The sequence below is a fragment of the Modestobacter sp. SYSU DS0511 genome (genome assembly GCF_054050755.1).
Window position 1 is genome coordinate 1 of the sequence record NZ_JBJGZY010000018.1, and the last position, 55,999, is coordinate 55,999.

Genomic DNA, 55,999 nt, shown 5'->3' on the forward strand with positions numbered 1-55,999 from the left:
AGCACTCTCGATGTCAATCAACCAAAGGAATCCCCAACCCGATCGCAGAACGACCAGGCCGAATGGGGGTTTAACTATATGGCACTGACTTTCGGCACGCTGTTGAGTTCTCAAGGAGCGGACGCGCACGAAACCCGACCGAATCTCTCCGGCCCTCGTTCGCGGCGGCTTGTTCCACGTTACGCCGTGCACGGCTCGCTGTCACACCCGGGGGTCTGACCTCGCGGCTCCCGGCCCTTTCGGCCCGGTCTCGCTCGGCGCAGAAAGAAAGTTACGTGGCCGGAGGGGGCTCGTCAAACCGCAGATGGCCATCTGGTGCACGTTCCGCCTCCCATGGGACGGGTTGCACGACGAACGCGCAGGTCAGCGCCGTGCCGTTGGCGCTGGAATGCGAGCCAGGTCACGTGCCGCGAGCCCGTTCGAGCGCCCCAGGAGCCCCCCGGGCACCACGAGGGCTGCTCAGAGACCCAGGAGGGACTCGATCCCGACCGTCAGGCCGGGGCGGTTGCGGACCTCGCGCACGGCAAGGAGGACCCCGGGCATGAAGGACGCCCGGTCGTAGGAGTCGTGCCGCAGGCTCAGCGTCTCCCCCGCCGCGCCCATCAGGACCTCCTGGTGCGCGACCAGTCCGGTCAGCCGGACCGCGTGCACGGGGACCCCCTCGACGTCCGCGCCCCGGGCGCCCGGCAGGGAGTCCGACTCACGGGTCGCGTCGGGCGCGTCCGGGACACCGGCCGCCCGCCGGGCCGCAGCGACCAGGCGGGCGGTGCGTGCGGCGGTGCCGGACGGGGCGTCGACCTTGGCCGGGTGGTGCAGTTCCACGATCTCCACCGAGGGGAAGAAGCGGGCGGCCTCCTGGGCGAAGCGCATGAGCAGCACGGCACCGATGCCGAAGTTCGGCGCGATGAGCACCCCGAGGTCGGGCTTGGGCTGCAGCCACTGGGCGATCGTCGCCAGGCGCTCCTCGTCGAAGCCCGTCGTCCCCACCACGCAGTGGATGTTCTGGTCGATGCAGAAGCGGATGTTCTCCATGACCGAGTCAGGGCGGGTGAAGTCCACGACCACCTGTGCGCCGGCGTCAGCGACGTTGAACAGCCAGTCCCGCTCGTCGACCATGGCGACGAGCTCCATGTCCTCGGCCGCGTCGACGGCGCGACACACCTCGGTGCCCATCCGCCCCCGCGCCCCCAGCACGCCGACCGGGATGAGCGGGGCCTCCCCGGCGGGGGTTTCGGCGGCGGACACGGTCGCGGTGGGGGGTGTGCTCACCCCGCGATGCTCACCAACCCGGCCGCCCGGCGCAAGGCGGCCCACCCAGCGGCGGCAGATCAGCTCACGGTCGTGCGGCGCCGGCGGGTGGACGCCGTCCAGGCCGCCAGGCCGAGAGCCACCCCGACCACGTCGGCGAGCAGGTCGCCCACGGAGGCGTTCCGGCCCACCAGGTCGGTTCCCTGGAGCAGCTCGCTCACCCCGGCGTAGAGCACGAGCGCGCCGGCCAGGACACCACCACCGATGCCCGCCCAGCGTCCACTGCCCGCCAACGCGGCGAAGAGCAGCAGGTGGACCAGCTTGTCCACGCCGGGCGGGCTGTCCGGCACGCCGGATGGCGGTGCGAACAGCACCGCCAGGGAGACCAGGACGGCAACGGCGAAGACGCCCCGGGACAGGGCGCCGTGCACCCGCAGCGGTGAGGACACCGCTCAGCCCAGGAGCGCGTCGAGGTCGCGCTCGCGGTACGGCCCGACGACGGCCAGGCAGGTGGGGCGGGTCAGCAGGTCGGCGGCGACCGACCGCACCTGGTCCTCGTCGACCGACTCCAGCCGCTCCAGCACGGTGCGGACCGGCAGGTACTCCCCGTAGGAGAGCTCGCTCTTGCCCAGCCGGCTCATCCGCGAGCCGGTGTCCTCCAGCCCCAGCACGAGCCCGCCCTTCAGCTGGCCGCGGCCACGGGCCACCTCGTCGCCGCGCAACCCGTGGGCGGCCACCTCGGCGAGCTCCGCACGCACCAGTCGGAGCACCTCCGGAACCCGCTTGGGCGAGCAGCCGGCGTACACCGAGAAGGTGCCCGTGCCCGCGTAGTGGGTGAGCGACGAACCGACGCTGTACACCAACCCGCGCTTCTCCCGGACCTCCTGGAACAGCCGGGAGCTCATCCCCCCACCGACGGCGGCGTCGAGCACCGCCGCGGCGTACCGGCGGTCGTCGAGCCGTGGGAGGCCGACGCTCCCCAGCAGCAGGTGGGTCTGCTCGGTCCGCCGGTGGATCAGTCCGGCCGGCCTGGCCGGCCCGTCCGGCCGCACGTCGTCGCCCGACCGCAGCGGGTCCGGTCCCCCGGTCCCGGTCAGCCGGTCGCCGAATGCCGCGGTCACCAGGTTCACCACCTGCTGGTGGTCGACACGCCCCGCGGCCGAGACCACGATCGAGGGGACCCGGTAGCGCGAGCGGTACCAGCCGTCGACGTCGTCGCGGGTCAGCGCCTCGATCGACTCGACGGTGCCGAGCACCGACCGGCCCAGCGGCGAGTCGCCGAACAGGGTCTCGGAGAACAGGTCGTGCACGGCGTCGGCGGGCTCGTCGTCGCGCATGGCGATCTCCTCGAGCACCACCGTGCGCTCGGACTCCAGGTCCGGGCCGGTGTTGAGCGCCTCCGTGACCAGGTCACCGAGGAGGGTGACCGCCAGCGGCAGGTCGCTGGCGAGCACGTTCGCGTAGTAGCAGGTGTGCTCCTTGGCGGTGAAGGCGTTCATCTCACCGCCCACGGCGTCCATCGCCGTGGCGATCTCCAGCGCCGTGCGGCTGCGGGTGCCCTTGAACAGCAGGTGCTCGAGGAAGTGCGAGGAGCCGCCCAGCGCCGGGCTCTCGTCCCGGGACCCGACGCCGACCCAGATGCCGAGGGTCGCCGAGAGGACACCCGGCATGGACTCGGTGACCACCCGGAGCCCCCCGGGCAGCTCCGTCCGCTCCACCCGGCCGCCGACCTCGTCGACGTCCAGCACCTGCGTCGTGCCGGCGGTGAGACCGGCCGGGGCCGGGACGGACGCCGCAGCGCCCGTCCCGGCCCCGGTCAGGCCGTCCGAGGTGGTCACGCCTCCGCGGGCGTGGCGTCGTCGGCCGGAGCCGCGTCGCCGGCGGCGGCCGCGTCACCCTCGGCGACCGGCACCAGGCTGATCTTGCCGCGGGCGTCGATGTCGGTGATCTCCACCTGGAGCTTGTCCCCGACGTTCGCGACGTCCTCGACCTTGGCGATCCGCTTGGCGCCACCCAGCTTGCTGATGTGCACCAGACCGTCCCGGCCCGGCAGCAGCGAGACGAAGGCACCGAAGGCGGTCGTCTTCACCACGGTGCCGAGGAACCGCTCGCCGACCTTGGGCAGCGTCGGGTTCGCGATCGCGTTGATCCGGTCGACCGCGGCCTGGGCCGAGGGGCCGTCGGAGGCGCCGACGTAGATCGTGCCGTCGTCCTCGATGGTGATGTCGGCGCCGGTCTCGTCCTGGATCGCGTTGATCATCTGGCCCTTCGGGCCGATGACCGCGCCGATCTTGTCGACCGGGATGCGCACCGTGGTCACCCGCGGGGCGTACGGGCTCATCTCGTCGGGGCCGTCGATCGCCTCGAGCATGACGTCGAGGATGTGCAGCCGGGCCGCGCGGGCCTGGGTCAGCGCACCGGCGAGGACGTCGGAGGGGATGCCGTCGAGCTTCGTGTCCAGCTGGAGGGCCGTGACGAAGTCCTTGGTGCCGGCGACCTTGAAGTCCATGTCACCGAAGGCGTCCTCGGCGCCGAGGATGTCGGTCAGCGCGACGTACTCCGTCTTGCCGTCGACCTCGTCGGAGACCAGGCCCATGGCGATGCCGGCCACCGGGGCCTTCAGCGGCACGCCGGCGTTGAGCAGCGCCAGCGTCGAGGCGCAGACCGAGCCCATCGAGGTGGAGCCGTTGGACCCGAGGGCCTCGGAGACCTGGCGGATCGCGTAGGGGAACTCCTCGCGGTCCGGCAGCACGGGCAGCAGCGCGCGCTCGGCCAGCGCGCCGTGGCCGATCTCGCGGCGCTTGGGCGAGCCCACGCGACCGGTCTCACCGGTGGAGTAGGGCGGGAAGTTGTAGTTGTGCATGTACCGCTTGCGGGTGACCGGGTTCAGCGTGTCCAGCTGCTGCTCCATGCGGAGCATGTTCAGCGTGGTGACGCCCAGGATCTGGGTCTCACCGCGCTCGAACAGCGCCGAGCCGTGCACCCGGGGCAGCACCTCGACCTCGGCCGACAGCGGCCGGATGTCGGTGAGACCACGGCCGTCGATGCGGACCTTGTCGCGCAGGATGCGCTGCCGGACGACCTTCTTGGTGACCGCGCGGAAGGCCCCGGAGATCTCCTTCTCGCGGCCCTCGAACTGGCCGGCCAGCGCGGCCTTGACCTCGTCCTTGAGCGCGTCGGTGGCCTCCTCGCGCTCCTGCTTGCCGGCGATCGCCTGGGCGACGGCGAGCTTCTCGGCGGCCTGGGCCTCGACGGCGGCGTAGACGTCGTCGGAGTAGTCCAGGAAGCGGGGGAAGTGCGCCTCGGGCTTGGCGGCCTTGCCGGCCAGCTCGGACTGCGCCTGGCACAGCGCCTTGATGAACGGCTTGGCGGCCTCGAGGCCCTGCGCCACGACCTCCTCGGTCGGGGCGGTGGCCCCGCCGGCGACCAGCTCGACGGTCTTCTCGGTGGCCTCGGCCTCGACCATCATGATCGCGACGTCACCGTCGGGCAGGACCCGGCCGGCCACGACCATGTCGAAGACGGCGTCCTCGAGCTCGGCGTGGGTCGGGAAGCCCACCCACTGGCCGTTGATCAGCGCCACCCGGGTGCCGCCGATCGGGCCGGAGAACGGCAGGCCGGAGAGCTGGGTGGAGGCCGACGCGCCGTTGATGGCGAGCACGTCGTACAGGTGGTCGGGATCCAGGGACAGAACCGTGATGACGACCTGGACCTCGTTGCGCAGGCCCTTGGCGAAGGTCGGGCGCAGCGGGCGGTCGATCAGCCGGCAGGTGAGGATCGCGTCCTCGGACGGGCGGCCCTCACGGCGGAAGAACGAACCGGGGATCTTCCCGAGCGAGTACATCCGCTCCTCGACGTCCACCGTGAGCGGGAAGAAGTCGAACTGCTCCTTGGGCTGGCGGCCGGCCGTGGTGGCCGACAGCAGCGTGGTGTCGCCCATGGTGGCGACGACGGAGCCGGCGGCCTGCTTCGCGAGGCGGCCGGTCTCGAAGGTGACGGTGCGGGAGCCGAGGGCCCCGTTGTCGATCACCGCGGTCGCGGTGTAGACGCCGTCCTCGGCGTCGAAGTCGGTGGTCTCTGTGCTGGGTGCGGACATCGTGTCCTCTTCCTACGTCGCATACGGCGACGTCCTCTTCGCGGCGGGCTGCGCCGGCTCTCCTCCGGGGCGACCGGTCTTCGATCGAAGCTCCCGGGTGTCGTGTGCCCGCACCGGGTGCGGGCCGAACGTGCCCGGGGGCCACTACCGAGGACCGGCCCGCTGGTGGGGGACGGCAGACCGCCGGTGGGCCCGTGCGGCGGGTGCCGCACGAGTGAGGGGACCGTCCCGGTGTGCGGGAGCGGTCCCCTCGGTGGTGCTAGCGGCGCAGGCCGAGCCGCTCGATGAGCGAGCGGTACCGGTTGATGTCGGTCTTCGCCAGGTAGTTCAGCAGCCGCCGGCGGCGGCCGACCAGCAGGAGCAGGCCCCGCCGGCTGTGGTGGTCGTGCTTGTGCATCTTGAGGTGCTCGGTCAGGTCGCTGATCCGTCGGGTCAGCATCGCGACCTGCACCTCGGGGGAACCGGTGTCGTTCTCGACCGTCGCGTACTCGGTCATGATCTGCTTCTTCGTTGCGCTCTCCAGCGCCATGGTGCCTCCAGGGCAGGTCACGTGTGGCCCCCGGTCTGTGTCACGGGGGCAGCATGCACACACGTCGGTCACCCGACGTCCGCGCCAAGGTTACACACCGGTCACGACCGACGCCCACGGCCGGTCAGGTCAGGCCCAGCACCGCACGGGTCCGGGCGACGTCCTCGGCCATCGCCACGAGCAGTTCCGGAACGCCCGGGAAGGCGGTCATCGGGCGCAGCCGCTCGGCGAACTCGACCCCGACGTGCTCGCCGTAGAGGTCGCCGTCGAAGTCGAGCAGGTGCGCCTCGACCGTACGGCGGGCGCCCGCGAACGTGGGGTTGGAGCCCACCGAGATCGCCGCGGGGTGCCGGGCCCCGCTGGCGCCGGTCTGGTGGTCGCGCAGCACCAGGTGCCCGGCGTAGACACCGTCGGCCGGGACGGCGGTGTGCGCCGGGCTCTCCACGTTGGCCGTCGGGTACCCCAGCTCGCGGCCCCGCCGGTCCCCGCGCACGACGATCCCGTCGACCCGGTGCGGCCGGCCCAGCGCCAGCGCCGCCGACGTCATGTCGCCGGCGGCCACGCAGGCGCGGATGTACGTGGAGGAGATCGTGACGTCGCCACCGCCGACCGGGTCGGGTGCCTGCGCGACGCTGGCCAGGTCGACCCCCTCGACGCTGAACCCGAACCGGCGGCCCTCCGCGGTCAGGGTCTCCACCGTGCCGGCGGCCTTGTGCCCGTAGGTGAAGTTGCGGCCGACGACGACCCGCGCGGCGTGCAGGTGCTCGACCAGCACGGTGTGGGTGAACTCGCCGGGGTCGAGCCGGCTGAACTCCTGGGTGAAGGGCAGCACGCACATCGCGTCCACGCCGAGGGCGGCCACCAGCTCGGCCTTGCGATCGGCCGAGGTGAGGATCGCCGGGTGCGACCCGGGGCGGACCACCTCCGACGGGTGCGGGTCGAAGGTGAGCAGCAGCGCCGGGCGGCCCATCGCGCGGGCGCGGGCCACCGCGGCACCGATCAGCTGCTGGTGCCCCCGGTGGACCCCGTCGTACATGCCGATGGTCACCACCGTGCGCCCCAGGTCACCGGGCGTGGCGTCCAGCCCGCGCCAGCGCAGCACGTCGCTCCCCCGTACCGGCCGGCTCAGGAGGCGGCGGGGACGCGGTGCAGCCAGCCGTGGGTGTCGGCCACCCGGCCGTGCTGGACGTCGAGCAGGTGCTCACGCAGCCGCATGGTGAGCGGGCCGGGCTCGCCGTTGCCGACGACGAAGTCACCGGTGCGCGCCTTGACCGAGCCGACCGGGGTGATCACCGCTGCGGTGCCGCAGGCGAAGGTCTCGGTGATCGTGCCGTCGGCCACCCCGGCCCGCCACTCCTCGACGCTGAACTTCCGCTCGGTCACGGTGTGCCCCAGTTCGCGGGCGACGGTGACCAGTGAGTCACGGGTGATGCCGGGGAGCAGCGTGCCGGTGAGCTCGGGGGTGACCAGCTCGGCGTCGTCGCCGGCGCCGAGGACGAAGAACAGGTTCATCCCGCCCATCTCCTCGACGTACTTCTTCTCCACGGCGTCCAGCCACACGACCTGGTCGCAGCCGGCGGCGATGGCCTGCTCCTGGGCGAGCAGGCTGGCGGCGTAGTTGCCGGCGCACTTGACGTCGCCGGTGCCCCCGGGAGCCGCGCGGATGTAGTCCTCGGAGAGGTAGACCGACACCGGGTGCACGCCGCGCGGGAAGTAGGCACCGGCCGGGCTGGCGATGACGACGAAGAGGTACTCGTGCGCCGGCCGCACGCCGAGGAAGGGCTCGACCGCGAGCTGGTAGGGGCGCAGGTAGAGCGTCTGGTCGGGGCCGGTGGGCACCCAGTCGCGGTCGGCGTCGACCAGCGCGTCGACAGCGGTGAGGAAGGCCTCCTCGGGCACCGGCGGCATGGCCAGCCGGCGGGCACTGCGGGCGAAGCGGGCGGCGTTGGCCTCCGGGCGGAAGGTGGCCACGCTGCCGTCGGGCTGGGCGTAGGCCTTGAGCCCCTCGAAGATCGACTGGGCGTAGTGCAGCGCGGCGGCGCTCGGGTCGAGCTGCAGCGGCGCATAAGCGGTGAGCCGGGCGTCGACCCAACCCTCACCGGCCTGGTACCGGGCCACGAACATCGAGTCGGTGAAGTGCCGCCCGAAGCCCGGGTCGGCCAGCACGGCCGCGCGTTCGACGGTGGGCCGCCGCGGCACGTCCTCCGCGACCACCGGCACGCCGTCGGTGAAGACCCGAGCGGAGGTACGGCTGTCGGCGAGCGTGTCGGTCATGGCTCCCACCTGCTGGTGCTCGTGCTGGCGCGGTGCCCGGCGGGTGCCGGGCCGCCCCGTCACCCTAGTCCGCACCTCCCGTGCGGCCAGTGGCACCGGGGCGGCCCACCCCACGGACGGGGGGAGCTCAGCTCTTCTCGCCGTGCGGACCGGAGGACTGGACGACCTCGTAGCTCCACAGGTGGTTCTTCGACCGCTCCGCGGCGGGGGCCAGCGTGTCACCACCGCCGGCGTGGGCGCGGTCGAAGTCCTGGCTGGACTGCCAGGCCTGGTAGGCCTCCTCGCTGGTCCACCGGGTGTAGACGAGGTAGGCATCGGTGCCCTCGACGGGGCGCAGCAGCTCGAACCACTCGAAGCCCTCGGTGGTCTCCACGGCGCCGGCCCGGCCCCGGAACCGCTCCTCGAACCGCTCGCGCTTGTCCTCCGGCATGGTCACCACGTTGATCTTCACGACGCTCATGCCCCGCATCCTGCCCGTCCGGCCGGGAACCGACACGCCGGGTGCGCCAGACTCCGGCCACGGACCAGCAGCCGCGCACCACCGACCTCGGGCTCGCCCGGCTCGACCCGGACCCGGCCGCCCGCTCGTCGGGTCCGCTCACGCCCCGCAGGTGCCGCTGCGGTCAGGCCTGCGGGAAGCCGACGGCGACCCGCGCCACCGGGCCGGCGTCCTCGACCAGGGCCACCAGCCGGCCATCCGGGGCGATCGCGGCGTGCAGGCCGGGTGTGCCGGTGGCCGGCACCCGCTGGCCGTACCCGAGGGCGACGGCCTCCTCCGCGGTGAGCTCGCGGGCCGGGAAGACCGCGCGGGCCGCCTCGGCCAGCGGCAGCACGCCGGGGCCGCTCCCCCGTTCGCCCAGCGCCCCGGCGGCCTCCTCGACCGGCCGGGCCTGGCCGGTGTCGAAGGGCCCGGAGGACGTGCGCCGCAGTGCGGTGAGGTGCCCGCCGACGCCGAGGGCTGCACCGACGTCCCGGGCGACCGCCCGGATGTAGGTGCCGGTGCTGCAGGAGACGGTGACCTCGACGTCGACCAGGTCCGGGGTCGGCCGGGTCACCCGGTGGACGTCGATGGCGTGCACGGTGACCGACCGGGCGGCCAGCTCGACCTCCTCACCGGCCCGCACCCGGTCGTAGGAGCGCCGTCCGTCGACCTTGACCGCGCTGACCGAGGACGGCACCTGCTGGAGCGGGCCGACCTGGGCGGCCAGGGCGGCCCGCACGGCGTCCTCGGTGACCCCGGCGGCCGAGGTGGTGGCGGTGACCTCCCCCTCCCGGTCGTCGGTCACCGTGGACTGGCCCAGCCGGAGGGTGGCCGCGTAGACCTTGTCCGAGCCGGCCAGGTGACCCAGCAGCCGGGTGGCGGCCCCCACCCCGAGCACCAGCAGGCCGGTGGCCATGGGGTCGAGCGTGCCGGCGTGGCCGACCTTGCGCACCGACAGCACCCGACGGGCGCGGGCCACGACGTCGTGGGAGGTCATGCCGCCGGGCTTGTCGACCAGCAGCAGGGACGGCGGGACGTCGGCATCCGGTCTCTTGGGGCTCACGCCGTCACCGTCTCACCCAGCCAGGCGCTGCCCCGCACCCGCCAGCCGACCGCGACCAGCCGCAGCACGATGAAGAGGGTCAGCCCGCTCCACACCCCGGTCAGCCCCCAGTCCAGCCAGCCGGACAGCAGTGACAGCGGCACGAAGCCCACCAGCGCCGACCCGACGGTCACCGTGCGGAGCCAGGCGACGTCGCCGGCTCCCATGAGCACGCCGTCGAGGGCGAAGGCCGCGCCCGCCAGCGGCTGCATCAGGGCCAGGAACCACCAGACCACCCCGGTCTGGGCCAGCACCGCGGGGTCGTCGGTGAACAGCCCGGGCAGCGCCGGGCGCAGCAGGAGCAGCAGCGCCGCCACGAGCACGCCGGTGCCGAGTCCCCAGCGGAGGACCCGGGCCGCCGTGCGGCGGGCATCGGCCGGCCGGGCGGCGCCGAGGGCGTGCCCGACCAGGGTCTGTGCGGCGATGGCGTAGGCGTCCAGCACCAGGGCGAGGAACAGCCACAGCTGCAGGGCGATCTGGTGGGCGGCCAGCTGCGCGGTGCTCGCGCGGGCCACGACCGCTGCCGCCGCCGCGAACGCCAGCTGCAGCACCGCCGCCCGCACGAGCAGGTCCCGGCCGAGCACCAGCTGACCCCGCAGCGCCGCGGAGCGGGGGCGCCAGTCGATCCCGTGCCGGGCGACCTCCCGGGCCAGCGACCAGCCGAACAGCGCTGCGGCGACGGCCTGACCGGTCACGTTCGCCACGGCGGAGCCGACCAGGCCGAGGCCGGCCACGTGCACCAGCAGGGGGCACAGCACCAGGCTGACGAGGCTGCCGGCCAGCACGTAGCCCATCGGCCGGCGGAGCTCCTGCACACCGCGCAGCCAGCCGTTGCCCGCCAGGGCGACCAGGAGCAGCGGCAGGCCGGCGCTGGCCACCCGCAGCCACTGCTCACCGGCGGCGGCGACCGGCCCGGCACCGCCGGCCATCAGCCGGGTGAGCGGCCCGGCCAGCAGCTGGAGCAGCATCGCGCCCCCCAGTCCGAGGCACCCGGCCAGCCAGGTGGCCTGGACGCCCTCGCCGACGGCCCCGGCCCGGTCCCCGGCGCCCGCCCGTCGGGCGGCGCGGGCGGTGGTGCCGTAGGCGAGGAAGTTCAGCAGTCCGGCGACGACCGCCAGGAGGCCACCTCCGACGGCCAGCCCGCCCAGGGCGACCGTGCCCAGGTTGCCGACGACGGCGGTGTCGACGAGCAGGTACAGCGGCTCGGCGGCCAGCACCACCAGTGCGGGCGCCGCCAGCGACGGGATGCTCCGCTCGGCCGCGGGCGGGCCGGCCTCGCTCATGCCCGGCCGAGCTCCGACCGCAACTGGTCGACGGTGCCCTCCAGATCGAGCGCGGAGGTGTACCCGGCGGCCGCGCGGTGCCCGCCGCCCCCAAGGGCGATCGCCACCCGGGACACGTCGGTGGCGCCCCGGGAGCGCATGGAGACCACCCAGCTGCCGTCGTCGTGCCCCTTGACCACAGCGGCGACGTCGGCCTCGGCGGTGGACCGGACCACGTCGACCAGCGCCTCGAGCTGGTCGGCGGCCAGCCCGTGCCCGCGGGCCTCGGCCGCGGTGGCCCAGGTCCACACCAGGCCCGCACCGACCCCGGTCTCCAGCCGGGCCCGGCCGGTGACCTGGGACAGCAGCCCCAGCCAGCCGAAGGGCGCGGTGTCGAACAGCCGCCGGCTGATGGCGGCGTGGTCGATGCCGGCGCGCAGCAGCCGCGCGGCCAGCTCGTGGGTGCCGGGGGCGGTGTTGCCGAACCGGAAGGACCCGGTGTCGGCGGCCAGCCCGGCGTACAGGCAGGTGGCCAGCTCCCGGTCCAGCGGGACGTCCAGCCCGTCCAGGATCTCGGCGACCAGCGCGACGGTCGCCGCGGCGTGCGGCTCGACCAGCCGCACCTGGCCGAAGCCGGGGTTGCTGGCGTGGTGGTCGACGACCACGGAGCGACCGGCGGACTCGAGCAGCGGGGCGAGCTCGCCCAGCCGGCCGGGTGAGGCGGCGTCCAGGCTCACGAAGACGTCGACCGCGGCCGGCAGGGCCGCCGGGTCGGTCAGCCGGTCGGCGCCGGGCAGCCAGGCGAGCGAGTCGGGCAGGGTGAACGGTGCCGGGAAGGTGGCGACCACGCGGGCACCCCGACGGCGCAGCCCCTCGGCCAGGGCCAGGGTGCTGCCCAACGCGTCGGCGTCGGGCTGCACGTGCCCGGAGAGCACGACCGTCGCGCCCCCGTCGGCCGCCTCCGCCAGCACCCGCACCGCGGCCGCCAGCGGGGCGGAGACGGTGGCGGTCACGGGGTGCCGTCGGGCCCGGGGTCGGCGTGCGGGGGCTGCTGCGACTCGGCGGAGATGTCGCCACCGCCGACCGGGTAGGAGCTGCCGTCGTCGGGCTCGTCGGCGGCGATGCTCGGGACCTCCCCGATCTCGCCGCGCTTGCCGCCCGCGGTCGGGTCACCGGTGGCCGGCTCCTCCCGCCCGCCCAGGGTCACCCGTCGCTCGTCGGGGCCCTCGGGGTCGATCGGGTCAGTGGTCTCGGTCACGAGGCGCTCCGGGGGGTCGCCGGCGCGTCGGCCGGGTCGGTGAGCTCGGCGGCGTCGTCGCCGACGACGACGCCGTCGCCCTCGACGCCGTCGCCCTCGCTGTCGTCGTCGCCCTCGCTGTCGTCGTCGCCCTGCTCGTCCTCGTCGACGGCGGGACGGCGGTACGGGTCGGCCTCGCCGGCGTACTGCGCGCCCTCCCGGGCGCGCGCCAGCTCGGCGTCGGCCCGCCGGACGCGCTCGAGGGCCTCCTCGAGCTCCCGCGCGGTGTCCGGGACGATGTCGGCCACGAAGGACAGCGACGGCACGAACTTGATACCGGTCTGCTTGCCCACGGTGGACCGCAGGACCCCGGTGGCGCTGGCCAGCGCCCTGGCGGAGTCCTCGATCTCCTGGGCGTCGCCATACACGGTGTAGAACACCGTCGCCTCTCGCAGGTCGCTGGTCACCCGCGCGTCGGTGACGGTGACCATCCCCAGGCGCGGGTCCTTGATCTGCGTCTCGATGGTGGCGGAGACGATCTGGCGGATGCGCACCGCCAGCCGGCGTGCGCGTGCCGGGTCGGCCATCGGTCCTCCTCAGGTCGGGGCGCGTGGTGCGCCCGTCGGCCCCCTTCAGGGGCCCGCTGCGAGCTTGCGAGTGGTGGGGAGAAGGGGGGTTTCTCCTTCGAGGGCTCCTCAGTCGGTGTCGCTGTGCAGCTGCCGATGGGTCGACAGCAGCGTCACCTCGGGGCGTTCGGCCAGCAACCGCTCGCAGGCGTCGAGCACGTCGGTCACCTGCCCGGCCTCGCCGGCCACGGTGGCCACCCCGACCTGCACCCGGCGGTGGAGGTCCTGGTCGCCCACCTCGGCGGCGGCCACGGCGAAACGACGCCGCAGCTCGGCCACGATCGGCCGGACGACGGCCCGCTTGCCCTTGAGCGAGTGGACGTCACCCAGCAGCAGGTCGGCGGTGAGCGTGCCAGTGAAGATGAGGACCCTCCTGCCCCCCGCCACTCGCAGGCTCGCGGCGGGGCCCCTGCAGGAGGGCCGGAGGGCTCTCCTGCAGGGGCCTGGTCACCTGGATTATGCGCGCGGCTTCTCGCGGAGCTCGAAGGTCTCGATCACGTCGTCGACCTTGATGTCGTTGAACGACCCCAGGCCGATACCGCACTCGTAGCCCTCGCGCACCTCGGTCGCGTCGTCCTTGAAGCGGCGCAGGGAGTCGACCGACAGGTTGTCGGCGACCACGGCACCGTCGCGGATGAGGCGCGCCTTGGAGTTGCGCACGATCGTGCCGCTGCGGACCAGCGAGCCGGCGACGTTTCCGATGCGCGGGACACGGAAGACCTCGCGGACCTCCGCGGTGCCCAGCTGCACCTCTTCGTACTCCGGCTTGAGCATGCCCTTGAGGGCGGACTCGATCTCCTCGATGGCCTGGTAGATGACCGTGTAGTACCGGACGTCCACGCCCTCGCGGTTGGCGAGCTCGGTGGCCTGCCCCTCGGCCCGGACGTTGAAGCCCAGGACGATGACGTCGTCGGCCAGCGCCAGGTCGATGTCGCTCTTGGTGATCCCGCCGACGCCGCGGTGGATGACCCGCAGCGACAGGTCGTCGCTCACCTCGATCTTCATCAGCGCCTCTTCGAGCGCCTCGACGGTGCCCGAGTTGTCGCCCTTGATGATCAGGTTGAGCTGACGGGTCTCCTTGAGCGCCGCGTCGAGGTCCTCCAGGCTGATCCGCTTCCGCATCTGCGCGTTCTGCGCGTTGCGGATCCGGGCCTGGCGGCGGTCGGCGATCTGCCGGGCGACGCGGTCCTCCTCGACGACGAGGAAGGTGTCCCCGGCCCGCGGCACGGAGGTGAGGCCGACGACCTGCACCGGGCGGGCCGGCAGCGCCTCCTTGAGCTTGTTGCCGTGCTCGTCGAGCAGCGACCGGACACGCCCGTAGGCGTCGCCGGCCACGATCGAGTCGCCCTGGCGCAGCGTGCCGCGCTGGACCAGCACCGTGGCCACCGGGCCCCGGCCCTTGTCCAGCTTGCCCTCGATCACCACGCCCTGGGGGTCCTGCTCGGTGTTCGCGCGCAGGTCCAGGGAGGCGTCGGCGGTCAGCAGGATCGCCGCGAGCAGGTCGTTGAGGCCCTGGCCCGAGATCGCGGAGACGTCGACGAACATCGTCTCGCCGCCGTACTCCTCGGCCACCAGCCCGTACTCGGTGAGCTGCTGGCGGATCTTGGCGGGGTTGGCCCCCTCCTTGTCGATCTTGTTGACCGCGACCACGATCGGCACCTCGGCGGCCTGGGCGTGGTTCAGCGCCTCGACCGTCTGCGGCATGACGCCGTCGTCGGCGGCCACGACCAGCACGACGATGTCGGTGACCTTCGCACCACGGGCACGCATCGCGGTGAACGACTCGTGACCCGGGGTGTCGATGAAGGTGACCGGGCGCTCGTTGCCCTCCAGCTCGGTGACGATCTGGTAGGCGCCGATGTGCTGCGTGATGCCACCGGCCTCCTTGCCGGCCACGTTGGCGTTCCGCAGCGCGTCGAGGAGCTTCGTCTTCCCGTGGTCGACGTGACCCATGACGGTGACCACCGGCGGGCGGGAGGACCAGTCCTCCTCGTCGCCCTCCTCGTCACCGAAGGTCAGGTCGAAGGTCTCGAGGAGCTCGCGGTCCTCGTCCTCGGGGCTGACCACCTGGATGACCCAGCCGATCTCGGCACCGAGCAGCTGCAGCGTGTCGTCGTTCACCGACTGCGTCGCGGTGACCATCTCGCCCAGGTGGAACAGGGCGGTGACCAGCGCGGCCGGCTGGGCGTTGATCCGCTCGGCCAGGTCGGTCAGCGAGGCACCCCGCGGCAGGCGGACGGTCTGCCCGTTGCCGCGCGGCAGGCTGACGCCGCCCATGTTGGGCGCCGCCATGGAGTCGAACTCCTGACGCCGCTGCTTCTTGCTCTTGCGCCCACGGACCGGACCGCGACCACCCGGACGCCCGAAGGCACCCGCGGTGCCCGCACCGGAGCCACCGCGACCACGACCGCGGCCACCGCCACCCGGGCGGAAGCCACCGCCGGCCGGAGCGCCACCGGGCGCGCCGCCACCACCGGGACGGAAACCGCCGCCACCGCCGGGACCACCCGGGCGACCGCGGCCGCCAGGGGCACCGGGGCGACCGCCGCCGGCGGGGCGCGGCGGCATCATGCCCGGGCTCGGACGCTGCGGCATCATGCCCGGGTTGGGACGGGGCCCACCCGGACCAGCCGAGGGACGGGGCCCACCCGGACCAGCCGAGGGACGGGGCCCACCGGGACCGGCCGCCGGACGCGGGCCACCGGCGCCCGGGCCGGGGCGGGGACCACCCTGGCCGGGAGCGCCACCGGGGCCGGGACGCCCCGGGGCCGCGGGCCGCGGCGCGCTGCTGAAGGGGTTGTTGCCCGGACGCGGCGCCGGCCGGGGGCCGGGTCGCGGCCCGGCGCCCGCCGGACGCGGAGCGCCCGGGGTGGCGCCGCCACCGGCACCGGGACGCGCCGCGGGACCGGGACGGGGCCCGGACTGCGGTGCGGCCGGGGGCTGCTGGGGAGGCGCGCTCGCCGCGGCCGGGGCCGGGGCGGGAGGCGGAGTCGGGGCCGGAGCCGCCGGACGGGGACCGGGCCGCGGGCCGGGACGGGGCCCGGCCGCCGGTGCAGGTGCAGGTGCTGCCGGTGCGGGCGCGGCAGGAGCCGCCGGAGCCTGCGGCGCAGGCGCCTCGGCCTGCGGCGCGGGCGCCGGAGCGGGGGTCGCCGGAGCCTGGGGCGCGGCCGCCGGCGCGCTGGGCGCGGCCGGACGGGGGGCCGGGCGCGGACCGGGACGGGGGGCGGAGCTGCTGCGGCTCTCACCGGAGCCTGAGCCACCCCCGGGGAACGCCTCACGCAGCCGTCGGGCCACCGGGGCCTCGACGGTGGACGAGGCGGACTTCACGAACTCGCCCTGCTCCTTGAGCTTGGCGAGCACTGCCTTGCTGTCGACGCCGAGCTCTTTCGCGAGCTCGTGTACGCGGGCCTTGCCTGGCACGGGTCTCCTCTTCGTGAGGCCGGCGGCTGGCCCGCTCGACCTCGTCGTCAGTGGTGCATGGTCATCGTGGCGACTTCACGGGTTGCTCATCCGAGGGGTCGTCCTGTTCGAGTGGTGGACCGGCCGGGTGCCGGTCCGACGGTGTCCCGCCCGGCGCCGCACGCCCGGCGGACCGGGCGATGTGGCTCTCGAGCGGACCGGTCTCCAGCGGCACGCTGCTGCGCAGCGCGCGCGGGAAGGCCCGGCGCCGCACTGCTGCGTGCAGGCACTCACCGGTGGGGTGCAGGGATGCACCCCGGCCGGGGAGCCGCCGCCGCGGGTCGGGGGTGAGCCCCCCGTCACGGACGACGACACGCAACAGCTCGGTGACCGGAGCGCGTCGCCGGCACCCCACACAGGTGCGGACCGGGATCGACGTGTCGGCCATCGATGAGTCTAGCGCGTTGCTCGTCCGGGATGTTCCGCCCGCCGCACCGGAGGGCGCTGCCCCGTCTGCGGGCCGCGGAGCCCGGGTCGCTGCTCGGCGGAGCCGGGTCGCAGCGGCGCCCGTCCGACACCCGGTGAGGTCGGGCCGTCGTCGAGGGGCTGGGCGTCGCTGCGGATGTCGATCCGGCACCCGGTCAGCCGCGCGGCGAGGCGGGCGTTCTGGCCCTCCTTGCCGATCGCCAGCGACAGCTGGTAGTCGGGGACGACGACCTGCACGGCCCGCGCCTTGGGGTCGACGACCCGGGCGCTGGAGACCCGGGCCGGCGACAGCGCGGAGGCGACGAAGGTGGCGTCGTCGTCCGACCAGTCCACGATGTCGATCTTCTCGCCGTTGAGCTCGCTCATCACGTTCCGCACCCGCTGGCCCATCGGGCCGATGCACGCGCCCTTCGCGTTGAGCCCGGGCACCGAGGTGCGGACGGCGATCTTGGTCCGGTGCCCGGCCTCGCGGGCCACCGAGACGATCTCGACGCTGCCGTCGGCGACCTCCGGGGCCTCCAGCGCGAACAGCTTGCGCACCAGGTTCGGATGGGTGCGCGAGACCGTCACCTGCGGGCCACGGAAGCTGCGGGCCACCGAGACCACGTACCCCTTGAGCCGGCTGCCGTGGACGTAGCGCTCCCCCGGCACCTGCTCGGCGGCCGGCAGGGTGGCCTCCACCTTGCCGATGTCGACCATGACGACGCCGCTGGCGTTGCGCCGCTGGTCGGCCTGGACGATGCCGCTGACGATGTCGCCTTCCTTGCCCGCGTACTCGCCGAAGGTCTGCTCGTGCTCGGCGTCGCGCAGCCGCTGCACGATGACCTGCTTGGCGGTGCTCGCCGCGATCCGGCCGAAGTCGCGGGGGGTGTCGTCCCACTCGTGGACGACCTCGCCGTCGGGCCCGAGCTCCTGGGCGAGCACGGCGACCTCACCGCTCTTTCGGTCCACGTGCACGCGCACGTGCTTGGCGGCGCCGTCGGCGTGCCGGTAGGCGGTGACCAGGGCGGTCTCGATCGCCTCCAGCACCGTGTCCGCGGGGATGCCCTTCTCCCGCTCGACCGCCTTGAGGGCGGTCACGTCGATGTTCACTTCCTGCCTCCTCGTCGCGGCCGGTCGTCCCGCGGCGCGCGGCGCGACCCCGGTCGCCCGGTCCGTCCGCTCGCGTCGGCCGCGGGCGAACCGGCCGGGTCCTGCTCGTGGTCCATCTCGTCGTCGTCGCCGGTGTCGAGGTCTGCGCTCTCGTCCTCGTCGTCGTCGTGCTCGTCGTCGTGCTCGTCGTCGTGCTCACCGTCACCGGTCGGCTCGTGGACCAGATCGGCGTCCCGGTGCCCCGCGGGGCGGGCGAACTCGACCTGCACCCGGGCCTCGCCGAGCTCGGCCCAGACGACCGTCCGCTCCCCTGCCGCCCTGCGGACCTGGCCCTTCTTGGCCCCGCCCTTCTGCACCTCGAGGACCACGCCCTCGTCGGTGACCCGCAGCACCCGGGCGACCAGCGGCTGCCGCGACCCGTCCGGGCCGACGGTGACGTCGACCAGCCGGCCGACGTTCCGGCGCCAGTGCCGGGGCGCGGTCAACGGCCGGTCGACCCCGGGGCTGGTGACCTCCAGCACGTAGGGCGCCCGCCCGAAGGCCTCGTCCTCGCCGTCCAGCACGTCGGACAGGGCCCGGCTGAGCTCGGCGACGTCGTCGAGGCTCACGCCGGCGTCCCGGTCGATGACCACGCGGACGACCGAGCGCTGACCGGCAGGGCGCACGACCAGCTCCTCCAGGTCGTAGCCGGCGGCGGTGACGACCGGTTCGACCGAGGCGGCGAGCTGGGTGGTCACCGCGTCGGGGGTGCGGGCACCTCGGGTGGACACCGGCTGCCTCCTGTCGTGCGTGCGTGGGGTGGTGCGTGCGTCGGGTGGTCGTGCGGTGCGGGCGTCACCTCGCGGACCGGGAGCCGGGGCGCGGCGCCGGTGCGGGCGCGTCGGGGTGAACCGTCAGGCTACCGCCCGGGCGGGGACCTGCTCGCGGCCAGCGACGGACTCCCGCGGCACACCGGTGCGTCACCCCCGGGACGGAGCCGGTCGGCTGTCAGGATGGACGCCGATGTCCGCTGCCGGCTCCCCTGTCCCGCGCGCGAGCGCCTTCTCCCGGCGCACCCTGCTCGCGGCCGCCCTGGCGGGCACCGCCGCCACGGCGATGGCGTGCACGGCCGGCGGCGGCGGCGGCGACCCGGCCGACGCGGTCACCCCCCAGCAGGCCGACCAGCTGGCGGCGCAGCTGACCGTGCAACAGACGCTGGTCCGGGCCTACGACCAGGCCTTCGCCGCTGACCCGGAGCTGGCCGCTGACGCGGCGACGCTTGCCCAGCAGGCCCGCACCCAGCTCGACCGGCTGCAGGCGGCATCGCCCCGGGCGACAGGCAGCTCGACCCCCCCGGCCGGCGGTGGCCCGGACCCGGCCGGTGCCCGGGCGTGGCTGCGCACGCAGGTCGTCGCCACGGCCGACGCGCACGCCGCTGCCGCCCCCACCTTCAGCGGCGCCCGCGCGGCCCTGCTGGGCAGCATCGCCGCTGGCCTGCGCGGCCAGGACGGGCTGCTGGCGTGACCGGCCGGGCCGGTCGGGAGATCCCCGGCGGACGACGAGGCGGACGACGAGGCGGAGGGCGGCACGGCGATGGCTGACGACACCGACGGCGGGACACCGGCGAGCGGATCGACGACCCCGGCCGGCCGGGAGGCCGCCGCGCTGCAGGACGCGCTGGCCGCCACCCGGGCGGCCGTCTGGGGCTACGGCGTGGTCGGGGCGGCCTGGCCCGAGGAGGAGGAGCGGGCCGTGGTCGCCGCCGCCGAGGAGGCGCACCGGGACGTCCGCGACGCCCTGCTCACCCTCCTGGCCGAACGCGGTCTGGACCCGGTGCCCGCGCGGGGCGGCTACACGCTGCCCTTCCCGGTGCTCTCCCCGGTGGACGCCGCGGCCCTCGCGGCTACCCTGGAGGAGGGGACGTCCCGGTCCTGGACGTGGGTGCTCGACCAGGCCGCCGGTCAGGCGATCCGCGAGCTGGCCGTGCGCGAGCTGACCGCGGCCGAGCTGCGCGCCGTCGGCTGGCGCACGGCGGCCGGCCGGACGCCGATCACCAGCGCCCTGCCCGGCCTCCCCGCATAGGGCCACGGAGGAGCTCGCTCCCCCTACGGCCCCGGCCGGAGGCTCGCCCCGAGCCTGCGAGGGGTGAGGGGGCCGAGGTCCTCGATCAGCCGAGGTTGCCGAGGAAGGCGTCGGTGACGGCGACGGCGGCGCTGCTGGACTGCCCGGCCTCGACCAGGACGGCGAACGCGATGTCACCCTGGGGGCCGCCCAGCTGGTAGCCCATGAACCAGCCGTGGGAGTCCGGCGGGGTGTTGGTGCCGAACTCGGCGGTGCCGGTCTTGCCGAAGACCTGGCCCCGGTCGTCCAGCGCCGTGGCGGTGCCGCTGAGCACGACCTCCCGCATCAGCGGCCGCAGCTGGTCCAGCACGGCCGCGCCGGGCCCGGCGGGGGCGGGGCCCGCCGGGTCCGCGCCGACGACCTCCGCCGGGGCCGCCGGGGTGCCGCTGGCGATGCCGGCGGCGACCAGCGCGAGCTGGGCCGGGCTCATCAGCACCTCGCCCTGACCGATGGCGTCGGCGGCCTTGGTGGTGCCGGTGCTCGTGCTGGGCACCTGGCCGCTGAAGATGCCGACCGGGAGGTCCCACTCCGCCCCGACGCCGTAGGAGGCGGCCGCCTGCGACAGCGCGTCGTCGGGCAGGGTGAGCGCCTGCTGGATGAAGGTGGTGTTGCAGGACTCGGCGAACGCCTGGGTGAAGGGGACGGTGCCCAGGTCGAACTGGTCCTCGTTCTCGAACTCCCGGCCGTCGACGACGGTCGTGCCCGGGCAGGGCACCGGGGTCTGCGGGGTGACCACCCCGGCGCCGAGCAGCGCCGTCGCGGTCATCGTCTTCATGCTCGACCCGGGCGGGAACTGGCCCGACAGCGCGTACGAGGGGTTGGCCGCCTCGTTGGAGCTCACCGCGAGCAGCTCGCCGGTGCCCGGCCGGACCACGACCAGGTGGGTGGCCAGCGGCTGGGTCGCGGCCGCCGCGTCGGCGGCGTTCTGCACCGCCGGCACCAGCGGGGTCTGCAGCGGGGTGCCGGGCACCGGGTCGACGGTGGCGACGACCCGGCCGGCGTCGGCGGTGGCCTCGTCGGCACTGACCACCGAGACGGTGAACCCGGGGGTGCCGGTCAGCTGCTCCTGCGCCTGCCGCTGGAGCCCGGAGAGTCCGAGCTGGTCCCCGGCGGCGTAGCGCGGGGCGCCGTCGGCCGCGCTCTCGTCCAGCACCTCCTGGGTGGCCGGGCCGACCCGGCCGAGCAACCCGACCGCGAACCGCGACGAGGGGGCCAGCAGCCGGGTGTCGGTGGGAAAGACGGCGCCGGGGAGGTCGTAGACCTGTGCCCGGATCGCCTCGAAGTCCGGACGCCGCAGGGTGATCACCGGCACGAACTGGCCGGCCGGTGCGGCCTGCACGTCGGCGGTGATCTCCGCCGCGTCGACCCCGGTGGCCGCGGCCAGCTCCTGGGCCAGGGCCGGGAGGTCGGTGACCTGGGCCGGGTCGACGCCGACGTTGACCACCTCGGTCTCGGTGAACAGCGGGGCGCCGGTGGCGTCGGTGATCGGCGCGCGCTCGGGGAGCGTGCGGGTCACCTCGAGGTGCTGGCCGGCGCCGAGCTCGGGGTGCACCGTCGTGGGCTCGGCGACCACCTGCCAGCGGTCGTCGGTCTCGGTCAGCGAGAGGGTGGCCGGGTACTCCCAGTCGGGCGCGGCCGCAAGGTCCCAGGTGGCCGTCCAGTCGACGGCCGCCGCCCCGTCCTCGCCCACGCGCACCTCGCCGACGTCGGCCGACAGCCCGGCACCGGAGAGGTCGGTGGCCGTCTGCTCCAGCAGGGCGGTGGCCGCCGCGGGGTCGGTGGTCCGGCCGGCCGCTCCTGCGGTGTCCCCGGACGACCAGTCGGCCAGGAACGCCTCCGCTGCGGCGCGGACGTCGTCGGAGGGGTCCGACGAGCAGCCGGTCAGCAGCGGTCCGAGCAGCAGCACCGCCGTCCCCGCGACCGCCGTCGCCCGTCCCGCCCTTGAACCGGTCACCGTTCCCCGTGCACGCACCCACCCACCCTGGCAGACGCCGGGCCGGAGACCGAGAGCGCCGCACCAGCAGCCCCGGGACTCACACGAGTGCTCAGAAGAGAACCGAGGCGTAGGTGCCGACCTGCTGGAAGCCGACCCGCTCGTAGGTGGCGCGCGCGGCCCGGTTGTAGTCGTTGACGTAGAGGCTCACCACGGGGGCGATCGCCGTGCGCGCGTACTCCACGACGGCCGCGGTGCCACCCTGGCCGATCCCCTGCCCCCGCAGGTGCGGCGCGACCCACACGCCCTGCACCTGGCAGGCGGCCCGGGAGGCCGCACCGACGTCGGCCTTGAAGAGCACCTGCCCGTCCTCGATCCAGGCCAGCGCCTGCCCGGCCCGGACCAGCTCGGTCACCCGGGCCCGGTAGCCGGCGCCGCCGTCGACCCGCAGCGGGCTGACCCCGACCTCCTCGGTGAACATGGCGACCGCCGCGGGCAGCAGGGTGTCCAGCTCGGCGAGCCTGACCGGGCGCACCCGGGGCTCGACGGGCACGGCCGGCGGCCCCTCGATGGCCAGCAGCGGCTGCCGGGCCCGCACCTCGCGGGCGGGGCCCCAGGACGGTTCGAGCAGCTCCCACAGCGGGAGCACGGCCGCCGCCGGCCCGACCACGGTCGAGCAGCGTCGTCCGGCGCGTCGGGCCCGGCCGGCGAACGCGGTCGCCGCGGCCTGCTCGGCGCCCGGTCGGGCGAAGGGGATCAGGTTGGCCCCGGCCAGGCAGACCGCGTCCAGCCGCCGTCCCGAGTGCAGGCCCCACAGCGGCGCACCGAGGGCGGAGGTCGACGTCCCGTGGACCTCGATCCGGCCGGCCAGCATGCAGGCCGCGACCGGGTCGGTGGCCAGCAGCTCCCGGACGGCGGGCTCGTCACCGGCGTCCAGGACCCGTGCCGACGGCGCGCGCAGCACCCCGGCCCCTCGCTCTCTCGGTCCGGTGGCTCAGGAGACGCTGACGACGGGCGGACCCGAGGGAGTGCCGTCGGCGACCTGCGCCTCGGCGATCCGCATGGCCTCCTCGATGAGGGTCTCCACGATCAGCGACTCGGGCACGGTCTTGACCACCTCGCCCTTGACGAAGATCTGGCCCTTGCCGTTGCCGGAGGCGACGCCGAGGTCGGCCTCGCGGGCCTCGCCCGGGCCGTTGACGACGCAGCCCATGACGGCGACCCGTAGCGGCACCTCCATGCCCTCCAGGCCGGCGGTGACCTCGTCGGCGAGCTTGTAGACGTCGACCTGGGCGCGGCCGCACGAGGGGCAACTGACGATCTCCAGGCCGCGCTGGCGCAGGTTCAGCGACTCCAGGATCTGGTTGCCGACCTTGACCTCCTCCGCCGGCGGCGCCGACAGGGAGACCCGGATGGTGTCGCCGATGCCCTGGCTCAGCAGCGCACCGAAGGCGACGGCCGACTTGATCGTGCCCTGGAAGGCCGGCCCGGCCTCGGTGACGCCCAGGTGCAGGGGGTAGTCGCACTGGGCGGCGAGCAGCTCGTAGGCCCGCACCATGATCACCGGGTCGTTGTGCTTGACCGAGATCTTGATGTCGCGGAAGTCGTGCTCCTCGAACAGCGAGCACTCCCACAGCGCCGACTCGACCAGCGCCTCCGGGGTGGCCTTGCCGTACTTGGCCAGCAGCCGCTTGTCCAGCGAGCCGGCGTTGACCCCGATCCGGATCGGGGTGCCGGCGTCCTTGGCGGCCTTGGCGATCTCGCCGACCTTGTCGTCGAACTTCTTGATGTTGCCCGGGTTGACCCGGACGGCGGCGCAGCCGGCGTCGATCGCGGCGAAGACGTACCGCGGCTGGAAGTGGATGTCGGCGATCACCGGGATCTGCGACTTCTTGGCGATGATGGGCAGCGCCTCGGCGTCGTCGGTGTCGGGCACCGCGACCCGCACGATCTGGCAGCCGGAGGCGGTGAGCTCGGCGATCTGCTGGAGCGTGGCGTTGATGTCGGCGGTCTTGGTGGTGCACATCGACTGGACGCTCACCGGGGAGTCGCTGCCGACGCCGACGCCCCCCACGTCGAGCTGACGGGTCTTGCGCCGGGGCGCGAGGACCGGCGGAGGAGCTGCGGGCATGCCGAGACTGACGGGGGTCGCCATGCCGGTCAGTATCCCCCTGCCCGCCACCCTGCCGCCGGGATGCCCGGTGTGACCGTCGTCGTGGTCGGTGAGGTGGTCGGAGCCGCGGGCCTGCGCACGGTGCGGAGGACGGGTCCTTCGTCAGCGCAGGGTGATCGGGTTGACCACGTCGGCGACGACCAGCAGCAGGGACAGCAGCACGAAGGCACCGGCGACGACGTAGGCCACCGGCATCAGCCGCGCGATGTCGAACGGGCCGGGGTCGGGGCGTCCACGCAGCCGGGCGACGGTGGACCGCGCCTTCTCGTACAGCGCGCCGGCCACGTGGCCGCCGTCCAGCGGGTACATGGGCAGCAGGTTGAACAGGAAGAGGATCAGGTTGAGGCTGGCGAGCAGCCCGACGAAGAAGCTGATCTTGTCGGTGTTGCTGAACCCCTCGAACGCGAACGCCTCCCCCGAGAGCCGGCCGACGCCGACGAGCCCGATCGGGCCCTCCCGGTCGCGCTCCTCGCCCAGGAAGGCCGCCCGGAACAGCTGCGGGATGCGCTCGGGGATGCCGAGCAGCCGCTGCACGGACTCGCTGACCACGTCGGCGAAGTAGCCGGGCAGCGCGCTCACCGGCTGACGGGTGTACAGCGGCGCGGACTGGACGCCCAGGTACCCGGCGGTGACGACGTCGCCGTCGGCCTCGCGCACCTGGTTCTCGATCGGGGTGACGGTGACCTGCTCGCGGGACCCGTCGCGCTCGACGGTGAGGGTGAGCGGGGTGCCGGCGCTGGCCTGGACCCGGCGGACCAGGGTGGCCCATCCCTCGTCGTTGGGGTCCTGGGGGATCTGCTCGCCGTCGACGGCCACGATCCGGTCCCCCGCCTGCAGCCCGGCCTCGGCCGCGGGGCTGGGGGCGGGCAGGGTGCCCGAGGCGTCGATCGGGGTGTCGCAGTCGGTGGTGGTGGCCGTGGCCGGCACGACGCAGGCGGGCACCCGCTCGATCGTCGTGCTGCTCATGGGGATGCCGATGCCGACCAGCAGGACCAGGAAGAGCAGCACGGCCAGCACCAGGTTGTGCGCCGGCCCGGCGGCCATCACGATCACCCGCTGCCACCAGGGCTTCTTGTAGAAGACCCGGTTCCCGTCGCTGGGCAGCACGTCGTTGAGCGCGGCGCCGCGGACCTCGGCGATGAAGCTGCGCATCCGGGTGGCGCGCTTGCTCTCGTCCGGCTCGGCCGGCGGGATCATGCCGACGATCCGGATGAAGCCGCCCAACGGGACGGCCTTGATGCCGAACTCGGTCTCCCCGCGGCGGCGCGACCACACCGTCGGGCCGAAGCCGACGAAGAACTGCGGCACCCGCATGCCGAACTTCCGGGCCCAGAAGTAGTGCCCGAACTCGTGGAAGCCGATGCTGAACAGCAGCCCGACGGCGAAGGCGACGACCCCGAGGACCGTCAGCAGGAACCCGCTCAGCTCAGCTCCCTCGTCAGATGCCCGGCCTCAGGTGCGGAGGCCGATGGCGGCGCGGGCGTGCTCCCGGGCCCACCTCTCGGCGGCCAGCACGTCCTCGACACAGGTGGGTGCGCCGAGGTCCGGCGCGGCGTCGAGGGTACGCGCGATGACCTGCACGATCGCTGGGAACGACAGGCGGTTCGCTGTGAACGCCGCGACCGCCTCCTCGTTCGCCGCGTTGTACAGCGCCGGGACGACGCCCCCCGCCTCACCCGCCTGCCGGGCCAGCCGCACCGCGGGGAAGACCTCCTCGTCCAGCGGGGCGAACTCCCAGGTGCTCGCCGTCGACCAGTCCAGCGCCGGCTGCACGGCGGGCAGCCGGTCGGGCCAGGCCAGCGCCAGCGCGATCGGCAGCCGCATGTCCGGCGGGCTGGCCTGGGCGATGGTGGCGCCGTCGGCGAAGGTGACCATCGAGTGCACGATCGACTGGGGGTGCACCACGACGTCGATGTCCGCGTAGGGGACGCCGAACAGCAGGTGGGCCTCGATGAGTTCCAGGCCCTTGTTCACCAGGGTGGCGGAGTTGATGGTGACCACCGGCCCCATGTCCCAGGTGGGATGGGCCAGCGCCTCCTCCCGGGTGACGCCGGCCAGCTCGGCGGCGGTGCGGCCGCGGAACGGACCGCCGCTGGCGGTGAGCACCAGCCGCGCCACCTCCCCGCGGTCGCCGCCGCGCAGGCACTGGGCCAGCGCGGAGTGCTCGGAGTCGACCGGGACGAGCTGCCCCGGGGCGGTCGCCGCCGTCACCAGCGCGCCACCGGCGACCAGCGACTCCTTGTTGGCCAGCGCCACGGTGCGCCCGGCCGCGAGCGCCGAGAGCGTGGGACCCAGGCCGATCGACCCGGTGATGCCGTTGAGGACGACGTCGGCGGGGCGGGCGGCGAGCTCCTCGGCGGCCCGCGGTCCGGCCAGGATCTCCGGCAGCGCGTACCGCCCCTGCGCCCAGCCGCGCTGCTGGGCGGCGGCGTAGAAGGCCAGCTGCAGGTCCTGGGCGGCGGTGGCCCGCGCGACGGCCACGGTGCGCACGCCCAGCGCGAGCGCCTGCTCGGCCAGCAGCGCGACGTCGCCGCCCCCGGCCGCCAGACCGGTGATCCGCAGCCGGTCCGGGAACTGCCGCGCGACGTCGATCGCCTGCCGGCCGATCGACCCGGTCGACCCCAGCACGGTCACGGTGCGGGGCTCGGTGCTGCGCAACTCGGTCACGACGCGATCCTGTCAGGACCCGCCGCGCCGTCCGCCGGGTGCGCGCCGACCGCGCCTGGCAAGATGACCCCCGTGAGCGAGCACAGCGGCCGGGGACAGGGCCACCAGACCAGCGCCCGGGTGGTCGAGCAGTCCGAGCGCGAGGAGGGCATCGTCCGCGCGGGCGAGGCCCCGATCACCCACGAGGCCCCCGAGGACTGGGGGTGGCACGGTGAGGCCGGCAAGTGGGGCCGCATCGGCGGCTGGCTCATGGTCCTGGTGGTCCTCGCCTTCCTGATCGGCAACCACGACGGCCAGGTCGAGAACCTGTGGATCGTCGGCTTCGCGCTGTACCTGGCGGGGCTGCTGGTCTGGGACGCGCGGCGGCGGAAGAACGCCTGGCGCTCACGCTGAAGCAAGCACCCCGTCCTCCGCACCCCGTGCACGCCCGGGGCGAGCCGCTGGACGGGGCAGGTCGACAGGCCCGTCCCCACCGGGGGCGGGCCTGCGTCGTTCCCGGCCGGGTCAGGCGACCGAGACGCCGATCGCCAGGCCGATGAGGTAGGTGGCCCCGGCCGCCAGCGCGCCGAACAGCAGCTGGCGCAGCCCGGCCGACCACCACGAGCGCGGGGTGAAGCGGGAGGAGACGGCGCCGGCCACGGCCAGGCCCAGCCCACCGCTGGCCAGCGCGGCCCACAGCAGCGGGAAGCCCAGCAGGTAGGGCAGCAGCGGGATCAGCGCGCCCGTCGCGAAGGTCAGGAACGAGGAGACCGCCGCGACGCGGGGTGAGGGGCGGTCGGCCGCGCTCACGCCCAGCTCGGCCAGCACGTGCAGCTGCAGGGCTGCTTCGGGGTCGCGGGACAGCTGGGTGGCCACCTGCTCGGCCAGGTCGTCGTCGACGCCGCGGTCGCGCAGCAGCGCGACCAGCTCGGCCCGCTCGCCGGCCGGGTTGCGTGCCAGCTCGCCGCGCTCCTTGGCGACCTCGAGGTCGAGCTGCTCGTTCTGGGTGCGCACGGAGGTGTACTCCCCCAGCGCCATGGAGATGGCCCCGGCCACCAGGCTGGCCACCCCGGACAGCACGACGGTGCGGGCGGCCGCGCCACCGGCGCCGACCCCGGCCACCAGTGCGGTGTTGGTGACCAGCCCGTCCATCGCGCCGAAGACGGCCGCGCGCAGCCAGCCGCCTGAGACGTCGGCGTGGGTGTGCTCGGGAGCGGACCCCGGGAGCACCCCCGGGGCGCTCACGCCTGGTCCGATTCGGACCCGAGCGGGACACCCTCCTCGACCCCGGGAGTGGCCACCGCGACGCTCGGCACCCCGTCGACCCGGTCGGCCGCGGCCAGCTGCCCGCAGGCGCCGTCGATGTCCTGGCCGCGGGTGTCGCGCACCGTCGTCGGCACGCCGGCGGCGCGGAGCCGGGCGACGAACTCGCGCTGGGCCGGCAGCGGGCTGGCGTCCCACTTGCTGCCGGGGGTCGGGTTCAGCGGGATGAGGTTCACGTGCGCCAGCCGGTCGGCCAGCAGCCGGCCGAGCAGGTCGGCCCGCTCGGGCTGGTCGTTGACGTCGCGGATGAGCGCGTACTCGATCGAGTACCGCCGGCCGGTGCGCTTGACGAAGTCGTCGGCCGCAGCGAGCACCTCGGCGACCTTGAAACGGGTGTTGATCGGGACGAGCGTGTCGCGCAGCTCGTCGTCGGGCGCGTGCAGGCTGACCGCCAGGGTGATGTTGAGGCCCTCGTCGGTGAGCTTGCGGATCGCCGGCACGAGCCCGACGGTGGAGACCGTCACCGAGCGCTGGCCCAGTCCGAGCCCGTGCGGCGCCGGGGTGAGCAGCGCGTCGAGGGTCTTGCGCACCCGCGGGTAGTTGGCCAGCGGCTCGCCCATGCCCATGAAGACGACGTTGGACAGCCGGCCGGGCCCGCCGGGGATCTCCCCGTTGGCCATCGCAGCGGCCGCGGCGACCGCCTGGCCGATGATCTCCGCGGCGGACAGGTTGCGGGTCAGGCCGTTCTGGCCGGTGGCGCAGAAGGGGCAGGCCATGCCGCAGCCGGCCTGGCTGGAGATGCACACCGTGGCCCGGTCGGGGTAGCGCATCAGCACGCTCTCCACCAGCGCCCCGTCGTGCAGCCGCCACAGCGTCTTGCGGGTGCGCCCGCCGTCGGCCGACTGGTGCCGTACCGGGGTGAGCAGACCGGGCAGCAGCGCCGCGGTGAGGTCCGCGCGGGCTGCGGCCGGCAGGTCGGTCATCTGCTGCGGGTCGGTGACGCCGGCGTAGAAGTGCCGCGCGAGCTGGTCGGCGCGGAACGCCGGCTGCCCGAGCTCGGCCACGGCCGCGCGGGCCTCCTCACGGGTGAGGTCGGCCAGGTGGCGGGGTGGCTTGGTGCGGCGCGGGGCGTCGAAGACCAGGGGGAGAGCAGTCATGGCGCCTCCCATGCTCCCACTCGCCCGGCGGCCGTGGCGCCCGTGCACCGTGAGATGGCTCCCCCGGAGGAGTCGGAGAGGGGTCAGCGGGGCACCACGCGCGCCGCGAGCGGCGCGGCCTCGCCCGGATCGGGGGTGCCGAGCGGGGTGCTCGTGGGCTGAGCGGTCGTGGGCTGTGCGGTCGTGGGCTGTGCGGTCGTGGGCTGTGCGGTCGTGGGCTGGGGGGTCGTCGTCGCTGGGGTGTCGCCGGCGGGCGCCCCGGTCTCCGGCGGGGTCGTGGTGGTCGGGGTGCTCGTCTCCGTCGGGGTGCTCGTCTCCGTCGGCGCTGCCGTCTCGGTCGGCGTCGCCGTCTCGGTCGGCGTCCCGGTCTCCGTCGGCGTTCCCGTCGGCGTCCCCGTCGGCGTCCCCGTCGGCGTCCCCGTCGGCGTCCCCTGTGGCGTCCCCTGTGGCGGCGCGGTGGTGGGGATCGGGGTCGGCGGCAGCGTGGGGGCCGGCCCCGGCGGGAGCCCCGGACCACCGGGCACCGGCGGCGCCGGAACCGCTGCAGGCGGCCCCGACGGCGCGACGACGGGCAGCTGCCCAGCCGGCTCAGCGACCCCGGCCGGCGGAGCGCCGGCAACCCGCGCACTCCCCCGGACGGCCGCCACCGGCCCCCCGTCGGACCGGAGCTCCCGCGGTGCCGGGGCGTCCGACTCCACCGCAGGAGCCACCGGCCCACCCGACGGCGGAGCCGACGTCGAACGGCCGGGTCGGCTCGGCGAGGAGCTGGGCGTGCTGCGGCCGGGGGTGCCGACGGAGTCCCGGGCGACCGCGGCCACCGTCGGCTCCGCGTCCTCCCCGCCCCCCAGCGCGGCGACGACCCCGAACACCCCGGCGATCACCAGGACCAGCAGGGGCACGAGCACCCGGGCGCGGTGGCGCGGTGCCACCGGGGGGCCCGCCACCGACCGCACCGGCGTCACCTCCCGGGGTGCGGGAACCAGGTCCGATGCCTGTTCCGTCGCCGGGGCGGCCTGCGGTGCAGCGGCGGCACGCACCGCGAGCAGCTCGTCGGCGAGACGGGAGGCGGTCTGCGCGACCTCGGCGCGGACCGCGGCCCGCTCGTCCTCGGCCCGCTGCAGAGCAGCGAGCTCCTCGTCGAGCTCCGCGGCGGCGCGGATCAGGTCGGCGCGGACGCCGGCGGGGCGCGCCGGGAGACCCGGCTCGACATCGTCCCCGGGCTGCGGCGACACGTCGGCGTCGAGACCTGGCGCCACGTCGGCCTCGGGCTGCGGCGACACGTCGGCGTCGGGACCCGGCGCCACGTCGGCCTCGGGCTGGGGTCCGCCGTCCGCTCCGCCGGGGGCAGCGAGGAGGGCGTCGTCCTGCGCCGGGCTCTCGTCGGTCACCGCGGCCCAGGCGGGGAGCCACGCCTCGTCCCAGGTGTCGCGGGGGTCGGGCCCCCCGGCGGGCTCGGCCGGGGGTTCCGTCGGCAGTTGCACGGACGGCGTACCCGCACCGGCGTCCGCGGCGGCCGCACCGGCGTCCGGCACGTCGCCGGCGGCAGCTCGCGGCTGCGGCAGCTCGTGGCCCGACGCCTGCGAGCGCTCGACCCCTGGTCGGCGCGACCCCACGTCCACTCCTCATCAGCGACCGTCCCCCCGGCCGCCGAGCACGACCGGCCCATCGGCCGCGTCTGGATGCTCCCCTGCGGGCGGTCACCGGCCCGGCGTGACGGGGCGGTCACATCTGACGACGCGCGTCAGACCTTTGGTGAGGTCTCGCCAGCACCGGCGGGCCCGGCGGCGGTGGGTCCGGCGTGCTGCCGGATCCAGGTGTGCATCGCGATGCCCGCGGCCACCCCGGCGTTGAGCGAGCGGGTGGACCCGTACTGCGCGATGGAGACGGTGAGCGCCGCCCCCGCCGACGCCGCACCGGTGAGCCCGGGCCCTTCCTGACCGAACAGCAGCAGGCAGGCGCGGGGCAGCTCGACCGTCTCCAGCGGCACCGCGCCCGGACCGTTGTCGACACCCACCACGACCAGGCCGGCCGCGTCGGCGTGCGCGAGCAGCGTCGCCACGTCGGCGTGGTGGCGCAGGTGCTGGTACCGGTCGGTCACCATCGCCCCGCGGCGGTTCCACCGGCGGCGGCCGACGACGTGCACCTCCGCGGCGAGGAAGGCGTTCGCGGTCCGCACCACCGTGCCGATGTTCAGGTCGTGCTCGAAGTTCTCGATCGCGACGTGGAACGGGTGCCGCCGGCGGTCGAGGTCGGCGACGATCGCCTCCAGCCGCCAGTAGCGGTACCGGTCGACGACGTTGCGCCGGTCACCGGCGGCGAGCAGCTCCGGGTCGTAGCGGGGGTCCGTCGGCCACGGACCGGGCCACGGGCCGACGCCGACCGTCGTGCCCCACTCAGTGGGACCCGGTCCGCTCTCCCCGTCGCCGGGGTGCTGCTGCTCGGTCACCGGCGCATGCTGCCACGCCCGATGCGGCCGACCTCCGGCGCGCCGGGCACAGTGGCCCGGTGAGCGACGGCTTGCGCGGCTGCCTGATCAGGCCGGGACGAACAGCGAGAGCACCAGCCAGGCGACGGCGGCCGAGGGCAGCAGCGAGTCCATCCGGTCCATCAGCCCGCCGTGGCCGGGCAGCAGGGTGCCCATGTCCTTGATCGCCAGGTCGCGCTTGATCAGCGACTCACCGAGGTCACCGAGGGTGGCGGTGAGCGCGATCGCGATGCCGAAGACGACACCGCCCCACCAGGGCCCGTGGAAGGTGAGCGTGAACAGCAGGACGCCGACGACCACGCAAGCGATGACCGATCCGGCCAGCCCCTCCCAGGACTTCTTCGGGCTGATGCTCTCCGCGAGCGGGCGCTTGCCGAACAGCACGCCGGCCACGTACCCACCGGTGTCGCTGCACACGACCGTCACGATGAACGCCAGCACGCGGGCGACCCCGTCGTCGGGCACCAGCAGGAGGACGGCGAACCCGGCCAGCAGCGGGACGTACAGCGCCACCAGGACGGCGGCGGAGGCGTCCCGCAGGTAGCCCACCGGCCCGTCACCCAGCCGCCACAGGACCACCGCGAAGACCGTGAGCAGGAAGCCGACGACCAACCCGGAGGGGCCGCGGGTCCAGGCGAGCGCCATCATCGCGACCGCGCCGACGAGGACCGGGGGCAGCGGCGGGCGGTGACCACCGGCCTGCAACGCCCGGCCCAGCTCCACGACGCTCACCAGCACGGCGACGGTGATCACCAGCAGGAACGCCGGCCGCCAGACGAGCAGCGTGGCGATGACCACGGCGCCGAGGCCCAGCGCCACACCGATCGCCGAGCCCAGGTCCCGGCCGGCGCGGCTGGCACCGGTGGGGGTCTCCTTGGGCGGTTCCCCGCTCACCTCGGCACCGGGCGCCCCGGGCACGGCGGTCAGCGGGGCGTCGTGCTCGGGGTCGTCCACGGGGTCCACAGGATCATCGCCGCCCCCGGCGACGGTCGCCGGGCCGGTCGCGGCGCCCTCGGCACGGAGCCCGCCGGCGGAGCTGAGCAGGCCGTCGGCGTCGCCGCGCACCGGCTCGTCATCCGGGTCGGCGTCCGACCGGCCGGGGGCGGCCTCAGCCGGCGACGGACGGACCCGGCTCGGCGGCACCGGTGGCCGACCGGCGCGTGGCAGGGAGCCGGTCGGCGGGCCACCCACCGTCGGCTGGGGCGCGGTCACCGGCGCGTCCGGCGACCAGCCGGGTTCGGCGACGCCGGCCCGGCCGCGGGCAGGCTCGCGCTCCGGACCCTCGGGTCCGGAGCGGGGCAGGAAGCGGGGCACCTCGCGGGTCCGGGCAGGATCAGACGTCGAGGAGCTCGGTCTCCTTGTTCTTCATCGCCTCGTCGATGGCCGCCACGTGCGTGGCGGTGAGGTCGTCGAGCTCCTTCTCCGCACGGCGCACGTCGTCCTCGCCGGCCTCGCCGTCCTTGGCGATGCGGTCGAGCTCCTCCTTGGCGCGCCGGCGGATGTTGCGGATGGCGACCTTGGCGTCCTCGCCCTTGGCCCGGGCCTGCTTGACCAGGTCGCGACGCCGGTCCTCGGTCAGCTGCGGGAAGACCACCCGGATCAGCGTGCCGTCGTTGGTGGGGTTGACCCCGAGGTCGGAGTCGCGGATCGCCCGCTCGATGGCCTGCAGCTGGCTCATGTCGTAGGGCTTGATGACCGCCATCCGCGCCTCGGGCACGGTGATCGAGGCCATCTGCGGCACCGGCGTCCAGGCGCCGTAGTAGTCGACCGCGATCTTGTTGAACATGGACGGCGCGGCGCGGCCGGTGCGCACGGAACCGAGGTCCTCGCGGGCGACCGACAAGGCCTTGTCCATCCGCTCCTCGGCATCGAGCAGGGTGTCGTCGATCACGGTTCTCTCCTCCTGCGGCGGCTGCCGCCGTGCTGGCCGTCTGGTCGATCGGCATTCCGCCGGCCGGTACCCGGATCGGGGCGCGGCGACCGTCGCCCGTCCGGGAGCCGACCGGTCAGGCCGGCTGGCTGATCAGGGTCCCGATCTTCTCACCTGCGACGGCCCGGGCGATGTTGCCCTCACGCAGCAGGTTGAACACGACGATCGGCATGCGGTTGTCCATGCAGAGGCTGATGGCGGTGGCGTCGGCCACCCCCAGCTGCTTCGCCAGCACCGTGGCGTAGTCCAGCTCCTCGTACATGGTGGCGCCGGGGTTGGTCCGGGGGTCGGCGTCGTACACGCCGTCCACGCCGTTCTTGGCCATCAGCAGCACCTGGCAGCCGATCTCCAGCGCGCGCTGCGCGGCGACGGTGTCGGTGGAGAAGTACGGCATCCCGGCCCCGGCGCCGAAGATGACCAACCGGCCCTTCTCCATGTGCCGGACGGCCTTGCGGGGGATGTAGGGCTCGGCGACCTGGCCCATGGTGATCGCGGTCTGCACCCGCGTCTCCAGGCCGATCTGCTCGCAGAACGCCTGCAGCGCGAGCGCGTTCATCACCGTGCCGAGCATGCCCATGTAGTCGGCGTGCCGGCGGTCCATGCCCGCCTCCGCCAGCTGGGCGCCGCGGAAGAAGTTGCCCCCGCCGACGACGACGGCCACCTGGGTGCCGCCGTGCACGACCTCCGCGAGCTGCTCGGCGATGCCGTGCACGATGCCGCCGTCGACCCCCACGCTGCCGCCACCGAACGCCTCACCGGAGAGCTTGAGCAGCACCCGCCGGTAGCCGCTGCCGTCGGTCGGCGCGGAGGCGGCGGGCGCGAAGAGCAGGCCCTCCGGGTTGCTGGCGGGGGTCGTGTCGGTCACAGGTGTCCTTCGCGTCGATGTGGTCGGTGATCGATCCTGCTGCATGCCCCGCGCCGGGGCCTCCGCAGCGCGGGCCGGACAGGCCACCGGCCCCGCTCCACGGAGGAACGGGGCCGGCGGTGACGTACTGGAACGGCCCCGTCGCAGGGCCCCGTCCCGAGCGTGCGAGGGACGGGGGCGACGGGGTCCTTCGTCAGGCCTGGCCGACCTCGAACCGGGCGAACCGCTCGACGGTCAGACCGGCGTCGCCGATGACCTGCTTGACGGTGCGCTTCGGCTCGGTGATCGAGGGCTGCTCGAGGAGGACGAAGTCCTTGAAGTAGGAGTTGACCCGCCCCTCGACGATCTTGGCGATCGCCTGCTCGGGCTTGCCCTCCTCCTTCGCCGTCTGCTCGGCGACCCGGCGCTCGGTCTCCACCGTCTCGGCGGGGACGTCCTCGCGGGTCAGGTAGCGGGGACGGGCCGCGGCGATGTGCATCGCCAGGGCGCGGGCCGCGTCCTCGTCGCCGCCGGAGTACTGCACCGCGACACCGATGGCCGGGGGCAGGTCGGTGGCGCGCTTGTGCAGGTAGACGGCGGTGGTGCCCTCGAAGAGCGCGAAGCGGGAGAGGACGAGCTTCTCGCCGATGCGGGCCGACTCGGACTCGATCAGCTTCTCGACCGTCTGACCGTCGACCTCGGTGGCGAGCAGCGCCGCGACGTCGGCCGGCTTCTGGGCCAGCACGATGTCCAGCAGCTTCTCACCGAGGGCGACGAACTCGGCGTTCTTGGCGACGAAGTCGGTCTCGCAGTCGAGCTCGAGCAGCGCGCCGCCCTTGCTGACCACGATGCCGTTGGTCGTCGAGCGCTCCAGGCGCTTGCCGACGTCCTTGGCGCCCTTGATCCGCAGCAGCTCGACGGCCTTGTCGTACTCGCCGTCGGCCTCGGTCAGGGCCTTCTTGGCGTCCATCATGCCGGCGCCGGTGGCGTCGCGGAGACGCTTGACGTCGGCTGCGGTGAAGGCGGGCATGTCACTTCCTCTGGGGTGGTGTGCTGGGTGCGGACGTGCAGCGGCGCCGCTCCCCGGCCGTGTGGTGACCGGGGAGCGGCGCCGGCGGATCAGCCGTTCTGGGCGCCCTGGGTGCCGGTCTCGGTGCTGCCGGTGGCCGGCACACCCTCGACCGGAGCCACCTCGTCGGCGGTGACGGTCGGCGGGGCGGCCGGGGTCTCGGGCAGCTCGGCGGCCGGGGCGTCACCGGACTGGCCGGTGAGCAGCTCGCGCTCCCAGTCGGCCAGCGGCTCGGCCTCGGTACCGGCGGGGGCGCCGTCCTCGGAACGCCCGGCGTTGGCCTGCGCGGCCGAGCGGGCCATCAGGCCGTCGGCGACGGCGTCGGCGATCACGCGGGTGAGCAGCGCGGTGCTGCGGATCGCGTCGTCGTTGCCCGGGATCTTGTAGTCGACCTCGTCGGGGTCGCAGTTGGTGTCGAGGATCGCGACGACCGGGATGCCCAGCTTGCGGGCCTCGCCGACGGCGATGTGCTCCTTCTTGGTGTCCACGACCCAGATGGCGCTGGGCACCTTCTGCATGTCGCGGATGCCACCGAGGCTGCGCTCGAGCTTGGCCTTCTCGCGGGTCAGGCCCAGCTGCTCCTTCTTGGAGAGGGAGGCCATGACGCCGGTCTGCTCCATGTCCTCCAGCTCCTTCATGCGCTGGAGCCGCTTGTAGACGGTGGAGAAGTTGGTGAGCATGCCGCCCAGCCAGCGCTGGTTGACGTAGGGCATGCCGACGCGGGTCGCCTGCTCGGCGATGACCTCCTGCGCCTGGCGCTTGGTCCCGACGAACATGATCGAACCGCCGTGGGCCACGGTCTGCTTGACGAACTCGTAGGCCTGGTCGATGTAACCCAGCGTCTGCTGGATGTCGATGATGTAGATGCCGTTGCGCTCGGTGAAGATGAACCGCTTCATCTTCGGGTTCCAGCGACGGGTCTGGTGCCCGAAGTGGACCCCGCTGTCGAGCAGGTTCTTCATGCTGACGACTGCCACGTGGCGCCGCCTTCCTTCTCGTGCGCGGGCGGCCGGGGCCGGGCCGCGCTGTGCCGGTTGTCGCGGGCACCGGGTGGTGCGCCGCCCTGGTGTCCGGATCGCGCCACCGACCCGCCGCGAGGACGGGACCGGGGTGGCGAGCTCCCCACCGGGCTCGTCGAGGTGCACGAGCAGCGGGACGCGGACACGCGAAGTCGACCCGCCGAGGCGGGCCGCACCGGCAAGCATACGCGGTGGCGCGGGGGGCTCCGCACCGGTCGTCCCCAGCGGTGCCCGCCGTCCACAGCCGGGCTCGCCGGCCGCCCCGCGGGCGCCGGTGGCACCAGGGTCGGGAGGGTGTCCGTCGCCCGTCTGCTGCTGCTCCTCCTCCTGGTCGCCGGCGCGCTGCTCGGGCCCGGGGCGCCGGCGGCGTCGCCAGCTCCTCCCCCGCCCGCCGCTGCGCCCACGACGACCCCGGCCGGGGTGTGGGGCTGGCCGTTGCCCGGATCGCCGGAGGTGACCCGGGCGTTCGAGCCGCCGCCGACGCCGTACGCGGCTGGGCACCGGGGCGTGGACCTGCGCGGTGGCACCGGCGCCCCGGTGCTGTCCGCCGGGGACGGGGTGGTCGCGTTCGCCGGGATGGTGGCCGGGCGGCCGGTGGTGAGCGTCGACCACGCCGGGGGCCTGCGCACCACGTACGAGCCGGTGCAGCCGGCGGTGGCCGCCGGCCAGGCCGTGGCGCGGGGTTCACCCCTGGGCACCCTGGCCGCCGGGCACCCCGGCTGCCCGGTCGAGGCCTGCCTGCACTGGGGCGTACGCCGGGGCGAGACCTACCTGGACCCGCTCGCCCTGCTGCGCCCCCCGCGGATCAGCCTGCTGCCGTGGGGGTGACCCCGGCCCGGTGGGGTTACCGTCCGGGCGTGCGCTGGCGACGGAAGAAGGAGTCGGGACCGGGAGAACAGGACGGTGGCCAGGTGCTGCGCGACCTGCAGGCGGTCATCGACCGGTTCGGGTGGGCGGTGCTGCACGGCGGCGGGTCCCCCGGCGAGCCGCGGTGGTCCCACACCGTGGGCCTGACCGGGCTCGGCCACCCCGAGGTGATCGTGACCGGGCTGCCGTTCGAGGCCGGGGAGAAGTACCTGAACCTGGTGGGCGAGGCCGTGCGGGCCGGCACCCGCTTCAGCGCGGACGCCGCGACGACGACGCTCACCGACGCCGACTCCCCCGTGGTGTTCCTGGCTGTGGCCGACCCCGGCCGGCTGCCGATGGCCGAACAGCTCTACGGCTCGGTCGAGGCGCTCCAGCTGGTGTGGCCGGACTCCCAGGGCACGCTGCCCTGGGAAGAGGGGCACCGCAACCCGCCGACCGCGCAGCCGCTGCTGGGGCCGCGCCCCGGTCAGCCGGGCGACTGACCGGGGCGCGCCGGCGTCGGGGCTCGAGCGCGCCGACCTGGCCCCGGGACGGGGGTCAGTCGCCGTCGGGCTCGGAGACCAGGTGCACAATCGAGGCCGGGCTGCTGATCCAGAAGGCCGAGGTCTCGCCCAGCGGCTCGATCTCGTCGCAGCGGGCCACACCCTCCGCCGCGGCCAGGTGCTGCGCCGCCGCGGCCGGGTCGTCACACGTCAGCTGCAGCCAGATCTCCGCCTGGCTGACCCCCGGCACCCGGTCGATCCACAGCCGGTTCGCGCCGAACTGGAAGCCGACCGAGGTGGCCCTGACTCGAAGGGGTTCTCGATCTCCGGCAGGCCGACCGTCTCCCGGTAGAAGCGGACGGTCTGCTCCCACTGGTGCGGCGGCACCTTCATCGCGATGTTGCGCCCTCCCGCAAACGCCACCGGTCGGTCCGTGCTCATGCGCTGTGCCTCTCGCTGCTGGGTGTCCTGCGCAGCGTGGCACGAGGTGGGGCAGCCGGTGGAGGGTCGGCTCGCGGCGCGGCGCCCGGTCAGCGGGCGACGTCCCGGTGTCGGGATTCGCGCCAGCTGCGGACGAGGGCCGGTGGCCTCAGGCGATGTCGACCAGCTTGGTGCGCAGCTGGAGCACGGCCTTGGTGTGCAGCTGGCAGATGCGGCTCTCGGTCACCCCGAGGACCCGGCCGATGTCGGCCAGGGTGAGCCCCTCGAAGTAGTACAGGCTCACCACGACCTTCTCGCGGTCGGGCAGCTGCTCGACCGCGCGGGCCAGCAGTTGCCGCGCTTCGCCGTGCTCGGCCATCGCCTGCGGGTCGAGTGCGCTGGTGTCCTTGAGCGTGTCGACCAGGCGCGGGGCGGAGCCGTCGTCGTCGACGAGCAGCTCGTCGAGGGCGACGACGTTGACCAGGGACAGCTGGCCGAGGAACTTGCGGATCTCCTCGACGTCCATCTCCATCTCCGCCGCGATCTCCTCCTCGCTCGGGCTCCGCTGGAGCCGGCTCTCGAGGGCGGCGATGGTGCGCTCGAACTGACGCGCCTTCATCCGCACCGACCGCGGGATCCAGTCGGTGGAGCGGAGCTCGTCGATGATCGCGCCGCGGATGCGTGACATCGCGTAGCTCTCGAACTTGATCTCCCGTGACGGCTCGAAGCGCGTGATCGCGTCGATCAGCCCGAAGGTGCCGTAGGAGACCAGGTCGGCCTGCTCGACGTGCGCGGGCAGGCCACTGCCGACCCGGCCGGCGACGTACTTGACCAGCGGCGCGTAGTGCAGGATCAGCCGGTCGCGCAGACCGGTCTCCCGGTCGACGGCGTAGCGGGCCCAGAGGTCGGCGACCGCCGCGTCCGGGTCGTCGCTCGCCCCGAGCTGGTGGACCGTCGCCTCAGACACCTGCATCCCCCTGATCGCCAGTCGCTGTGCGCACCCTTGCCGTCTCCACTGTCTCAGGCCCGCGGATGGGCCTGCGCGTGGACAGCACGCAGCCGCTCGACCGTCACGTGCGTGTAGACCTGCGTGGTCGCGAGGCTAGCGTGCCCCAGCAGCTCCTGGACCGATCGCAGGTCGGCACCGCCCTCCAGCACGTGCGTGGCCGCGGAGTGCCGCAGCCCGTGCGGGCCGATGTCCGGCGTCCCGGGAGCGGCCTGGACCGCGGCGTGCACGATGCGTCGCGCCTCCCGCGCGTCCAGCCGGCCACCACGGGCGCCCAGCAGCAGCGCCGGCCCGCTGGCCGGGGTGGCGAGCGCGGGCCGGCCCTCCGTCGACCACGTCTCCAGCGCCCGGGCCGCCGGTGCACCGAACGGCACGCTGCGCTCCTTGCGCCCCTTGCCGAACACCCGGAGCAGCCGCCGGCCGCGGTCGACGTCGTCGACGTCCAGGCCGACCAGCTCCCCCACCCGGATGCCGCTGGCGTACAGCAGCTCGAGCACCAGCAGGTTGCGCAGCCGGAGGGCGGTCGCCGTCACGTCCTCGCCGTCGTCGGCGGGGTGGGCGGCCTGCTCGAGCACGGCGCGCGCCTGCTCGGTGCCCAGCACGCCGGGCAGGGTGCGGTGCGCCCGGGGGCTGGCCAGCCGGAGGCCGACGTCCTCGGCCACCTGGCCGCTGCGGCGCAGGTGGGCGGTGAACGAGCGCGCCGAGGCCGCCCGGCGGGCGGTGGTGGACCGGCTGTCGCCCCGGGTGCGGCCGGCGGCCAGCCAGCTGCGCAACGTGGCGAGGTCGAGGTCGGCGGGGGTGGTCCCCTGCCGGCGGGCCAGGTGGTCCAGCAACGACACGACGTCCGTGACGTAGCCGCGCACGGTGTGGGCCGAGAGGTCCCGCTGCATGCGCAGGTGCTCCTCCCAGCCGTCCAGCGACTCGGCGAGGGCAGGGGGCAGGGCCGCCCGCAGCTCCGCCGTCCCCGCCATGGGGGCAGCGTCCGTGCCGGAACGGAGCCGGTCAACGGGGCGCGCCGGTCCCGGGCTTCGGCGGGGGGTGCAACCGCCAGCCGGTGCCGGTCCACTGGACCAGGTCGGCGAGCTCCAGCGCCGGCAGCACCCGCAGCACGTCCAGGACGTCGCAGCCGGCCACCGACGCGAGACGTTCGGGGGTGACGCCGGTGCGGACCGGGCAGGCGTCCAGCACCCGCCGGGCCACGTCGGACAGCTCGTCCCGGGCGGTGCCCGGCCGCTCCGGTGGGGTGGCGAGGTCGGCGCCCAGCGATCCGACCCGCTCGATCACCTGCGCCGCGGTGGTCACCAGCCGGGCCGTGCGCAGCTCGTCGCGGAGCAGCTCGTGGCAGCCCACCGACATCGCACTGGTGACCGGGCCGGGCACCACCATCAGCGCCCGGCCCAGGTCGTCGGCCCGGTGGGCGGTGGCCAGCGCGCCGGACCTCGCGGCCGCCTCGACCACCACCGTGCCCCGGGTCAGGGCGGCGATCAGCCGGTTGCGCACCAGGAAGCGGTGCCGCAGCGGCGCACAGCCGGGCGGCCACTCGCTCACCAGCAGGCCGCCGTCCAGCAGCCGGGAGAACAGCGCCGAGTGCGACGCCGGGTAGGCCCGGTCGACGCCGCAGGCGAGCACGGCGACGGTGGGGGCACCGGCGGCCAGCGCCCCGCGGTGAGCGGCGGCGTCGATCCCGTAGGCGCCACCGGAGACGGTGGTCCACCCCCGCTCCCCCAGGCCGTGGGCCAGTTCACCGGCCACGTGCTCGCCGTACGCCGTCGCCGCCCGCGACCCGACCATGGCCACCGACCGGTCGACCACGTCGGCCAGCGCCCCGTCACCGCGCACCCACAGCGCCAGCGGCGGGACCGGCGTCCGCCGTCGGTCGAGCCCTCGGTCATCGGCGATCTGCGCGGTCGCCACGGTCAGGCAGTGCAGGGCCAGCGCCGGCCACTCGTCGTCCTCGGGCACGACCAGGCGTGCCCCACACCGCTCGGCCCTCCTCAGGTCGGCCAGGCTGGCGTCGTCGGCGACCCGGGCACCGGCGACCGCCTGCACACGGGGTGGGGCGGTCCCGGCCCGGAGGGCGGCCACCGCCTCGACCGGACCGGCCCGCTCCACGAACCGCCACGCCTCCACCGACCCCGGCTCCACCGCCCGGCTGAGCCAGGCCCGCGCCCGGCGGGTCGCCGGCCCCGCGGTACCTGCGTGATCCTCGGTCGGTCCGCTGCGCAGGTCGGCCACCAGTCCGTCGTGGCTCCCGGCGGTCATGCCGCCGCCCGCTGCAGGCGCATGCCGAGGGCCTCGGCGACCTCGTCGGAGCCCGGCACCGTGCGCCCGGCCAGGTCGGCCAGCGTCCAGCTCACCCGTAGCACCCGGTCGAACCCGCGGACCGACAGCGAGCCCCGCTCCAGGGCCCGCTCCGCGAGCGACAGCGCCCGCCGGGGCACCGGCCACCGCTCGCGCAGGAGCCGGCCGGGGACCGCGCTGTTCAGGGTGAACCCGGTACCGGCCAGCCGGTCCGCGGCGGCTGCGCGCGCAGCGCCCACCCGCCGGGCCACCACCCGCGTCGACTCCGGCGGTGCGACGCCGTCCAGCCAGGCCGCGCGGCTCACCGCCGGCAGCGTGACCCGCAGGTCGATCCGGTCCAGCAGCGGGCCGGAGAGCCGGGACTGGTAGCGCCGACGCTCCGGCGGGCTGCAGGTGCAGGCCGTGTCGCCGGCCGCGCTCGCGCAGGGGCACGGGTTGGTGGCGAGCACCAGCTGCGCCCGGCAGGGGAAGGTGGCCGAGCCGTTCGCCCGGTGGATGGTGACCTCGCCGCGTTCCAGCGGCTGGCGCAGCGTGTCGAGCACGGCCCGCGGGAACTCCGGCGCCTCGTCCAGGAAGAGCACGCCCAGGTGGGCCCGGCACAGCGCCCCGGGGCGGATCTGGCCCGAGCCGCCGCCCACAAGCGCGGCCATCGTCGCCGAGTGGTGCGGTGACTCGAAGGTGGGCCGCCGGACCAGCGGAGCGCCCGGAGGCAGGGCGCCGGCGACGGACGCGATCGCGGTGACCTCCATCGCGGCCCGTTCGTCCAGCGGCGGCAGCAGGCCCGGCAGCCGCTCGGCCAGCATCGTCTTCCCCGCCCCGGGCGGGCCGGTGAGGAAGAGGTGGTGGCCACCGGCGGCGGCGACCTCCACCGCGCGGCGCCCGGCGGTCTGACCGACGACGTCGGCCAGGTCCGGCCCCGGGGGTTCGGGAGCCGCGGGAGCACGGACGTGGGCCGCGATGGCGGCACCCCCGGCCAGATGGGCGACGACCTGCCGCAGCGTCCGGGCGGCCAGCACCTCGATGCCCTCGACCAGCGCCGCCTCGTCGGCGTTGTCGGCCGGCACCACGACCTGCCGGTGCCCGGCGCGGGCGGCGGCCAGCACCGCGGGGAGCACTCCGCGCACCGTCCGCAGCGACCCGTCCAGGCCCAGCTCGCCGAGCAGCACCAGCTCACGCACCCGCTCGGCGGGGACCACGCCGGCGCCGGCGAGCACCGCCACGGCGAGGGCCAGGTCGAACCCACTGCCCTGCTTCGGCATCGCCGCCGGCGACAGCCCGATCGTCACCCGGCGCAGCGGGAAGTCGTGCCCGCTGTTGACGACCGCCGCCCGCACGCGGTCGACCGACTGGCGCACGACGGCGTCGGGCAGGCCGACCAGCACCACCGTGGGCACCCCGGCGGCGAGGTCGACCTCGACCTCCACCATGGCGCCGCGCACGCCGACCAGCCCCACCGACCAGGTCCTCGCCAGCGCCATCAGAACGCGTTCCGCAGGTGCGCCACGCGGGCCGGCCCGTCGACCGGGACGTGCACCCCGACGACGTCGAAGCGCAGATCGGGTGCGTGGTGGTCGTGCGCGGCGAGCCAGGCGCGGGCCAGCTGGCGCAGCCGGCGCCGCTTGTCGGCGGTCACCGCCTCCACGGCGTGACCGAACCCGGTGCCGCGCCGGGTCTTCACCTCGCAGAAGACGATCGCGTCGCCGTCGCGGGCGACGACGTCGAGCTCACCGTGGCGGCAGCGCCAGTTCCGGTCGAGCACCTGCATGCCGGCGTCGGTGAGCAGCCGGACGGCCACCCGCTCGCCGTAGGCGCCGAGGGCGGCTCGTGGGGTCGGGGTCGGAGACACCCCTCGACCCTGGGTCCGGCGCGGGCAGCGGACCAGAGCCGCACCGGGTCTGTGGACATCCGGTGCGGCTGTGGACGACGAACCGCCGCTCGTCCCCCCGCCGGGCAGCCTGGCCGGGTGGGCGACGCGGGATCAGGGCAAGCAGGGTCAGGGCAGGCGCGGGTTGTCCGGCAACTCGAGGTCGGGCTTGTCCAGCTCCTCGACGTTGACGTCCTTGAACGTCACCACCCGCACGTTCTTCACGAACCGCGCCGGCCGGTACATGTCCCAGACCCAGGCGTCGGTGAGGGTGAGCTCGAAGAACACCTCACCGCCGGCGTCCCGGACCTGCAGGTCGACGCTGTTGGCCAGGTAGAACCGCCGCTCGGTCTCCACCACGTAGGAGAACTGGCGGACGATGTCCTTGTACTCGCGATAGAGCTGCAGCTCCATCTCGGTCTCGTACTTCTCGAGGTCCTCGGTGCTCATCGCGTGTGCTCCACGAGTGCCGGCGTGGGCAGGCCGGCGCGGTGGTCGGCAGCCCGCGGGATGGATCCGGAGACGAGCTCCGGGAGGTCGTTCGACTGGGCGGGCACGGGTCCATCATCGGGCATGGCCCGCCTCCCCGGCAGCGCCGGTGCCCGCGCGGCGTGCGCGTCCCGCGCCCGGGCCACGTTGACGAACCGCATCCGGTGCTCGGGGCAGGGGCCGTGCTCGTCCAGCGCCGCGCTGTGGGCGTCGGTGATGTACCCCTTGTGCACGTCGAAGCCGTAGGCGGGGAACCGCTCGTGCAGGTCGAGCATCATCCGGTCCCGGGTGACCTTGGCCAGCACGGAGGCCGCGGCCACGCAGGCAGCGACCCGGTCGCCTTTCCAGACCGCCAGGGAGGGCTGGGCCAGGCCGCTGACCGGGAAGCCGTCGGTGAGCACGTACTCCGGTCCGGGGTCCAGGGCGTGCACCGCCCGGCGCAGGGCCTCGATGTTGGTCACGTGCATGCCCCGGGCGTCCAGCTCGGGCACGGGGATGACGACGACCGACCAGGCGAGCGCCCGCTGGACGATCTCGGCGTGGACCTGCTCCCGGGTGGCCGGGGTGAGCAGCTTGGAGTCGGCGAGCCCGGGCACGCGGCCACGGCGGCCGGCCGGCAGCACGCAGGCGGCCGCGACGAGGGGACCGGCGCAGGCACCGCGCCCGGCCTCGTCGGCGCCGGCGATGGCGGCGAACCCGCGGCGGCGCAGGGAGCGCTCCATCTCCCAGAGGGTGTCGGAGGCCTCCGCGGCGGACACGCCGCGGGAGCGGGGAGCAGTCGGGGTGGATCGGGCAGGCATCGACTGCCGACCCTACGACGCCGGGGGGACGTCGTGGCCCGCGGACCGAACGGCGGCGCACCCGGCGCGGCCCGGACACACCACGACCCGGACACACCACGGCCCGGACACACCACGAGCCGGTCCGCGGGGGAACGGGGACCGGCTCGTGGCGGGCGAGCGTGGTCGGCGCGTGCCGACCAGCCCGGCCTGCCGGGGCGTGGGGGGACGTCCCGGCCGTCGGGTCGGGTCGGGGGCCGCGGCGCGTTGCCCGGTCCGTCCCCGGCCCGCCGGCTCAGACGCCGGTGGCGGTGAAGGAGTGCGCGCCGCAGGTGCAGCCGGGGTTGCGGGCCGAGAGCACCAGCGACACGGCGTGCGCACGGTCGCGGGCGCCGAGCTTGCGCAGGATCGCCTTGACGTGGGACTTGACGGTGTCCTCGCTGATGAACAGGTTCCGGCCGATCTGCCGGTTGGACTGCCCCTGGAGGAGCTCGTCGAGGACGTCGGACTCGCGACGGGTCAGCGGCACCTCGGGGGTCAGCGGCTTGGCGACCGGCTCGGCCCCGCCCTCGGTGCGGCGGATCTGCGGGTCGACGACGGTGCGCCCGGCGCGGGCCGCGAGCACCGCCCAGCCCAGCAGCGTGGGCGAGGTGTTCATCAGCAGGTAGCCGCGGACGCCGGCGGCCAGCGCCTCGTTGACCACGGCGGGGTCCTCGGAGGTGGCGATGGCGACGATCGCGATCTGCGGATAGCGGCGGCGCAGGTCGCGGCAGGCGTTGAGGGTCGCGGCCCGGCCGGCGCCCAGCTCGACGACGACGGCGTCGGGGCGGGCGGAGTCGGCGAGGGTCAGCGCGCGGCGGGGCTCCCCGGGGGTGCCCACCGCCTGCATGCCGGCGGTCTCGTTGATCATGCCGATCAGCCCGCGGCGCAGAACCGGGGCGTCCGCGAGGATCATGACGCGGGTGACGCCGCGCGTGGTGCTCGCCATGGGTGCAGACACTGTCTGACTCTCCGTTCGGGTCTGATGACTCTCTGCGATGTACATCGACCGGGTGAACGAATTGCTTGAACAACTTCCGCAAACTTCTTCGCGGGACGCGCGCAGATCATGCCGAAAGGCGCATCAGGAGGGTCGCCGAGCGTGCCCGGACGACGGCGCGCCTGCTCGACAGTGGCCCCGCAGGAGCCTTGCGGGGCGGGACCGTCAGTCGACCGAGGAGCCCCGCGCCGGCCGGGTCTGCGCGGGCCGGCGCACGCGCCGCCAGCCGGTGCGGGGCGGACGTCGGGACGGCCCTGCCGCCCGGGCCCGCCGCTGCCCGTGTCGCCGTCGCCAGGCGGTCAGCGGCGCGGCGCCGGCCAGCCCCAGGACGTAGGGCACCGCGACCGCCGCTCCCCCCTGGATCGGCACGCCGCCGGGAGTGGCGGCATCGGCCTGGATGTCCGGGTCGTCGATGAGCCCGAAACGGTCCAGCGGCCAGACGATCACGGCCGCCTTCCCGATGACGTCGTCCTCGGAGATGGTGCCGGAGTACTGGTCGCCGACGTGCGATCGGGAGTCCGCGGACGCCGAGCGGTGGTCGCCCATCACCCACAACCGCCCCTCGGGCACGGTCACCGGGGAGAAGGCGCGGGACTCGGGCGGGTTGTCCTGGTAGATGTACGGCTCGTCCAGCGGCTGCCCGTCGACGACCACCCGCCCCTCCGGGTCGCAGCACTCGACCGTCTGCCCTCCGGTGGCGATCACCCGCTTGACGTAGTCGTCCTCGCTGGGCGGGGCCACGCCAATCGTCCGGCCCAGGGTCAGCAGCGCCCCGGTGAACCAGTTGCTCGGCTCCGCCACCGTGATCTCCGGGGCCCAGGTGTCCGGACCGCGGAAGACGACGACGTCGCCGGGCTCCGGCTCGCCACCGAACCAGTAGGGCACCTTGTTGACCAGCACGCGGTCGCCGGTGCAGCCCGGGCAGCCGTGCAGCGTCTGCTCCATCGACCCCGACGGGATGAAGAACGCCTGCACCAGGAACGTCTTCACCAGCAGCGCCAGCACGAAGGCGATGACCAGCAGCACCGGCAGCTCCCGCAGCAGGGAGCCCTTCTTCGCCGGCGCGCGTCCACCGCGCGCCGCCGCGGGCGCGCCGCCCGGCTCAGGTGCGCCGGACCGGCGGTCGCCCGCCTCCGGGGAGGACGGGGAGTCCGGGGTTCCGTCCCGCGAGGGACGGCCGGCGGACGAGTCGGTGGGCCCGTGCGTGCTCATCGCCGATCAGCGTACGGTCCGCGCGCCACCCCGCCCGGCGGAACGCCGGGCAGGGTGGCCACCGCACAGCGCCGGGGCCGGCCGGAGAACGCGAACGGGCCGGCTGCCCGAAGGCAGCCGGCCCGTTCGACGCGGAGACGCTGGGGTCAGCGCGCGACGACCTCGCGCTTCTCCTTGATCTTGGCGGCCTTGCCGCGCAGCTCACGGAGGTAGTACAGCTTCGCCCGGCGGACGTCACCGCGGGTGAGCACCTCGATCTTCTCGACGACCGGGGTGTGCACCGGGAAGGTGCGCTCCACGCCGACGCCGAAGCTGACCTTGCGGACGGTGAAGGTCTCGCGGATCCCGCCGCCCTGGCGCCGGATGATGACGCCCTGGAAGACCTGGACGCGCGAGCGGTTGCCCTCGATGACCCGCACGTGCACCTTCACGGTGTCCCCGGGGCGGAAGTCGGGGATGTCGTTGCGCAACGACGCGGCGTCGAGGGCGTCCAGGGTGTTCATCGCAGCAGTCCTCAGATCTAGGGAACTCGTCGTGTAACGGGCAGCGGGGTCCCGGTGAGTCCGTACCGGGGGGCCGCGCTCCACCACCCGCGTCGTCGTCCGCGACCTCGTGCAGGACGTGGTCACGCGACGTCGTCGTCAGGTGCGGAGCCACTGTCGACAGGAGCCGACGGCGTGCAGCAGCTCTCTACTGTGCCACATCTTCAGGTGACGATGCGCGGCGGCCCCGCCCACGGGCCCGCGAGCAGCTGCGGGAGCGCGTCGGCGAGGTCGCGCGGGGCGAACGCCGCCCCACCCGCGGCGATCTCCGCGACGCTCCACCAGCGGTGCGGCTCGTCGGCGAGCAGCTCCAGCTCGGTGCGCCCGGCCACGTCGACCTCGTGCCGGACGTCGCGCAGCACGAAGAAGGTCTCCCGCGAGTCGATCTCCCGCCCACCCCAGCGGCCCAGGTGCCGACGCAGCCACACCGGCCCCTCCAGTTCCGCGGGGTCGGCGCGCAGGCCGGTCTCCTCGGCGAGCTCACGGACGGCGGCCGTGCGCAGGTCCTCGCCGTCCTCCACTCCCCCGCCGGGCGTGTACCAGAACAGCACCTCGCCGGGGACGGCGTCCGGGCCGGTGAGCCGCGCGCCGAGCAACAGCACGCGCTGGGCCGGGTCGAGCACCAGCACGCGCGCCGTCGGCCGCACCCAGGGCCGGTCCGTCACGGCTGGTCCCTCACGGCTGGGGGTCGGCGTCCAGCGCGGCCCGGTCGGCCGGCGACAGCGCCTCGGCCGGCAGCGCGGCGAGCAGGTCGGGACGGCGGTCGGCGGTACGCCGGAGTGACTGCGCGCGTCGCCAGCGGGCGATCGCCGCGTGGTCGCCGGAGAGCAGCACCTGCGGCACGTCGTGGCCGCGCCAGCTGGCCGGGCGGGTGTAGGAGGGCCCTTCGAGCAGCCCGTCGGCATGCGAGTCGAACTGCACCGACTCGGCGTTGCCGACGACGCCGGGGATCAGCCGGGTGACCGCCTCGACCATGACCAGCACCGCGGACTCCCCGCCGGCGAGGACGTAGTCACCGATGGAGACCTCCGAGACCGGACCCGCCGAGGCCGCCCAGTCCGCGACCCGCTGGTCGATGCCCTCGTAGCGGCCGCAGGCGAAGACCAGGCCGGGTTCGGTGGCCCACTCGGCGGCGACTGCCTGGGTGAAGGGCCGGCCCGCCGGGGTCGGCACGACCAGCCGAGTGCCGGGGGGCCGGACCTCCTCGAGCGCCCGGGCCCACGGCTCGGGGCGCATGACCATGCCGGGGCCGCCGCCGTAGGGGGCGTCGTCGACCGTGCGGTGGACGTCGTCGGTCCACTGCCGCAGGTCGTGCACCCCGATGCTGACCAGCCCGCGCTCGGCGGCCTTGCCCAGCAGCGACTGGCGCAGCGGCGCGAGGTACTCGGGGAAGATCGAGACGACGTCGACGCGAAAGCTCACAGGTCGAGCAGCCCCTCGGGCGGGTCGACGACGAGCCGGCCACCGGCGACGTCGACCGTCGGCACCATGGCCGCGACGAACGGCACGAGCAGCTCGCGGCCGTCGGTGCGCCGCACGACCAGCAGCTCGGCGCCCTCGTGCTGCACGGCGGTCACCTCGCCCAGCGGCGTCCCGTCGGTCAGCTCGGCGGCCAGGCCGATCAGCTGGTGGTCGTAGAAGGAGTCCGGGTCGTCGAGCTCGGGCAGCGCGTCGACCGGGACCAGCAGCTGCGTGTTGCGCAGTGCGTCCGCGGCCTCCCGGTCGGCTATCACCGTGCCGTCGGGCCGGGACAGGGTGAGCAGCAGCGTGCCGCTGTGCCAGCGCATCCCGGCGACGGTGAGCGGGCCGCGGGACGGCGGGTCGGTGAGCAGCACCGACCCGGGGGCGAACCGCAGGTCGGGATCGTCGGTGCGCACCTCGACGGTCACCTGACCACGGACACCGTGGGGCCGGCCGATGCGGCCGACCACCACGGTGTCGGGGTGTGCGGGGGTGGCGCCTGCGGCGCCGGGAGTGCTCAGCGCCCGTCGGTGTCGACGACGTCGACCCGCAGGCCGCGGCCGCCGACACCGGTCATGACCTGGCGCAGCGCCTTGGCGGTGCGCCCGCCGCGGCCGATGACCTTGCCGAGGTCGTCGGGGTGCACCCGGACCTCGAGGGTCTTGCCGCGGCGGCCGTTGACCAGGTCGACCACGACGTCGTCGGGGTTGTCGACGATGCCCTTGACCAGGTGCTCGAGCGCTTCTTCCAGCATCTCTTACTCGGCGGTCATCTCGGTGACGGCCTTGTCGACCTTCTCCTCGTCGACCTTCGGCGCGGCCTTCTTGCGCGGGGTGGTCGCCTCGGTCGTCGGCTCGTCGGCGGCGGCGCGAGCGGCCTCCTCGTAGAGGGCCTTCTTGTCCGGCTTCGGGGCCGCGACCTTCATCGGGGCCGGAGCCGGCTCGCCCTTGAACTTCTGCCAGTCACCGGTGACCCGGAGGATCGCGGCGACGGCCTCGGTCGGCTGGGCGCCGACACCGAGCCAGTACTGCGCGCGCTCGCTGTCGACCTCGATGAAGGACGGGTCCTCCTTCGGGTGGTACTTGCCGATCGTCTCGATCGAGCGACCGTCCCGCTTGGTGCGGGCGTCGGCGACGACGATGCGGTAGTACGGCGCGCGCATCTTGCCCAGGCGCATGAGCTTGATCTTGGTGGCCACGGTGTGTGGTGTGCTCCTCGAACGTGTGTGGTTGCCCGCCGGACGGTCGCGTGGGGGTACGCCGGGGCGAGGCGATGGACACGGGCGGGGATGGTGAGAGGGCCACCCGCCGCCGTGTTCGACAGACCATGATGCCAGACGCGAGGGAAGAGCTCATGACCGCTGCCGGACCGCTGCACCACATCGAGCTGTGGGTGCCCGATCTCGCCCGGGCGGAACGGTCCTGGGGGTGGCTGCTCACCGCCCTGGGCGCGGAGCCGTTCCAGCGCTGGGAGCACGGGCGCTCCTGGCGCTGGGGCGAGGGCGCGTACCTCGTGGTCGAGCAGTCGCCGGCACTGACCGGCGACCGGCACAACCGCCGCGCCCCCGGGCTGAACCACCTGGCGTTCTCGGTGCACGACCTGGACGCGCTGGTCACCGAGGCACCCGACCACGGCTGGGCCCTCCTGTTCCCCGACCGGCACCCGTGGGCCGGCGGGCCGGACCACCGGGCGGCGTACCTGGAGGACGCCGACGGCTACGAGGTGGAGCTGGTCGACGGGTCGCCCGGCTCCTGAGGCGGGACGAGGAAGCCACCCCAGCCGTCGTAGCGGCCGCCGTGCCGCTCGACGATCGCCACGACCTCCCGGGTGAAGGTGGCCGCGGTCTCGTGGTCGACCGCGGTCATGGCGCTGAACTCCAGCCAGACGGTGAGCAGCCGGCGGTACAGCCCGTCGACCCGGTAGCCGGCCGCGGTGAGCTCCCGCCCGGCCGCCACCGCCGCCCTCCGGCTCCGGAAGGCGGCGGTGTGGTCGATCGGACGTTCGCCCGCGACCTGGTCGCCCTGCGCGATCCGTGTCTCGACCTGCTCGGCGGTCTCCCGAAGCTGCGCGGCGAGGCTGCGGTCAGCCACGGACGGCGGCGAGGACGGCGTCGGCCGCCTCGGCCACCGCGACCTCGGAGCGCTCCCCCGTCGCCCGGTCGCGCACCTCGATCGTGCCCTCGGCCAGCCCGCGCCCCACGGTGACGATCGTCGGCATGCCGAGCAGCTCGGCGTCCTTGAACTTGACCCCAGGTGACACCTTCGGGCGGTCGTCGAAGAGCACGGTGAGCCCGGCGGCCACCAGCTCGCCGGCCAGGGTCTCGGCGTACTCGAAGACGGCGGCGTCCTTGCCGGTGGCGACCAGGTGGACGTCCGCGGGTGCGACCGAGCGCGGCCAGCGCAGGCCGAGCTCGTCGTGGGTGGACTCCGCGATGGCAGCCACCGCCCGGGAGACGCCGATGCCGTAGGAGCCCATGGTGACGGTGACCAGCTTGCCGTTCTCGTCGAGCACCTTGAGGTCCAGCGCCTCGGCGTACTTGCGACCCAGCTGGAAGATGTGGCCCATCTCCACGCCGCGGGCCAGCTCCAGCGGGCCGGAGCCGTCGGGCGCGGGGTCGCCGGCGAGCACCTCGGCGGCCTCGATCACGCCGTCCCAGGTGAAGTCTCGCCCGGCGACCAGGTCGAACACGTGCTTGCCCGGCTCGTTGGCGCCGGTGATCCACCGGCTGCCGGGCACCACCCGCGGGTCGACCAGGTAACGGATGCCGGTCTTGCTCTCGGTGCCCAGCACCTGCGGGCCGATGTAGCCCTTGACCAGGTCGGGGTGGGCGGCGAAGTCGGTGAACGGCTCGACCTCGGCGGGCGAGACCTGGGCCTCCAGCCGCTTGGCGTCGACCTCCCGGTCACCGGGCAGACCGATCACCAGCGGCTCGCGGGTGCCGTCGGGGTGGGCCAGCGTGACCACGACGTTCTTCAGCGTGTGCGCGGCGGTGTACCCGGCGTCCGGGAACTTCTCGTTCGCCACCGCGACCAGGGTGTCGATGGTCGGGGTGTCGGGGGTGTCCTCGACGTGCGCCTCGGGCAGCCCGTCGAACGGGATCGACTCGGGGACGACGGTCGACACCGCCTCCACGTTCGCCGCGTACCCGCCCGGCGAGCGGACGAAGGTGTCCTCCCCGATCGAGGTCGGGTGCAGGAACTCCTCGCTCTTGGAGCCGCCCATCGCCCCGGACATGGCCGAGACGATCACGTAGTCCAGGCCCAGCCGGTCGAAGATCCGGATGTAGGCCTCGCGGTGCGCGGCGTAGGAGCGGTCCAGGCCGGCGTCGTCGACGTCGAAGGAGTAGCTGTCCTTCATGGTGAACTCGCGGCCGCGGAACAGCCCGGCCCGGGGCCGCGCCTCGTCCCGGTACTTGGTCTGGATCTGGTAGAGCGAGACCGGCAGGTCCTTGTAGGAGCCGTAGAGGTCCTTCACCAGGAGGGTGAACATCTCCTCGTGGGTGGGGCCGAGCAGGAAGTCGTTGCCCCGCCGGTCCTGCAGCCGGAAGAGGTTGGGGCCGTACTCGGTCCAGCGGCCGGTCGCCTCGTAGGGCTCGCGCGGCAGCAGCGCCGGGAAGTGCACCTCCTGCGCGCCCATCGCGTCCATCTCCTCGCGGACGATGCGCTCGACGTTGCGGAACACCCGCCACCCCAGCGGCAGCCAGGTGAACCCGCCCGGCGCGGCCCGCCGGATGTAGCCGCCCCGGGCGAGCAGCCGGTGGCTGGGGACCTCGGCATCGGCCGGGTCGTCGCGCAGCGTGCGCAGGAAGGACGTCGACATACGAAGGAGCACGGCGCAAGCATCCCAGGCGCCCGGGGAACGCCGTCCACGGGTTTGCCGGGGCGCCGTCCTGGCTCACCGTGCGTGCTCCTGGCTCACCTCGCACCGTGAGCCAGGATCACGCACGATCAGGTCTCCTGATCCCGGGCAGGCGACGGCGCAGCGGGGGCGGGGCGGCTCGGCCGGTTCAGCCGACGACGCGGCCGCGGAGCACCAGTCGTTGCGGTCGCTGCAACGTGTCCAGCTCGACGCGGGGGTCGGCCGCGTAGACGGCGAGGTCGGCCGGTGCCCCCTCGACGATGCCGGGCAGGCCGAGCCAATCCCGTGCCGCCCAGGAGGCCGCGGCGACCGCCGCCTCGGCGGGCAGGCCGGCCGCGTGCAGCGCCCGCACCTCGTCGGCGATCACCCCGTGGTCGATGCCGCCGCCGGCGTCGGTGCCGGCGAACACCGGCACACCGGCCTCGTACGCGGCCCGCACCACCGCCCCGGCCCGTGCGTACAGCCGCCGCATCGTGGAGGCGTAGGCGGGGAACTTCTTCTCCCCCGCCGCCGCGAAGCCGGGGAAGTTCTCCACGTTCACCAGGGTGGGGACGACGGCGGTGCCGCGCGCCGCCATCTGCCCGACCAACTCCTCGGTCAGCCCGCTGCCGTGCTCGATGCAGTCGATGCCGGCGCCGATCAGGTCGGGCAGGGCGTCGGTGCCGAAGGTGTGGGCGGTGACCCGGGCGCCCTCCTCGTGGGCGGCGGCGATCGCCGCGGCCACGACGTCGGCCGGCCACTCCGGCGCCAGGTCACCCACGCCGCGGTCGATCCAGTCGCCGACCAGCTTCACCCAGCCGTCACCCCGCCGGGCCTGCACCCGGACCTGCTCGACGAGGTCGGCCGGCTCCAACTCGAGGGCGAGCCCGGGGATGTACCGCCGGGTCGCGGCGAGGTGCCGACCGGCCCGGATGACCCGCGGCAGGTCCGCGTGCTCGTCGAGCACCCGGGTGTCGACCGGTGAGCCGCAGTCGCGCAGCAGCAGCACGCCGGCATCCCGCTCGGCGAGCGCCTGGGCGCGGAGCCCGTCGAGGTCGCCGACGTGGTCACCGCCGTGCCCGAGGCCGACGTGGCAGTGTGCGTCGACCAGGCCGGGCAGCACGAACCCGTCCCGGCCGACCGTCTCGGCGCCGGGGACGGGCTCGAAGGTGATCCGCCCGTCGCGCACCCACAGGTCGCGGTGCTCGCCCTCGGGGAGGACGACGCCGGACAGGTGCAGGGCGGGGGCGGTCACCGGCTCAGCGGCCCCCGTCGTTGAACTGGTCCTTGAACGGGCCGTCCTTGAACTGGCTGAAGTCGAGCTTGGAGAGGTCGGGCAGCGCCTGGCCGGGCGGCAGCCCGGGCACCCCACCGGGGGGCTGGCCGCCGGGCAGCTGACCGGGCATCCCGCCCGGGAAGCCGCCCATGGCGCCGGGCGCGCCGATCGGCCGGCGGGCCGGGCCGCTCTTCTTGCCGCCCTTGCCCTTCTTGCCCTTGCCGCGCGCCTGCACCTGGTTCTGCCGGCCGCGCTGCTTCTTCGACATGGGGCCCATGCCGGGCATGCCCATGCTGCCGGCCATCTGGCCCATCATCTTCTGCGCCTGGGCGAACCGCTCCAGCAGCTGGTTGACGTCGGTGACGCTCATCCCGGAGCCGTTGGCGATGCGCACCCGGCGCGAGGCGTTGATGATCTTCGGCGTGGCGCGCTCGGCCGGCGTCATCGACCGGATGATCGCCGCGGTGCGGTCCAGGTCGCGCTCGTCGACCTGGGCGAGCTGCTCCTTCATCTGACCGGCGCCGGGCAGCATCCCCAGCAGGTTGGCGATCGGGCCCATCTTGCGGATCGCCATCATCTGCTCGAGGAAGTCCTCGAGGGTGAACCCCTCGCGGGCGGCCAGCTTGCCGGCCATCCGCTCGGCCTGGTCGGCGTCGAACGCCTGCTCGGCCTGCTCGATGAGCGTGAGCACGTCGCCCATCCCGAGGATGCGCGAGGCCATCCGCTCGGGGTGGAAGACGTCGAAGTCGGCGAGCTTCTCACCGGTCGAGGCGAACATGATCGGCTGACCGGTCACGTGCCGGACGGAGAGCGCCGCACCACCACGGGCGTCGCCGTCGAGCTTGGTGAGGACGACGCCGGAGAAGCCGACGCCCTCCTGGAATGCGGTCGCCGTGGTGACCGCGTCCTGACCGATCATCGCGTCGACGACGAAGAGCGTCTCGTCGGGCTGCACGGCGTCGCGGATGCCGGCGGCCTGGGCCATCAGCTCGGCGTCGATGCCCAGCCGGCCGGCGGTGTCGACGACGACGACGTCGTGCATCGTGCGCCGCGCGTGGTCGATCGACTCGCGGGCCACCGCGATCGGGTCGCCGACGCCGTTGCCCGGCTCCGGGGCGAAGACGTCGACGCCGGCCTGCCCGGCCACGACCGACAGCTGCTGCACCGCGTTGGGGCGCTGGAGGTCGCAGGCGACCAGCAGCGGGGTGTGGCCCTGCCCCTTGAGCCAGCGGCCGAGCTTCCCGGCCAGGGTCGTCTTACCGGCACCCTGCAGACCGGCCAGCATGATCACCGTCGGCGACTGCTTGGCGTAGCGGATCCGCCGGGTCTCGCCACCGAGGATGCCGATGAGCTCCTCGTTGACGATCTTGATGATCTGCTGCGCCGGGTTCAGCGCCTGGGAGACCTCGGCGCCGCGCGCCCGCTCCTTGACCGAGGCGATGAAGGACCGGACGACCGGCAGCGCGACGTCGGCCTCGAGCAGGGCGATCCGGATCTCGCGCGCGGTGGCGTCGATGTCCTCGTCGGAGAGCCGGCCCTTGCCGCGCAGACCGGTGAAGACCTTGTCCAGGCGGTCGGAGAGGGTCTCGAACACAACACGTCCTCAAGCAGTCGGGCGCGCAGCCGCCGCCGGAGTCCGACGGCTCGGCTCGGGCACCCGGGGCCACCCCGGAGCCGTCACGCCACCTCGGACCAGCCTAACGACCTCCGGGCGGGCACGGTCGCCGCGGCGTGCCTCGGGTCAGGCCGCGCGCTGCCGCTCCCCCGCCGACACGTCGCCGTTCACGATCGCCGCGCCGCAGTCGACGCACAGCCACTCCGGGCACTCGCCGCCGTCCTCGGTGTGGCCGTCGATGCACGGCGGTTGCTCGAACCGGGTGTCGTGCCCGCAGCTCACACAGGGCCAGGTCGGCAGCTCGCTCACGAGAGGTCTCCTTCCGTCGCGTCCGTGATCCCGGCGGTCCCGGCGATCC

The 55,999-nt window shown here is 74.5% G+C and carries 60 protein-coding genes and 1 pseudogene; 7 read left to right on the plus strand and 54 right to left on the minus strand.

What is annotated here, in order from left to right; genetic code table 11:
- On the plus strand, positions 1-219 hold a 219-nt coding region (locus ACI783_RS10835), incomplete at its 5' end, for a hypothetical protein (protein ID WP_457140449.1).
- A 240-nt stretch (positions 220-459) separates the two neighbouring features.
- Here the strand turns inward: ACI783_RS10835 and dapB are convergent.
- The 19 genes and pseudogenes from dapB to rimP form a co-directional block, all read right to left on the minus strand.
- The gene (dapB, locus tag ACI783_RS10840) at positions 460-1,269 is read right to left on the minus strand and encodes a 4-hydroxy-tetrahydrodipicolinate reductase (RefSeq protein WP_457140450.1); all 810 of its coding nucleotides are present in this window, start codon (positions 1,267-1,269) and stop codon (positions 460-462) included.
- 59 nt (positions 1,270-1,328) lie between these two features.
- Entirely contained in the window at positions 1,329-1,697 is a 369-nt protein-coding gene (locus tag ACI783_RS10845) for a VanZ family protein (RefSeq protein ID WP_457140451.1), read from the minus strand.
- 3 nt (positions 1,698-1,700) lie between these two features.
- Complete coding sequence (locus tag ACI783_RS10850; protein ID WP_457140452.1) at positions 1,701-3,086, minus strand: M16 family metallopeptidase; 1,386 nt, start codon at positions 3,084-3,086, stop codon at positions 1,701-1,703.
- Complete coding sequence (locus ACI783_RS10855; protein WP_457140453.1) at positions 3,083-5,344, minus strand: polyribonucleotide nucleotidyltransferase; 2,262 nt, start codon at positions 5,342-5,344, stop codon at positions 3,083-3,085. Before ACI783_RS10855 ends, ACI783_RS10850 begins: the two co-directional genes overlap by 4 nt.
- 259 nt (positions 5,345-5,603) lie before the next feature.
- The gene (gene rpsO, locus ACI783_RS10860) at positions 5,604-5,873 is read right to left on the minus strand and encodes a 30S ribosomal protein S15 (RefSeq protein ID WP_029339129.1); all 270 of its coding nucleotides are present in this window, start codon (positions 5,871-5,873) and stop codon (positions 5,604-5,606) included.
- A gap of 124 nt (positions 5,874-5,997) precedes the next feature.
- Positions 5,998-6,975 carry a bifunctional riboflavin kinase/FAD synthetase gene (locus ACI783_RS10865; protein WP_457140454.1) on the minus strand — a complete coding sequence of 326 codons (978 nt, stop codon included), beginning with the start codon at positions 6,973-6,975 and terminating at the stop codon, positions 5,998-6,000.
- A 23-nt stretch (positions 6,976-6,998) separates the two neighbouring features.
- Entirely contained in the window at positions 6,999-8,147 is a 1,149-nt protein-coding gene (locus ACI783_RS10870; protein ID WP_457140455.1) for a branched-chain amino acid aminotransferase, read from the minus strand.
- Positions 8,148-8,274: 127 nt separating this feature from the next.
- Complete coding sequence (locus ACI783_RS10875) at positions 8,275-8,607, minus strand: antibiotic biosynthesis monooxygenase family protein (protein ID WP_457084695.1); 333 nt, start codon at positions 8,605-8,607, stop codon at positions 8,275-8,277.
- 163 nt (positions 8,608-8,770) lie between these two features.
- Complete coding sequence (gene truB / locus ACI783_RS10880) at positions 8,771-9,691, minus strand: tRNA pseudouridine(55) synthase TruB (protein ID WP_457140456.1); 921 nt, start codon at positions 9,689-9,691, stop codon at positions 8,771-8,773.
- Positions 9,688-11,013, minus strand: coding sequence for an MATE family efflux transporter (locus tag ACI783_RS10885; protein ID WP_457140457.1), 1,326 nt, complete (start codon positions 11,011-11,013; stop codon positions 9,688-9,690). Before ACI783_RS10885 ends, truB begins: the two co-directional genes overlap by 4 nt.
- Positions 11,010-12,005 carry a DHH family phosphoesterase gene (locus tag ACI783_RS10890; RefSeq protein WP_457140458.1) on the minus strand — a complete coding sequence of 332 codons (996 nt, stop codon included), beginning with the start codon at positions 12,003-12,005 and terminating at the stop codon, positions 11,010-11,012. The genes ACI783_RS10885 and ACI783_RS10890 overlap by 4 nt, the downstream gene beginning before the upstream one ends.
- Positions 12,002-12,250 carry a hypothetical protein gene (locus ACI783_RS10895; RefSeq protein ID WP_457140459.1) on the minus strand — a complete coding sequence of 83 codons (249 nt, stop codon included), beginning with the start codon at positions 12,248-12,250 and terminating at the stop codon, positions 12,002-12,004. The genes ACI783_RS10890 and ACI783_RS10895 overlap by 4 nt, the downstream gene beginning before the upstream one ends.
- The gene (gene rbfA, locus ACI783_RS10900) at positions 12,247-12,816 is read right to left on the minus strand and encodes a 30S ribosome-binding factor RbfA (RefSeq protein WP_457140460.1); all 570 of its coding nucleotides are present in this window, start codon (positions 12,814-12,816) and stop codon (positions 12,247-12,249) included. Before rbfA ends, ACI783_RS10895 begins: the two co-directional genes overlap by 4 nt.
- Positions 12,817-12,924: 108 nt before the next feature.
- A complete protein-coding gene (locus tag ACI783_RS10905) occupies positions 12,925-13,242 on the minus strand; it encodes a DUF503 domain-containing protein (protein ID WP_457140461.1) in 318 nt (105 codons plus the stop codon).
- A 69-nt stretch (positions 13,243-13,311) separates the two neighbouring features.
- Positions 13,312-15,147, minus strand: coding sequence for a translation initiation factor IF-2 (infB, locus tag ACI783_RS10910; RefSeq protein WP_457084739.1), 1,836 nt, complete (start codon positions 15,145-15,147; stop codon positions 13,312-13,314).
- Positions 15,148-16,134: 987 nt separating this feature from the next.
- A pseudogene (locus ACI783_RS10915) lies at positions 16,135-16,275 on the minus strand (translation initiation factor IF-2 N-terminal domain-containing protein); the annotation flags it as partial.
- Between the two features lie 61 nt (positions 16,276-16,336).
- Positions 16,337-16,702 carry a YlxR family protein gene (locus tag ACI783_RS10920; RefSeq protein ID WP_457140462.1) on the minus strand — a complete coding sequence of 122 codons (366 nt, stop codon included), beginning with the start codon at positions 16,700-16,702 and terminating at the stop codon, positions 16,337-16,339.
- A gap of 8 nt (positions 16,703-16,710) precedes the next feature.
- Positions 16,711-17,832, minus strand: coding sequence for a transcription termination factor NusA (gene nusA / locus ACI783_RS10925; protein ID WP_457140463.1), 1,122 nt, complete (start codon positions 17,830-17,832; stop codon positions 16,711-16,713).
- Positions 17,829-18,602 carry a ribosome maturation factor RimP gene (gene rimP, locus ACI783_RS10930; protein WP_457140464.1) on the minus strand — a complete coding sequence of 258 codons (774 nt, stop codon included), beginning with the start codon at positions 18,600-18,602 and terminating at the stop codon, positions 17,829-17,831. The genes nusA and rimP overlap by 4 nt, the downstream gene beginning before the upstream one ends.
- 232 nt (positions 18,603-18,834) lie before the next feature.
- On the opposite strand from rimP, the gene ACI783_RS10935 reads away from it, so the two are divergent.
- Positions 18,835-19,335 (plus strand): hypothetical protein, encoded by a 501-nt coding sequence (locus ACI783_RS10935; RefSeq protein ID WP_457140465.1) that lies wholly within the window; start codon positions 18,835-18,837, stop codon positions 19,333-19,335.
- Positions 19,336-19,404: 69 nt separating this feature from the next.
- On the plus strand, positions 19,405-19,893 hold the full coding sequence (locus ACI783_RS10940; RefSeq protein ID WP_457140466.1) for a ferritin-like domain-containing protein: 489 nt from the start codon (positions 19,405-19,407) through the stop codon (positions 19,891-19,893).
- 85 nt (positions 19,894-19,978) lie between these two features.
- Here ACI783_RS10940 and ACI783_RS10945 read toward each other — a convergent pair whose 3' ends face one another.
- The 5 genes from ACI783_RS10945 to dxr form a co-directional block, all read right to left on the minus strand.
- Positions 19,979-21,838 (minus strand): penicillin-binding transpeptidase domain-containing protein, encoded by a 1,860-nt coding sequence (locus ACI783_RS10945; protein WP_457140467.1) that lies wholly within the window; start codon positions 21,836-21,838, stop codon positions 19,979-19,981.
- 139 nt (positions 21,839-21,977) lie between these two features.
- Positions 21,978-22,829, minus strand: coding sequence for a GNAT family N-acetyltransferase (locus tag ACI783_RS10950; protein WP_457140468.1), 852 nt, complete (start codon positions 22,827-22,829; stop codon positions 21,978-21,980).
- Positions 22,830-22,859: 30 nt separating this feature from the next.
- Entirely contained in the window at positions 22,860-24,020 is a 1,161-nt protein-coding gene (gene ispG, locus ACI783_RS10955; protein WP_457140469.1) for a flavodoxin-dependent (E)-4-hydroxy-3-methylbut-2-enyl-diphosphate synthase, read from the minus strand.
- Positions 24,021-24,140: 120 nt separating this feature from the next.
- Positions 24,141-25,463 carry a M50 family metallopeptidase gene (locus tag ACI783_RS10960; RefSeq protein WP_457140512.1) on the minus strand — a complete coding sequence of 441 codons (1,323 nt, stop codon included), beginning with the start codon at positions 25,461-25,463 and terminating at the stop codon, positions 24,141-24,143.
- 27 nt (positions 25,464-25,490) lie between these two features.
- A complete protein-coding gene (dxr, locus tag ACI783_RS10965) occupies positions 25,491-26,705 on the minus strand; it encodes a 1-deoxy-D-xylulose-5-phosphate reductoisomerase (protein ID WP_457140470.1) in 1,215 nt (404 codons plus the stop codon).
- 63 nt (positions 26,706-26,768) lie between these two features.
- On the opposite strand from dxr, the gene ACI783_RS10970 reads away from it, so the two are divergent.
- Positions 26,769-27,098: a DUF2631 domain-containing protein gene (locus ACI783_RS10970; protein WP_457140471.1), complete on the plus strand. Its 330-nt coding sequence runs from the start codon at positions 26,769-26,771 to the stop codon at positions 27,096-27,098.
- Positions 27,099-27,209: 111 nt separating this feature from the next.
- Here ACI783_RS10970 and ACI783_RS10975 read toward each other — a convergent pair whose 3' ends face one another.
- From ACI783_RS10975 to rpsB, 9 genes are all read right to left on the minus strand, one after another.
- Entirely contained in the window at positions 27,210-27,929 is a 720-nt protein-coding gene (locus ACI783_RS10975) for a VIT1/CCC1 transporter family protein (RefSeq protein ID WP_457140472.1), read from the minus strand.
- Entirely contained in the window at positions 27,926-29,104 is a 1,179-nt protein-coding gene (gene rlmN, locus ACI783_RS10980; protein WP_457084713.1) for a 23S rRNA (adenine(2503)-C(2))-methyltransferase RlmN, read from the minus strand. The genes ACI783_RS10975 and rlmN overlap by 4 nt, the downstream gene beginning before the upstream one ends.
- An 83-nt stretch (positions 29,105-29,187) precedes the next feature.
- Positions 29,188-30,717, minus strand: coding sequence for a hypothetical protein (locus ACI783_RS10985; RefSeq protein WP_457140473.1), 1,530 nt, complete (start codon positions 30,715-30,717; stop codon positions 29,188-29,190).
- Positions 30,718-30,845: 128 nt separating this feature from the next.
- On the minus strand, positions 30,846-31,550 hold the full coding sequence (locus ACI783_RS10990; RefSeq protein ID WP_457140474.1) for a TrmH family RNA methyltransferase: 705 nt from the start codon (positions 31,548-31,550) through the stop codon (positions 30,846-30,848).
- A gap of 87 nt (positions 31,551-31,637) precedes the next feature.
- The gene (locus ACI783_RS10995) at positions 31,638-32,654 is read right to left on the minus strand and encodes a phosphatidate cytidylyltransferase (protein ID WP_457140475.1); all 1,017 of its coding nucleotides are present in this window, start codon (positions 32,652-32,654) and stop codon (positions 31,638-31,640) included.
- Positions 32,655-32,922: 268 nt separating this feature from the next.
- A complete protein-coding gene (gene frr, locus ACI783_RS11000) occupies positions 32,923-33,480 on the minus strand; it encodes a ribosome recycling factor (protein ID WP_457084717.1) in 558 nt (185 codons plus the stop codon).
- 115 nt (positions 33,481-33,595) lie between these two features.
- A complete protein-coding gene (gene pyrH / locus ACI783_RS11005; RefSeq protein ID WP_457084718.1) occupies positions 33,596-34,384 on the minus strand; it encodes a UMP kinase in 789 nt (262 codons plus the stop codon).
- A gap of 193 nt (positions 34,385-34,577) precedes the next feature.
- Positions 34,578-35,393 carry a translation elongation factor Ts gene (gene tsf / locus ACI783_RS11010; protein ID WP_457084719.1) on the minus strand — a complete coding sequence of 272 codons (816 nt, stop codon included), beginning with the start codon at positions 35,391-35,393 and terminating at the stop codon, positions 34,578-34,580.
- A gap of 89 nt (positions 35,394-35,482) precedes the next feature.
- On the minus strand, positions 35,483-36,409 hold the full coding sequence (gene rpsB / locus ACI783_RS11015; RefSeq protein WP_457084720.1) for a 30S ribosomal protein S2: 927 nt from the start codon (positions 36,407-36,409) through the stop codon (positions 35,483-35,485).
- A 336-nt stretch (positions 36,410-36,745) separates the two neighbouring features.
- On the opposite strand from rpsB, the gene ACI783_RS11020 reads away from it, so the two are divergent.
- Positions 36,746-37,279 (plus strand): M23 family metallopeptidase, encoded by a 534-nt coding sequence (locus ACI783_RS11020; RefSeq protein WP_457140476.1) that lies wholly within the window; start codon positions 36,746-36,748, stop codon positions 37,277-37,279.
- A gap of 29 nt (positions 37,280-37,308) precedes the next feature.
- On the plus strand, positions 37,309-37,800 hold the full coding sequence (locus tag ACI783_RS11025; protein WP_457140477.1) for a DUF4262 domain-containing protein: 492 nt from the start codon (positions 37,309-37,311) through the stop codon (positions 37,798-37,800).
- Positions 37,801-37,855: 55 nt separating this feature from the next.
- On the opposite strand, the gene ACI783_RS11030 is transcribed toward ACI783_RS11025, so the two are convergent.
- From ACI783_RS11030 to rpsP, 16 genes are all read right to left on the minus strand, one after another.
- Positions 37,856-38,050 carry a hypothetical protein gene (locus ACI783_RS11030; protein ID WP_457140478.1) on the minus strand — a complete coding sequence of 65 codons (195 nt, stop codon included), beginning with the start codon at positions 38,048-38,050 and terminating at the stop codon, positions 37,856-37,858.
- Positions 38,051-38,389: 339 nt separating this feature from the next.
- A complete protein-coding gene (gene whiG, locus ACI783_RS11035) occupies positions 38,390-39,193 on the minus strand; it encodes an RNA polymerase sigma factor WhiG (protein ID WP_457084724.1) in 804 nt (267 codons plus the stop codon).
- Positions 39,194-39,240: 47 nt separating this feature from the next.
- Positions 39,241-40,197, minus strand: a complete 957-nt coding sequence (locus tag ACI783_RS11040; protein WP_457140479.1) for a tyrosine recombinase XerC — start codon at positions 40,195-40,197, stop codon at positions 39,241-39,243.
- 31 nt (positions 40,198-40,228) lie between these two features.
- Complete coding sequence (gene dprA, locus ACI783_RS11045; protein WP_457140480.1) at positions 40,229-41,488, minus strand: DNA-processing protein DprA; 1,260 nt, start codon at positions 41,486-41,488, stop codon at positions 40,229-40,231.
- Positions 41,485-43,005 carry a YifB family Mg chelatase-like AAA ATPase gene (locus ACI783_RS11050; RefSeq protein ID WP_457140481.1) on the minus strand — a complete coding sequence of 507 codons (1,521 nt, stop codon included), beginning with the start codon at positions 43,003-43,005 and terminating at the stop codon, positions 41,485-41,487. The genes dprA and ACI783_RS11050 overlap by 4 nt, the downstream gene beginning before the upstream one ends.
- Positions 43,005-43,373 carry a YraN family protein gene (locus ACI783_RS11055; RefSeq protein WP_457084728.1) on the minus strand — a complete coding sequence of 123 codons (369 nt, stop codon included), beginning with the start codon at positions 43,371-43,373 and terminating at the stop codon, positions 43,005-43,007. Before ACI783_RS11055 ends, ACI783_RS11050 begins: the two co-directional genes overlap by 1 nt.
- 147 nt (positions 43,374-43,520) lie before the next feature.
- Complete coding sequence (locus tag ACI783_RS11060; protein WP_457066408.1) at positions 43,521-43,841, minus strand: DUF2469 domain-containing protein; 321 nt, start codon at positions 43,839-43,841, stop codon at positions 43,521-43,523.
- A complete protein-coding gene (locus ACI783_RS11065; RefSeq protein WP_457140482.1) occupies positions 43,838-44,638 on the minus strand; it encodes a ribonuclease HII in 801 nt (266 codons plus the stop codon). Before ACI783_RS11065 ends, ACI783_RS11060 begins: the two co-directional genes overlap by 4 nt.
- 316 nt (positions 44,639-44,954) lie before the next feature.
- Positions 44,955-45,647 carry a LuxR C-terminal-related transcriptional regulator gene (locus tag ACI783_RS11070; RefSeq protein ID WP_457140483.1) on the minus strand — a complete coding sequence of 231 codons (693 nt, stop codon included), beginning with the start codon at positions 45,645-45,647 and terminating at the stop codon, positions 44,955-44,957.
- Positions 45,648-45,863: 216 nt separating this feature from the next.
- Entirely contained in the window at positions 45,864-46,910 is a 1,047-nt protein-coding gene (gene lepB, locus ACI783_RS11075; protein WP_457140484.1) for a signal peptidase I, read from the minus strand.
- 146 nt (positions 46,911-47,056) lie between these two features.
- Positions 47,057-47,413 (minus strand): 50S ribosomal protein L19, encoded by a 357-nt coding sequence (rplS, locus tag ACI783_RS11080; protein WP_457084732.1) that lies wholly within the window; start codon positions 47,411-47,413, stop codon positions 47,057-47,059.
- Between the two features lie 203 nt (positions 47,414-47,616).
- A complete protein-coding gene (locus ACI783_RS11085) occupies positions 47,617-48,117 on the minus strand; it encodes an NUDIX hydrolase (protein WP_457140485.1) in 501 nt (166 codons plus the stop codon).
- A gap of 10 nt (positions 48,118-48,127) precedes the next feature.
- Positions 48,128-48,874 carry a tRNA (guanosine(37)-N1)-methyltransferase TrmD gene (gene trmD / locus ACI783_RS11090; protein WP_457140486.1) on the minus strand — a complete coding sequence of 249 codons (747 nt, stop codon included), beginning with the start codon at positions 48,872-48,874 and terminating at the stop codon, positions 48,128-48,130.
- Complete coding sequence (gene rimM, locus ACI783_RS11095; protein WP_457140487.1) at positions 48,871-49,386, minus strand: ribosome maturation factor RimM; 516 nt, start codon at positions 49,384-49,386, stop codon at positions 48,871-48,873. Before rimM ends, trmD begins: the two co-directional genes overlap by 4 nt.
- A 44-nt stretch (positions 49,387-49,430) precedes the next feature.
- Complete coding sequence (locus ACI783_RS11100; RefSeq protein WP_014742367.1) at positions 49,431-49,667, minus strand: RNA-binding protein; 237 nt, start codon at positions 49,665-49,667, stop codon at positions 49,431-49,433.
- Positions 49,668-49,670: 3 nt separating this feature from the next.
- The gene (rpsP, locus tag ACI783_RS11105) at positions 49,671-50,111 is read right to left on the minus strand and encodes a 30S ribosomal protein S16 (RefSeq protein ID WP_457140488.1); all 441 of its coding nucleotides are present in this window, start codon (positions 50,109-50,111) and stop codon (positions 49,671-49,673) included.
- A gap of 155 nt (positions 50,112-50,266) precedes the next feature.
- Here rpsP and ACI783_RS11110 point away from each other — a divergent pair, with 155 nt between their 5' ends.
- The gene (locus tag ACI783_RS11110; RefSeq protein WP_457140489.1) at positions 50,267-50,668 is read left to right on the plus strand and encodes a VOC family protein; all 402 of its coding nucleotides are present in this window, start codon (positions 50,267-50,269) and stop codon (positions 50,666-50,668) included.
- Here the strand turns inward: ACI783_RS11110 and ACI783_RS11115 are convergent.
- From ACI783_RS11115 to ACI783_RS11135, 5 genes are all read right to left on the minus strand, one after another.
- A complete protein-coding gene (locus ACI783_RS11115; RefSeq protein ID WP_457140490.1) occupies positions 50,629-51,003 on the minus strand; it encodes a ribonuclease E inhibitor RraB in 375 nt (124 codons plus the stop codon). The genes ACI783_RS11110 and ACI783_RS11115 overlap by 40 nt on opposite strands.
- Positions 50,996-52,744, minus strand: coding sequence for a proline--tRNA ligase (locus ACI783_RS11120; protein ID WP_457140491.1), 1,749 nt, complete (start codon positions 52,742-52,744; stop codon positions 50,996-50,998). The genes ACI783_RS11115 and ACI783_RS11120 overlap by 8 nt, the downstream gene beginning before the upstream one ends.
- A gap of 175 nt (positions 52,745-52,919) precedes the next feature.
- Positions 52,920-54,005 (minus strand): amidohydrolase family protein, encoded by a 1,086-nt coding sequence (locus ACI783_RS11125; protein ID WP_457140492.1) that lies wholly within the window; start codon positions 54,003-54,005, stop codon positions 52,920-52,922.
- 4 nt (positions 54,006-54,009) lie between these two features.
- Complete coding sequence (ffh, locus tag ACI783_RS11130; RefSeq protein WP_457140493.1) at positions 54,010-55,620, minus strand: signal recognition particle protein; 1,611 nt, start codon at positions 55,618-55,620, stop codon at positions 54,010-54,012.
- Positions 55,621-55,767: 147 nt separating this feature from the next.
- Positions 55,768-55,950: a hypothetical protein gene (locus tag ACI783_RS11135; RefSeq protein ID WP_457085233.1), complete on the minus strand. Its 183-nt coding sequence runs from the start codon at positions 55,948-55,950 to the stop codon at positions 55,768-55,770.
- Between the last annotated feature and the right edge of the window lie 49 nt (positions 55,951-55,999).

Excerpts from the sequence above, each read along its gene's own strand:
- ACI783_RS10935 (WP_457140465.1), top strand. The coding sequence starts at position 18,835 with ATGTCCGCTGCCGGCTCCCCTGTCCCGCGCGCGAGCGCCTTCTCCCGG.
- ACI783_RS11040 (WP_457140479.1), bottom strand. The coding sequence starts at position 40,197 with ATGGCGGGGACGGCGGAGCTGCGGGCGGCCCTGCCCCCTGCCCTCGCC.
- ACI783_RS10885 (WP_457140457.1), bottom strand. The coding sequence starts at position 11,013 with ATGAGCGAGGCCGGCCCGCCCGCGGCCGAGCGGAGCATCCCGTCGCTG.
- ACI783_RS11110 (WP_457140489.1), top strand. The coding sequence starts at position 50,267 with ATGACCGCTGCCGGACCGCTGCACCACATCGAGCTGTGGGTGCCCGAT.
- ACI783_RS11060 (WP_457066408.1), bottom strand. The coding sequence starts at position 43,841 with ATGAGCACCGAGGACCTCGAGAAGTACGAGACCGAGATGGAGCTGCAG.
- whiG (WP_457084724.1), bottom strand. The coding sequence starts at position 39,193 with ATGCAGGTGTCTGAGGCGACGGTCCACCAGCTCGGGGCGAGCGACGAC.
- infB (WP_457084739.1), bottom strand. The coding sequence starts at position 15,147 with ATGGCGGCGCCCAACATGGGCGGCGTCAGCCTGCCGCGCGGCAACGGG.
- lepB (WP_457140484.1), bottom strand. The coding sequence starts at position 46,910 with ATGAGCACGCACGGGCCCACCGACTCGTCCGCCGGCCGTCCCTCGCGG.
- ACI783_RS10970 (WP_457140471.1), top strand. The coding sequence starts at position 26,769 with ATGACCCCCGTGAGCGAGCACAGCGGCCGGGGACAGGGCCACCAGACC.
- rbfA (WP_457140460.1), bottom strand. The coding sequence starts at position 12,816 with ATGGCCGACCCGGCACGCGCACGCCGGCTGGCGGTGCGCATCCGCCAG.
- ACI783_RS11100 (WP_014742367.1), bottom strand. The coding sequence starts at position 49,667 with ATGCTGGAAGAAGCGCTCGAGCACCTGGTCAAGGGCATCGTCGACAAC.
- ACI783_RS10875 (WP_457084695.1), bottom strand. The coding sequence starts at position 8,607 with ATGAGCGTCGTGAAGATCAACGTGGTGACCATGCCGGAGGACAAGCGC.
- rpsO (WP_029339129.1), bottom strand. The coding sequence starts at position 5,873 with ATGGCGCTGGAGAGCGCAACGAAGAAGCAGATCATGACCGAGTACGCG.
- ACI783_RS11070 (WP_457140483.1), bottom strand. The coding sequence starts at position 45,647 with ATGGCGAGCACCACGCGCGGCGTCACCCGCGTCATGATCCTCGCGGAC.
- ACI783_RS10940 (WP_457140466.1), top strand. The coding sequence starts at position 19,405 with ATGGCTGACGACACCGACGGCGGGACACCGGCGAGCGGATCGACGACC.
- dprA (WP_457140480.1), bottom strand. The coding sequence starts at position 41,488 with ATGACCGCCGGGAGCCACGACGGACTGGTGGCCGACCTGCGCAGCGGA.
- rlmN (WP_457084713.1), bottom strand. The coding sequence starts at position 29,104 with ATGACTGCTCTCCCCCTGGTCTTCGACGCCCCGCGCCGCACCAAGCCA.
- ACI783_RS10870 (WP_457140455.1), bottom strand. The coding sequence starts at position 8,147 with ATGACCGACACGCTCGCCGACAGCCGTACCTCCGCTCGGGTCTTCACC.
- ispG (WP_457140469.1), bottom strand. The coding sequence starts at position 24,020 with ATGGCGACCCCCGTCAGTCTCGGCATGCCCGCAGCTCCTCCGCCGGTC.
- ACI783_RS10855 (WP_457140453.1), bottom strand. The coding sequence starts at position 5,344 with ATGTCCGCACCCAGCACAGAGACCACCGACTTCGACGCCGAGGACGGC.
- tsf (WP_457084719.1), bottom strand. The coding sequence starts at position 35,393 with ATGCCCGCCTTCACCGCAGCCGACGTCAAGCGTCTCCGCGACGCCACC.
- rplS (WP_457084732.1), bottom strand. The coding sequence starts at position 47,413 with ATGAACACCCTGGACGCCCTCGACGCCGCGTCGTTGCGCAACGACATC.
- ACI783_RS10920 (WP_457140462.1), bottom strand. The coding sequence starts at position 16,702 with ATGGCCGACACGTCGATCCCGGTCCGCACCTGTGTGGGGTGCCGGCGA.
- ACI783_RS11050 (WP_457140481.1), bottom strand. The coding sequence starts at position 43,005 with ATGGCGCTGGCGAGGACCTGGTCGGTGGGGCTGGTCGGCGTGCGCGGC.